At 63.2% G+C, this 53517-nt stretch carries 64 protein-coding genes (2 of these 64 running past the window's edge); 44 read left to right on the forward strand and 20 right to left on the reverse strand.

The features are described from left to right. Window positions 1–1280, forward strand: partial view of an acyl-CoA dehydrogenase family protein gene (locus ACYG97_RS01285; RefSeq protein WP_460221550.1) — the 3' portion only. 490 nt of this gene lie to the left of the window's left edge; the window shows 1280 of its 1770 coding nt (coding positions 491–1770); the start codon falls outside the window, past its left edge; its stop codon occupies window positions 1278–1280. 31 nt (window positions 1281–1311) lie between these two features. Continuing rightward, window positions 1312–2064 carry a crotonase/enoyl-CoA hydratase family protein gene (locus ACYG97_RS01290; RefSeq protein ID WP_023709883.1) on the forward strand — a complete coding sequence of 251 codons (753 nt, stop codon included), beginning with the start codon at window positions 1312–1314 and terminating at the stop codon, window positions 2062–2064. A gap of 8 nt (window positions 2065–2072) precedes the next feature. Here ACYG97_RS01290 and pdxH read toward each other — a convergent pair whose 3' ends face one another. Beyond that, window positions 2073–2702: a pyridoxamine 5'-phosphate oxidase gene (pdxH, locus tag ACYG97_RS01295; protein ID WP_081725434.1), complete on the reverse strand. Its 630-nt coding sequence runs from the start codon at window positions 2700–2702 to the stop codon at window positions 2073–2075. A 28-nt stretch (window positions 2703–2730) separates the two neighbouring features. Here pdxH and ACYG97_RS01300 point away from each other — a divergent pair, with 28 nt between their 5' ends. Both ACYG97_RS01300 and ACYG97_RS01305 read left to right on the forward strand, forming a co-directional pair. Continuing rightward, a complete protein-coding gene (locus ACYG97_RS01300) occupies window positions 2731–3192 on the forward strand; it encodes an RT0821/Lpp0805 family surface protein (protein ID WP_023732106.1) in 462 nt (153 codons plus the stop codon). Window positions 3193–3316: 124 nt separating this feature from the next. Further along, entirely contained in the window at window positions 3317–4246 is a 930-nt protein-coding gene (locus ACYG97_RS01305; RefSeq protein WP_023692090.1) for a DnaJ C-terminal domain-containing protein, read from the forward strand. A gap of 19 nt (window positions 4247–4265) precedes the next feature. Here the strand turns inward: ACYG97_RS01305 and ACYG97_RS01310 are convergent, their stop codons facing one another. Next, window positions 4266–4901 (reverse strand): TetR/AcrR family transcriptional regulator, encoded by a 636-nt coding sequence (locus tag ACYG97_RS01310; RefSeq protein ID WP_023692089.1) that lies wholly within the window; start codon window positions 4899–4901, stop codon window positions 4266–4268. 186 nt (window positions 4902–5087) lie between these two features. Here ACYG97_RS01310 and mddA point away from each other — a divergent pair, with 186 nt between their 5' ends. From mddA to ACYG97_RS01325, 3 genes are all read left to right on the forward strand, one after another. Continuing rightward, a complete protein-coding gene (gene mddA, locus ACYG97_RS01315; protein WP_023698505.1) occupies window positions 5088–5822 on the forward strand; it encodes a methanethiol S-methyltransferase in 735 nt (244 codons plus the stop codon). Between the two features lie 224 nt (window positions 5823–6046). After that, window positions 6047–6868 (forward strand): enoyl-ACP reductase FabI, encoded by an 822-nt coding sequence (gene fabI / locus ACYG97_RS01320; protein WP_023727494.1) that lies wholly within the window; start codon window positions 6047–6049, stop codon window positions 6866–6868. Between the two features lie 46 nt (window positions 6869–6914). Then, window positions 6915–7502: a histidine phosphatase family protein gene (locus ACYG97_RS01325; protein ID WP_023732104.1), complete on the forward strand. Its 588-nt coding sequence runs from the start codon at window positions 6915–6917 to the stop codon at window positions 7500–7502. Window positions 7503–7586: 84 nt separating this feature from the next. Here the strand turns inward: ACYG97_RS01325 and ACYG97_RS01330 are convergent, their stop codons facing one another. Then, a complete protein-coding gene (locus ACYG97_RS01330; RefSeq protein ID WP_023732103.1) occupies window positions 7587–7841 on the reverse strand; it encodes a DUF1344 domain-containing protein in 255 nt (84 codons plus the stop codon). A 183-nt stretch (window positions 7842–8024) separates the two neighbouring features. Between ACYG97_RS01330 and aroC the strand changes: the two genes are divergently transcribed. Continuing rightward, the gene (gene aroC / locus ACYG97_RS01335; RefSeq protein WP_023749360.1) at window positions 8025–9140 is read left to right on the forward strand and encodes a chorismate synthase; all 1116 of its coding nucleotides are present in this window, start codon (window positions 8025–8027) and stop codon (window positions 9138–9140) included. A 74-nt stretch (window positions 9141–9214) separates the two neighbouring features. Then, window positions 9215–10315: a 3,4-dihydroxy-2-butanone-4-phosphate synthase gene (gene ribB, locus ACYG97_RS01340; protein ID WP_023732101.1), complete on the forward strand. Its 1101-nt coding sequence runs from the start codon at window positions 9215–9217 to the stop codon at window positions 10313–10315. A gap of 324 nt (window positions 10316–10639) precedes the next feature. Here ribB and ACYG97_RS01345 read toward each other — a convergent pair whose 3' ends face one another. Continuing rightward, window positions 10640–11863 carry an MFS transporter gene (locus tag ACYG97_RS01345; protein ID WP_023732100.1) on the reverse strand — a complete coding sequence of 408 codons (1224 nt, stop codon included), beginning with the start codon at window positions 11861–11863 and terminating at the stop codon, window positions 10640–10642. Between the two features lie 118 nt (window positions 11864–11981). Between ACYG97_RS01345 and ACYG97_RS01350 the strand changes: the two genes are divergently transcribed. The 8 genes from ACYG97_RS01350 (at window position 11982) to ACYG97_RS01385 (ending at window position 18602) form a co-directional block, all read left to right on the forward strand. After that, the gene (locus tag ACYG97_RS01350) at window positions 11982–12590 is read left to right on the forward strand and encodes a TetR/AcrR family transcriptional regulator (protein WP_023732099.1); all 609 of its coding nucleotides are present in this window, start codon (window positions 11982–11984) and stop codon (window positions 12588–12590) included. 94 nt (window positions 12591–12684) lie between these two features. Further along, window positions 12685–13668, forward strand: coding sequence for a hypothetical protein (locus tag ACYG97_RS01355; protein WP_023698510.1), 984 nt, complete (start codon window positions 12685–12687; stop codon window positions 13666–13668). A 71-nt stretch (window positions 13669–13739) separates the two neighbouring features. Continuing rightward, entirely contained in the window at window positions 13740–14666 is a 927-nt protein-coding gene (locus ACYG97_RS01360) for a histone deacetylase family protein (RefSeq protein WP_023685412.1), read from the forward strand. A 3-nt stretch (window positions 14667–14669) separates the two neighbouring features. After that, complete coding sequence (locus ACYG97_RS01365) at window positions 14670–14921, forward strand: exodeoxyribonuclease VII small subunit (protein WP_023668433.1); 252 nt, start codon at window positions 14670–14672, stop codon at window positions 14919–14921. Between the two features lie 38 nt (window positions 14922–14959). Then, entirely contained in the window at window positions 14960–15226 is a 267-nt protein-coding gene (locus tag ACYG97_RS01370) for a DUF2277 domain-containing protein (protein ID WP_023668432.1), read from the forward strand. A 10-nt stretch (window positions 15227–15236) separates the two neighbouring features. Continuing rightward, window positions 15237–16157, forward strand: a complete 921-nt coding sequence (locus tag ACYG97_RS01375) for a pirin family protein (protein WP_023687141.1) — start codon at window positions 15237–15239, stop codon at window positions 16155–16157. A 101-nt stretch (window positions 16158–16258) separates the two neighbouring features. Then, a complete protein-coding gene (gene dxs, locus ACYG97_RS01380; protein WP_023732098.1) occupies window positions 16259–18172 on the forward strand; it encodes a 1-deoxy-D-xylulose-5-phosphate synthase in 1914 nt (637 codons plus the stop codon). Window positions 18173–18317: 145 nt separating this feature from the next. Then, window positions 18318–18602: a hypothetical protein gene (locus ACYG97_RS01385; RefSeq protein WP_023668429.1), complete on the forward strand. Its 285-nt coding sequence runs from the start codon at window positions 18318–18320 to the stop codon at window positions 18600–18602. Here ACYG97_RS01385 and ACYG97_RS01390 read toward each other — a convergent pair. Then, a complete protein-coding gene (locus ACYG97_RS01390) occupies window positions 18599–19000 on the reverse strand; it encodes a GFA family protein (protein ID WP_023687142.1) in 402 nt (133 codons plus the stop codon). The two genes, ACYG97_RS01385 and ACYG97_RS01390, sit on opposite strands and share 4 nt — an antisense overlap. A gap of 146 nt (window positions 19001–19146) precedes the next feature. On the opposite strand from ACYG97_RS01390, the gene ACYG97_RS01395 reads away from it, so the two are divergent. Continuing rightward, window positions 19147–19941: a TlyA family RNA methyltransferase gene (locus tag ACYG97_RS01395; protein WP_023732097.1), complete on the forward strand. Its 795-nt coding sequence runs from the start codon at window positions 19147–19149 to the stop codon at window positions 19939–19941. Then, window positions 19938–21173: a class I SAM-dependent RNA methyltransferase gene (locus ACYG97_RS01400; protein WP_023668426.1), complete on the forward strand. Its 1236-nt coding sequence runs from the start codon at window positions 19938–19940 to the stop codon at window positions 21171–21173. The genes ACYG97_RS01395 and ACYG97_RS01400 overlap by 4 nt, the downstream gene beginning before the upstream one ends. Window positions 21174–21239: 66 nt before the next feature. On the opposite strand, the gene ACYG97_RS01405 is transcribed toward ACYG97_RS01400, so the two are convergent. The 5 genes from ACYG97_RS01405 to ACYG97_RS01425 all read right to left on the reverse strand — a co-directional run bounded on the left by ACYG97_RS01405 (window position 21240) and on the right by ACYG97_RS01425 (window position 24719). Further along, window positions 21240–21629, reverse strand: coding sequence for a type II toxin-antitoxin system VapC family toxin (locus ACYG97_RS01405; RefSeq protein ID WP_023732096.1), 390 nt, complete (start codon window positions 21627–21629; stop codon window positions 21240–21242). Then, window positions 21616–21891, reverse strand: coding sequence for an AbrB/MazE/SpoVT family DNA-binding domain-containing protein (locus ACYG97_RS01410; protein ID WP_081725433.1), 276 nt, complete (start codon window positions 21889–21891; stop codon window positions 21616–21618). Before ACYG97_RS01410 ends, ACYG97_RS01405 begins: the two co-directional genes overlap by 14 nt. 79 nt (window positions 21892–21970) lie before the next feature. Beyond that, window positions 21971–23383, reverse strand: a complete 1413-nt coding sequence (tldD, locus tag ACYG97_RS01415; RefSeq protein WP_023732095.1) for a metalloprotease TldD — start codon at window positions 23381–23383, stop codon at window positions 21971–21973. 210 nt (window positions 23384–23593) lie between these two features. Continuing rightward, the gene (locus ACYG97_RS01420; RefSeq protein ID WP_050590349.1) at window positions 23594–24061 is read right to left on the reverse strand and encodes a YbjN domain-containing protein; all 468 of its coding nucleotides are present in this window, start codon (window positions 24059–24061) and stop codon (window positions 23594–23596) included. 73 nt (window positions 24062–24134) lie between these two features. Further along, window positions 24135–24719 (reverse strand): invasion associated locus B family protein, encoded by a 585-nt coding sequence (locus tag ACYG97_RS01425; RefSeq protein ID WP_023668422.1) that lies wholly within the window; start codon window positions 24717–24719, stop codon window positions 24135–24137. Between the two features lie 363 nt (window positions 24720–25082). On the opposite strand from ACYG97_RS01425, the gene coxB reads away from it, so the two are divergent. The 13 genes from coxB to ACYG97_RS01490 all read left to right on the forward strand — a co-directional run bounded on the left by coxB (window position 25083) and on the right by ACYG97_RS01490 (window position 35015). Then, window positions 25083–25979, forward strand: a complete 897-nt coding sequence (coxB, locus tag ACYG97_RS01430) for a cytochrome c oxidase subunit II (RefSeq protein ID WP_050485823.1) — start codon at window positions 25083–25085, stop codon at window positions 25977–25979. A 38-nt stretch (window positions 25980–26017) separates the two neighbouring features. After that, window positions 26018–27670 (forward strand): cytochrome c oxidase subunit I, encoded by a 1653-nt coding sequence (ctaD, locus tag ACYG97_RS01435; RefSeq protein ID WP_023668420.1) that lies wholly within the window; start codon window positions 26018–26020, stop codon window positions 27668–27670. 71 nt (window positions 27671–27741) lie between these two features. Next, window positions 27742–28686, forward strand: coding sequence for a heme o synthase (locus ACYG97_RS01440; protein ID WP_023668419.1), 945 nt, complete (start codon window positions 27742–27744; stop codon window positions 28684–28686). A gap of 2 nt (window positions 28687–28688) precedes the next feature. Continuing rightward, the gene (locus ACYG97_RS01445) at window positions 28689–28838 is read left to right on the forward strand and encodes a hypothetical protein (RefSeq protein WP_023698516.1); all 150 of its coding nucleotides are present in this window, start codon (window positions 28689–28691) and stop codon (window positions 28836–28838) included. Window positions 28839–28846: 8 nt separating this feature from the next. Then, window positions 28847–29473: a cytochrome c oxidase assembly protein gene (locus ACYG97_RS01450; RefSeq protein WP_023687150.1), complete on the forward strand. Its 627-nt coding sequence runs from the start codon at window positions 28847–28849 to the stop codon at window positions 29471–29473. A 1-nt stretch (window position 29474) separates the two neighbouring features. Next, complete coding sequence (locus ACYG97_RS01455) at window positions 29475–30356, forward strand: cytochrome c oxidase subunit 3 (protein ID WP_023668416.1); 882 nt, start codon at window positions 29475–29477, stop codon at window positions 30354–30356. Between the two features lie 76 nt (window positions 30357–30432). Beyond that, window positions 30433–30573: a L,D-transpeptidase family protein gene (locus ACYG97_RS01460; RefSeq protein ID WP_023732093.1), complete on the forward strand. Its 141-nt coding sequence runs from the start codon at window positions 30433–30435 to the stop codon at window positions 30571–30573. Between the two features lie 13 nt (window positions 30574–30586). Continuing rightward, entirely contained in the window at window positions 30587–30973 is a 387-nt protein-coding gene (locus ACYG97_RS01465) for a DUF983 domain-containing protein (protein WP_023685423.1), read from the forward strand. Next, on the forward strand, window positions 30970–31725 hold the full coding sequence (locus tag ACYG97_RS01470) for an SURF1 family protein (protein ID WP_023685424.1): 756 nt from the start codon (window positions 30970–30972) through the stop codon (window positions 31723–31725). Before ACYG97_RS01465 ends, ACYG97_RS01470 begins: the two co-directional genes overlap by 4 nt. A gap of 162 nt (window positions 31726–31887) precedes the next feature. Next, window positions 31888–32898 carry a 4-hydroxy-3-methylbut-2-enyl diphosphate reductase gene (ispH, locus tag ACYG97_RS01475; protein WP_023732092.1) on the forward strand — a complete coding sequence of 337 codons (1011 nt, stop codon included), beginning with the start codon at window positions 31888–31890 and terminating at the stop codon, window positions 32896–32898. A gap of 7 nt (window positions 32899–32905) precedes the next feature. Next, window positions 32906–33868, forward strand: coding sequence for a homoserine kinase (locus ACYG97_RS01480; protein WP_023668411.1), 963 nt, complete (start codon window positions 32906–32908; stop codon window positions 33866–33868). Then, window positions 33865–34401, forward strand: coding sequence for a ribonuclease HI (gene rnhA / locus ACYG97_RS01485; protein ID WP_023668410.1), 537 nt, complete (start codon window positions 33865–33867; stop codon window positions 34399–34401). Before ACYG97_RS01480 ends, rnhA begins: the two co-directional genes overlap by 4 nt. Window positions 34402–34430: 29 nt before the next feature. Then, window positions 34431–35015 (forward strand): histidine phosphatase family protein, encoded by a 585-nt coding sequence (locus tag ACYG97_RS01490; protein ID WP_023668409.1) that lies wholly within the window; start codon window positions 34431–34433, stop codon window positions 35013–35015. Between the two features lie 72 nt (window positions 35016–35087). On the opposite strand, the gene ACYG97_RS01495 is transcribed toward ACYG97_RS01490, so the two are convergent. The 3 genes from ACYG97_RS01495 to ACYG97_RS01505 all read right to left on the reverse strand — a co-directional run bounded on the left by ACYG97_RS01495 (window position 35088) and on the right by ACYG97_RS01505 (window position 37055). Then, window positions 35088–35567 carry a DUF2938 domain-containing protein gene (locus ACYG97_RS01495; protein ID WP_023732091.1) on the reverse strand — a complete coding sequence of 160 codons (480 nt, stop codon included), beginning with the start codon at window positions 35565–35567 and terminating at the stop codon, window positions 35088–35090. An 87-nt stretch (window positions 35568–35654) separates the two neighbouring features. Beyond that, window positions 35655–36137, reverse strand: coding sequence for a peroxiredoxin (locus ACYG97_RS01500; RefSeq protein ID WP_023698522.1), 483 nt, complete (start codon window positions 36135–36137; stop codon window positions 35655–35657). A gap of 111 nt (window positions 36138–36248) precedes the next feature. Beyond that, on the reverse strand, window positions 36249–37055 hold the full coding sequence (locus ACYG97_RS01505; protein WP_023732090.1) for a protein-disulfide reductase DsbD domain-containing protein: 807 nt from the start codon (window positions 37053–37055) through the stop codon (window positions 36249–36251). Between the two features lie 215 nt (window positions 37056–37270). Between ACYG97_RS01505 and ACYG97_RS01510 the strand changes: the two genes are divergently transcribed. Further along, a complete protein-coding gene (locus ACYG97_RS01510; protein ID WP_023698524.1) occupies window positions 37271–37879 on the forward strand; it encodes a YqgE/AlgH family protein in 609 nt (202 codons plus the stop codon). A gap of 196 nt (window positions 37880–38075) precedes the next feature. On the opposite strand, the gene ACYG97_RS01515 is transcribed toward ACYG97_RS01510, so the two are convergent. From ACYG97_RS01515 to thrC, 4 genes are read right to left on the reverse strand one after another with little or no spacing between them, the layout of a single operon-like run. Further along, complete coding sequence (locus tag ACYG97_RS01515) at window positions 38076–40964, reverse strand: EAL domain-containing protein (RefSeq protein ID WP_023727477.1); 2889 nt, start codon at window positions 40962–40964, stop codon at window positions 38076–38078. 3 nt (window positions 40965–40967) lie between these two features. Continuing rightward, on the reverse strand, window positions 40968–41564 hold the full coding sequence (locus ACYG97_RS01520) for a GNAT family N-acetyltransferase (protein ID WP_023668403.1): 597 nt from the start codon (window positions 41562–41564) through the stop codon (window positions 40968–40970). 14 nt (window positions 41565–41578) lie between these two features. Further along, window positions 41579–42871, reverse strand: coding sequence for a M16 family metallopeptidase (locus ACYG97_RS01525; RefSeq protein WP_023668402.1), 1293 nt, complete (start codon window positions 42869–42871; stop codon window positions 41579–41581). 14 nt (window positions 42872–42885) lie between these two features. Further along, window positions 42886–44283 (reverse strand): threonine synthase, encoded by a 1398-nt coding sequence (thrC, locus tag ACYG97_RS01530; protein WP_023709657.1) that lies wholly within the window; start codon window positions 44281–44283, stop codon window positions 42886–42888. A gap of 126 nt (window positions 44284–44409) precedes the next feature. Here thrC and ACYG97_RS01535 point away from each other — a divergent pair, with 126 nt between their 5' ends. The 7 genes from ACYG97_RS01535 (at window position 44410) to ACYG97_RS01565 (ending at window position 47690) form a co-directional block, all read left to right on the forward strand. Beyond that, window positions 44410–45141, forward strand: coding sequence for a hypothetical protein (locus ACYG97_RS01535; RefSeq protein ID WP_023668400.1), 732 nt, complete (start codon window positions 44410–44412; stop codon window positions 45139–45141). 199 nt (window positions 45142–45340) lie between these two features. Further along, on the forward strand, window positions 45341–45664 hold the full coding sequence (locus ACYG97_RS01540; RefSeq protein WP_023668399.1) for an ArsR/SmtB family transcription factor: 324 nt from the start codon (window positions 45341–45343) through the stop codon (window positions 45662–45664). Continuing rightward, window positions 45661–46086 carry an SRPBCC family protein gene (locus ACYG97_RS01545; RefSeq protein WP_023732089.1) on the forward strand — a complete coding sequence of 142 codons (426 nt, stop codon included), beginning with the start codon at window positions 45661–45663 and terminating at the stop codon, window positions 46084–46086. The genes ACYG97_RS01540 and ACYG97_RS01545 overlap by 4 nt, the downstream gene beginning before the upstream one ends. Window positions 46087–46143: 57 nt before the next feature. Further along, window positions 46144–46536, forward strand: coding sequence for a VOC family protein (locus tag ACYG97_RS01550; protein ID WP_023668397.1), 393 nt, complete (start codon window positions 46144–46146; stop codon window positions 46534–46536). A gap of 25 nt (window positions 46537–46561) precedes the next feature. Beyond that, window positions 46562–46783: a hypothetical protein gene (locus tag ACYG97_RS01555; protein WP_023668396.1), complete on the forward strand. Its 222-nt coding sequence runs from the start codon at window positions 46562–46564 to the stop codon at window positions 46781–46783. Window positions 46784–46786: 3 nt separating this feature from the next. Beyond that, window positions 46787–47245 (forward strand): DUF1801 domain-containing protein, encoded by a 459-nt coding sequence (locus ACYG97_RS01560; RefSeq protein WP_023732088.1) that lies wholly within the window; start codon window positions 46787–46789, stop codon window positions 47243–47245. 13 nt (window positions 47246–47258) lie between these two features. Then, window positions 47259–47690: a DUF1801 domain-containing protein gene (locus ACYG97_RS01565; protein WP_023816775.1), complete on the forward strand. Its 432-nt coding sequence runs from the start codon at window positions 47259–47261 to the stop codon at window positions 47688–47690. A gap of 5 nt (window positions 47691–47695) precedes the next feature. Here the strand turns inward: ACYG97_RS01565 and ACYG97_RS01570 are convergent, their stop codons facing one another. Next, the gene (locus ACYG97_RS01570; RefSeq protein ID WP_023732087.1) at window positions 47696–48382 is read right to left on the reverse strand and encodes an HAD family hydrolase; all 687 of its coding nucleotides are present in this window, start codon (window positions 48380–48382) and stop codon (window positions 47696–47698) included. A 188-nt stretch (window positions 48383–48570) separates the two neighbouring features. Here ACYG97_RS01570 and ACYG97_RS01575 point away from each other — a divergent pair, with 188 nt between their 5' ends. After that, window positions 48571–49704, forward strand: coding sequence for a site-specific DNA-methyltransferase (locus ACYG97_RS01575; RefSeq protein ID WP_023668392.1), 1134 nt, complete (start codon window positions 48571–48573; stop codon window positions 49702–49704). Window positions 49705–49923: 219 nt separating this feature from the next. Here ACYG97_RS01575 and ACYG97_RS01580 read toward each other — a convergent pair whose 3' ends face one another. Both ACYG97_RS01580 and mutY read right to left on the reverse strand, forming a co-directional pair. Next, on the reverse strand, window positions 49924–50535 hold the full coding sequence (locus ACYG97_RS01580; RefSeq protein ID WP_023732086.1) for an HAD family hydrolase: 612 nt from the start codon (window positions 50533–50535) through the stop codon (window positions 49924–49926). Window positions 50536–50557: 22 nt separating this feature from the next. After that, window positions 50558–51679, reverse strand: coding sequence for an A/G-specific adenine glycosylase (gene mutY, locus ACYG97_RS01585; RefSeq protein WP_023732085.1), 1122 nt, complete (start codon window positions 51677–51679; stop codon window positions 50558–50560). A gap of 50 nt (window positions 51680–51729) precedes the next feature. Here mutY and ACYG97_RS01590 point away from each other — a divergent pair, with 50 nt between their 5' ends. The 3 genes from ACYG97_RS01590 to smc all read left to right on the forward strand — a co-directional run. Next, window positions 51730–52236, forward strand: a complete 507-nt coding sequence (locus ACYG97_RS01590; protein WP_023709857.1) for a DUF721 domain-containing protein — start codon at window positions 51730–51732, stop codon at window positions 52234–52236. Between the two features lie 167 nt (window positions 52237–52403). Beyond that, window positions 52404–53132 carry a DsbA family protein gene (locus tag ACYG97_RS01595; RefSeq protein WP_023692056.1) on the forward strand — a complete coding sequence of 243 codons (729 nt, stop codon included), beginning with the start codon at window positions 52404–52406 and terminating at the stop codon, window positions 53130–53132. A 69-nt stretch (window positions 53133–53201) separates the two neighbouring features. Then, window positions 53202–53517, forward strand: partial view of a chromosome segregation protein SMC gene (smc, locus tag ACYG97_RS01600; RefSeq protein ID WP_460221551.1) — the 5' portion only. The gene runs 3143 nt beyond the window's last position; only the first 316 of its 3459 coding nucleotides appear in the window; it begins with the start codon at window positions 53202–53204; its stop codon lies beyond the right edge, outside the window.

Raw genomic sequence — 53517 nt, forward strand, 5'->3', positions numbered from 1 at the left:
AGCCGCAGGCCGGTTCCGATCTCGCAGCCCTGCGCAGCCGCGCCGAGCCTGCCGGCGACGGCACCTACCGCATCTTCGGCCAAAAGATCTTCATCACCTATGGCGAGCATGATTTCACCGACAACATCATCCATCTGGTGTTGGCGCGGCTGCCCGACGCACCGGCCGGCACGCGCGGTATTTCGTTGTTCCTGGTGCCGAAATTCCTGGTCAATGATGACGGCTCGCTTGGCGCCCGCAACGACGTCTTCTGTTCCGGCCTCGAGCACAAGCTCGGCATCCATGCCTCGCCGACTTGCACCATGATCTATGGCGACGGGTTCCAGGGTGCTCCGCCCGGCGCCATCGGTTGGCTGATCGGCGAGGAGAACAAGGGGCTCGCCTGCATGTTCACCATGATGAACAACGCGAGGCTTTGCGTCGGCATGCAGGGCGTGGCGGTGGCGGAAGCCGCGACACAGAAGGCGATCGCCTATGCCAATGAGCGCCGCCAGGGCAAGGCATCGGACTTTTCAGGCGCCGGGATGGCGCCGATCGTCCATCACCCCGACGTGCAGCGCAATCTCTTGACCATGAAGGCTTTGACCCAGATCGCCCGCGCCATCTCGTATTCCTGCGCCTATGCCATCGACTTTGCGCGTGTGTCGACAGGCGAGGAGGCCGCGCATTGGCGCGATCGCGCCAATCTGCTGACGCCGCTGGCCAAGGCCTTTTCCACCGATATCGGCGTCGATGTCGCATCGCTCGGCGTCCAGGTCCACGGCGGTATGGGCTTCATCGAGGAGACGGGCGCGGCCGCGCTCTATCGCGACTCCCGCATTGCGCCGATCTATGAAGGCACCAACGGCATCCAGGCGATCGACCTTGTAGCCCGCAAATTGCCGCTTGGCGGCGGCGAGCATGTGCATGGCTATATCGCCGAACTGAAGGCCATCGCCGACGAGGTGCGGACCTCGAACCTGCAGGGCTTCGGCCGCACCGCCGAAGCGCTTGACCAGGCGTTCGACGATCTCACCGAGGCGACGCGCTTCCTGCAGAAGCTGCTGGCCGACGGCCGTCTGGACGAAGCGCAAGCCGGTGCGACCCCCTATCTCAGGCTGATCTCGCTTGCTGCCGGCGGCGCTTATCTGGCGCGTGGCGGACTTGCCCAGCAGAGCCGCATCGCCCTTTGCCGCTTTTTCGCCGAAAACCTGCTCGGCGAAGTCAGCGCCTTGAAGGAACGCGTCATCGATGGCGCCGAGAGCCTCGCTACCGCCGGCAAGGCGCTGATAACGGCCTGAATACCAGAGCGCTCACCAGGGAAGAATGACCGTGACAGACCATATTCTCGTCGAGCGCCAGGGCGCCATCCAGATCATCCGCATGAACCGTCCCGACAAGAAGAACGCACTGACGCGCGCCATGTACGCGACAATGTCCAAGGCGCTGGCCGATGGCGATGCCGATCCGGCGGTCCGCGTCCATGTCTTCCTCGGTGTTTCAGGCGCCTTCTCTTCCGGCAACGATCTCGCCGATTTCCTGGTCATCGCCACCGGCGGTGAAGGCGGCAACGAGGTCTGGGACTTCCTGATGGCGCTGGCCAAAACGGAGAAGCCGATGGTCTCCGGCGTCGACGGCATTGCCGTCGGCATCGGCACCACGCTCAATTTGCATTGCGACCTGACTTTCGCCACGCCGCGCACGGTGTTCCGCACACCATTCGTCGACCTCGGCCTGGTGCCGGAGGCGGGCTCCAGCCTGCTGGCGCCGCTCATCCTCGGCAGGCAGGGCGCCTTCGCGCTGCTTGGGCTCGGCGAAGGTTTTTCCGCCGAACGCGCCAAGGCCGCCGGCCTGATCTATGAGGTGGTCGAGGAGGGCGGGCTAGAAGCCGCGGTACTCGCCGCGGCCGGCGCGATCGCCGCCAAGCCGCCGCAGGCGCTGAAGATTGCGCGTGACCTGATGCGCGCCCCGCGCGACGAGCTTGTCGCCCGCATCAAGGTGGAGAGCGAGCATTTCTCCGAGCGGCTGAAGTCCGACGAAGCGCGCGCCGCGTTGACGGCGTTTATGACCAGGAAGAAGGCCTGAACCTATCCTCAGGGATAAAGCCGTGTCTTGTCCCAGCCGCCCTCGGCGTTGCGCGAAAAGACCAGCCGATCGTGCAGCCGGAATGGCCGGTCGTGCCAGAACTCGATCGCCTGCGGCACGATGCGGAAGCCCGACCAGTGCTTTGGCCGCGGGATTTCGCCGATAGGGTAGCGCGCCGTGTATTCGGCCACCGCCTTCTCCAGGGCAAAGCGGCTTTCCAGCGGCCGCGACTGTTTCGAAGCCCATGCGCCGATCCGGCTGCCGCGCGGCCGCGTCGCGTAATAGGCGTCGGCTTCAGCGTCGCTGACGATCTCCACCGGACCGCGTATGCGCACCTGGCGGCGCAGCGATTTCCAGTGGAAGCACATCGCCGCCTTCATGCTGCCAAGAATCTCGCGGCCCTTGGCGCTCTCGAAATTCGTGTAGAAGACAAAGCCGCTTTCATCGAAACCCTTGAGCAGCACCATCCGCACATCCGGCATGCCGTCGGCATCGACGGTTGCAAGTGCTACGCCGTTGGCGTCGTTGATTTCGCTTTTCTTGGCGTCCTCCAGCCACTCGGCAAAGAGCCGGAACGGCTCGGCGGCTTCGGTAAAGTCACTACTTGTTAACTCAGTGTCACTCATAGTTTTTCTCAAATTGTCTCGAGCTTCAGGAGGTTGCCGATTGTCGCGTATCGCGCAAGCTTTTGACAGCGGGCAATGGAGCGTTATCGCTTCGGCCAGTTCGAAAGCCGTGATCGTGATTATCGCACTGCCGCTTGCCGCCTGCGGCGCCGGCGGCTTCAGCCTGGAAAAGGCCGAGGTCGATCGTTCCATCGTCACCTCAAGCGCGCCGGCCAGGGTGACATCGACGGACGCCGACAGCGCTTCCGACCAGACCACGATCGGCAATGCGGTGTCTTCGGCCGACATCGAGGAGCTTCGCGGCCAGGCCGTGCCCTGGGCGAATGCCGACACCGGCTCGCGCGGCTCCATCACTGAACTCGCCGAAGTGCAGGACAACGGCCAGGCCTGCCGCAGCTTTACCGCCTCGCGCGAGAGCTTCGACGGCGTCACTTTGTTCAAGGGCCAATTGTGCATCGCCGCGGCCGGCGGCTGGCACATGCAGGACTTCAAACCGCTCTGATTTTCCAGGGTTTTCGGGCGCCGCAATTTCAGCCTCGATAAGCCTGCGCGCCACTGGAATTTCTTCCTATGGGAGCGCATATAAGGGCCAACGTGGATTTAACTCATTTTCCAGGGCAGGACGCATGCGCGACCCCTATGAGGTGCTGGGCGTTGCCAAGAACGCATCGGCCAAGGACATAAAATCGGCCTACCGCAAGCTCGCCAAGAAGTATCATCCGGACCAGAATCCGAATGATCCAAAGGCCAAGGACCGTTTTGCCGCCGCCAATCAGGCCTATGAGGTCGTCGGCGACGAGAAGAACCGTGCGGCCTTCGACCGCGGCGAGATCGACGCCGACGGCAAACCGAAATTCCAGGGCTTCGAGGGCGCGGCCGGCGGCGGCGATCCGTTCGGCGGCTTCCGCCGCCAGCAGGGCGCCGGCGGCTCGCGCTTCGAATTCCGATCGGGGCGTCCGGGCGGCGATCCGTTCGACGGCAACAGCGATATCTTCAGCCAGATTTTCGGCGACGCCTTTTCAGGCGCGCGTGGCGCCGGAACAGGCGACCGCCGCCAGCAGGCGACCGCCGCCGATCTGAACGTCACGCTCGACGTCACCATCGAGGAGATAGCGACCGCCGAAAAGGTGACGGCGATGTTTCCCGACGGCCGCAAGATTGCGGTCAAGCTGCCGGTCTATGTCGAGGACGGACAGACCATCCGGCTGAAGGGCCAGGGCGAGCAGGGGCCGGGACAGCCGGGCGATGCGCTGGTCAAGATCCGTATCCGCAGGCACCCGCGCTACCGCATCGAGGGCCGTGACCTGCATGCCGATCTGGAGGTAGCGTTGGCCGACGCGGTGCTGGGCGCCAAGGTGCCGGTCGACACGCCGACCGGCAGGCTGGCGGTCAACATTCCGGCCTGGTCGAGCTCCGATAAGGTGCTGCGCCTGAAGGGCAGGGGCTTGCCGGAAAAAGCGGGTGGCCATGGCGATCTCTACGCCCATGTCCGCATCATGCTGCCGGAAGGCGGCGACAGCGAACTCGAAGCGCTGATGCGCAGCCGCAAAGGCTGACGCGGCCCGACTTGGCTGGCTAGCTGCCGGGCGCTGCTTCCTCCATCCGCCGGATGGTTTCGCCGAAGCGGCGCAACGCCTGCCGCACCGGGACATGCGGGCTCTCGATCTCAAGCAGGATCATCGTCTCGCTGCCGAGGAATGCGGCGCTGACCAGGCTGGTCACTTCGGCGGCGGAGAATGGCCCGAGGCCGCCGAACCGCCGCTCCGCCTCTTGCGCCAGTCCGTCCAGCAGTTCGAACCAGCCGCGCAGGTCGCGGCGCACCGCCTTGGCGATCTCGGGGCTCGACAGGCTTGCCGCGATCATCTCGTGCAGGATCCGGACATAGCCGGACGCCAGATCATCGTCGAGGAAATCGCAAGCGCGCTCCCAGCGTTGCCACAGCGGCATAGGTGCCGCAAAAGTCTCCGCCTGGCGCTTCAGCAGGCCCTCGTTCAGATGGTCGAGCAGGGCCAGGAACAGCCGTTCCTTGGAGCCGAAATGGTAATGGATCTGGCTGAGCGGAACGCCGGCGATCTCGGCAACGCGGCGCGTCGACAGATCGGCATAACCGCCTCGATGGAGGCATAACTCGGCAGCCGAAATCAGTTCGGCGCGCGTGTCGCGCTTTTGCTTGTTCTGCGGCGGGGTAACGGCTTCGGCAGCGTCCGTCATGCGGCGTGGCTGCCGCTGGTAGCGATGCAATCTGGGCGGATCATAGCTTCTCCTGTCCGGGGCTGGACGTCCCTCCACTCTATCTCGGTCGAGCGACCGATCAAGTTGACTCGCCAGAAAATTTATGGTTTTTGACGCTGAATTCGGTCGACCGACCGAATCCTGATGCTTGCATGGAGGGCACTCATGGCGGGCGTAATCACCCTTATCTACGGCGTTGCCGCATACCTGATTTTTCTCGGTTCGTTTCTCTATGCGGTCGGTTTCGTCGGCAACATGGTCGTGCCGAAATCGATCGATTCCGGAGTCGCTGGAAGTCCGGCCGAAGCCGTCATCGTCAATGCGCTGCTGCTCGGTCTTTTCGCCGCCCAGCACAGCATCATGGCGCGGCCGGTTTTCAAGCGCTGGTGGACACGGATTGTCCCGCACGCGGCCGAACGCAGCACCTATGTGCTTCTGGCCAGCCTCATCCTGCTGCTCCTCTACTGGCAATGGCGGCCGATTCCCGGTCTCGTCTGGACGGTCGAGAACCCGGTCTGGGTCGCCGTCATCCATGGCGTGTTCTGGCTCGGCTGGGCGGTATTGTTGACCAGCACCTTTCTGATCAACCATTTCGAACTGTTCGGCCTGCGCCAGGTTCTCGCCGCTTTGCGCAAGAGCGAACCGGCGCCGCCCGTGTTCAGGACGCCGCTGTTCTACAAATGGGTCCGGCACCCGCTCTATGTCGGCTTTCTCCTGGCCTTCTGGGCGACGCCGTCCATGACATGGGGCCATCTTCTGTTCGCGGCGGGCAGCACCGGCTACATCCTGCTCGGCATCTTCCTCGAGGAACGCGATCTCGTCGCGATGTTCGGTGACCAGTACCGCCTCTACCGCAAGCAGGTGGGAATGCTCATTCCCTGGCGCAAAATGGCTGGATAGGGCCGATGCGTTGCCGACCAGCCGATTCGGCTGGTCGGCCGGGCCTGGGCCGTCAAGGCGCGCTGGCCGCAGTGAGGCGTTCGAATCTCACAACAACGTTATTATCCCCCATTCGTTGTCACGCCGAGTGTCTGAATTGAACGCGCGCCCCGTCTGCGCTTGATGCGCCTTTCTGCCTGTGCGATAGGCACTCCAAAGCAGAAAATCTTTCGGAGAGCGCTGACATGGCGGGTGGACAGGGCCTTATGGCCGGCAAGCGCGGCCTTATACTGGGCGTCGCCAACAACAGATCGATTGCCTACGGCATCGCCAAGGCCTGCGTCGACCATGGCGCCGAGATCGCGCTGACCTATCAGGGCGAGGCGTTCAAGAAGCGCGTCGAGCCGCTGGCTGCGGAATTGGGCGCCTTTGTCGCCGGTCATTGCGATGTCACCGATCCGGCGAGCCTCGACGAGGTGTTTGCCAATGTCGCCAAGCATTGGGGCGGCAAGCTCGATTTCCTCGTCCATGCCATCGCTTTTTCCGACAAGGACGAACTGACCGGACGCTATGTCGAGACGACGCGCGACAATTTCCTGCGCACCATGGACATTTCGGTCTATTCCTTCACCACCATCGCCAAGCGCGCCGAAGCGTTGATGACCGATGGCGGCTCGCTGCTGACGCTGACCTATTACGGCGCCGAAAAGGTCATGCCGCATTACAACGTCATGGGTGTCGCCAAGGCCGCGCTCGAAGCCAGCGTGCGCTATCTCGCCGTCGACCTCGGCGGCAAGAAGATCCGCGTCAACGCCATCTCGGCCGGGCCGATCAAGACCTTGGCTGCTTCGGGCATCGGCGACTTCCGCTACATCCTCAAGTGGAACGAATACAATTCGCCGCTGAAGCAGACCGTCACCCAGGAAGAAGTCGGCGATTCCGCCGTGTATTTCCTGTCGGACCTGTCGCGTGGCGTCACCGGCGAGGTGCACCATGTCGATTCCGGCTATCACGTCGTCGGCATGAAGGCGGTCGACGCGCCGGATATTTCGACCGTCAAGGAATAGTTCTGCCGCGGTTTCCGCCTGCCTGTCCTGATTTCCGGAAGACCTGATGGTTCCGCTCGTCTACATCGTGCGCCATGGCCAGACGCAGTGGAATGCCGAGTCGCGGCTGCAGGGCCAGGCCGACACCGATCTCAACGCGCTCGGCCGCGAGCAGGCGACCCGCAATGGACGGCGGCTGGCCGAACTGATCCAGAATCCTGAGGATTTCGACTTTGTCGCCAGCCCGATGAAGCGGACGCGCGAGACGATGCAGCGGCTACGCTTGGCGATGCAACTCGATCCCGATGCCTACCGCACCGACCCGCGTCTGGTCGAGGTGCACTTTGGCGACTGGCAGGGCTTTACCTATGCCGAACTCGATGCGCGAATGCCGGGCTCGGCGAAGGCGCGACGGCGCAACAAATGGAATTTCCAGCCGCCGGGCGAGGGCGCCGAAAGCTACCAGATGCTGCTCGAACGGGTGAAGCCGTGGTTCGACGCGCTCGACCGCCAGACGGTCTGCGTCACGCATGGTGGCGTCGTGCGGACCCTGTTTCGGATGGTCAAGGGTGTTTCCGAACACGAAGCGGCAAACCTGGAAGTGCGGCAGGACCGGGTGCTCAGGCTGCAGGACGGGCGTCTGGATTGGCTTTAGGTTCGAGCAGATAAAAACAGGACGACCGTCCTGTTTATCCGGGCAGGGCTCCGCCGAACGGCAAGGGCCTGTGCGATGTCGGTGTTACTCGGTGTCGGGCAGTTCCATGTCGGTGACGACGTTCTCGCCATTCGTCACGTCATAGGCAATGACGATATCCATGCCCGGTCTCAGCGAATCGAGATCGGTCTCGGCGTTGAGCTTGAAGGACTTGCCGTCCTCCAGCGTCAGCGTCAGCGCGTCCTTGTCGACCTTCTTGATCAGGCCTTCGGTCTGGCCGGCATAGGCGGCGGTGGAAATCAGCAACATGGCGGCAGCAGCGCCAATCAGGGTACGCATCGTCGTCCTCTTTGTCATTGCGCCTGCACGGATGGCGGCGAGCTTTCAACGGGCGGATGGAAGAGAGCAGAAACCAACCGAATGTGTCAAAACTAAAACCGCCGGATCACAGTTTGACCGCTGTGGAAAACGCCAATAGAACGCACCTTTGATCCGGTCCGCTGCCGGGCAGGGCTAAAATTCATGTCTCACAACACGTTCGGCCATCTCTTCCGCGTCACCACCTGGGGCGAAAGCCATGGCCCGTCGCTCGGCTGTGTCGTCGATGGCTGCCCGCCCGGCATCCGCTTCACACGGGCCGAAATCCAGGCCGAACTCGACAAGCGCCGCCCCGGCCAGTCACGTTTTGTGACGCAGCGCCGCGAACCGGACGAGGTGAAGGTGCTGTCCGGCTTCATCCTCGACGAGGACGGCGAGTCGATGATCACCACCGGCACGCCCGTCTCGATGCTGATCGAGAATATCGACCAGCGCTCCAAGGACTATGGCGAGATCGCCCGCCAGTACCGCCCCGGCCATGCGGACTACACCTATGACGTCAAATACGGCCTGCGCGACCATCGCGGCGGCGGCCGTTCTTCGGCCCGTGAGACCGCCGCTCGCGTGGCGGCCGGCGCCTTGGCGCGCAAGGTGGTGCCCGGCATGGTGGTGCGCGGCGCGCTGGTCTCGATGGGCGAGAAATCCATCGACCGCGCCAACTGGAACTGGAATTTTATCGGTGACGCCGAAAACCCGTTCTTCACCCCCGATCCGGCGTCCGTTCCCGTCTTCATGCAATACCTCGACGGCATCCGCAAATCCGGCTCCTCGGTCGGCGCGGTGATCGAGATCGTCGCCGACGGCGTGCCCGCCGGACTTGGCGCGCCGATCTACGCCAAGCTCGACCAGGACATCGCGTCCGGCCTGATGTCGATCAACGCCGTCAAGGGCGTCGAGATCGGCAACGGTTTCGAAGCCGCCCGCATCACCGGCGAACAGAATGCCGACGAGATGCGCATCGGCAATGACGGCAAGCCGGTCTTCCTGTCCAACAATGCCGGCGGCATTCTGGGCGGCATCTCGACCGGCCAGGCGATCGTCGCCCGCTTCGCCGTCAAGCCGACCTCGTCGATCCTGACGCCGCGAAAATCCATCGACAAGGACGGCAACGACGTCGACGTCATGACCAAGGGCCGCCACGACCCCTGCGTCGGCATCCGCGCCGTGCCGATCGGCGAAGCCATGGTTGCCTGCGTCATCGCCGACCATTATCTGCGGCACCGGGGACAGACAGGCCGGGGATTAGGCAGTAGGGATTAGGCAATAGGCCAGCCCATCCTTCCTTCCCTAACTCCTACTGCCCAACCCCTATTCCCTGCGAGCGAAGCGAGCCAATGCCATACGATCAGAAGAAAATCGTCGAAGCCATCCGCGCCTTCGAGCGCGGCGAGATCGTCGTCGTCATGGACGATGACGGGCGTGAGAACGAGGGCGACCTGATCGTTGCCGCCGTGCATTGCAGCCCGGAGAAAATGGCCTTCATCATCCGTCACACCTCCGGCATCGTCTGCACGCCGATGCCGCGCGAGGAGGCCAAGCGGCTCAATCTGCAGCCGATGGTCGCCGACAATGATTCCGCCCACACCACGGCCTTTACCGTCAGCGTCGATTTCAAGCATGGCACCACCACCGGCATTTCGGCCGAGGACCGCACGCTGACCGTGCGCAACCTGGCCAACGGCAATGTCGGCGGTTCGGATTTCGTGCGGCCCGGCCACATTTTTCCACTGATCGCGAGGGAAGGCGGCGTGCTGATGCGTTCGGGCCATACCGAAGCCGCCGTCGACCTGTGCAGACTTGCCGGCCTGCCGCCGGTTGGCGTGATCTCGGAGCTGGTCAATGACGACGGCACCGTCAAGCGCGGCCCGCAGGTTGCGAGCTTTGCCGAGGAACACGGCCTCAAGCAGGTCTCGGTCGCCGACCTCATCGCCTACCGGCAGCGCAAGGAAACGCTGGTCGAACGCGTCGCCTGCTCCGAAATCGACACACTCGGCGGCAAGGCGCAGGTCTTCACCTACACGCTGCCTTGGGATTCCATGCACCATGTCGCGGTCGTTTTCGGCGACATCCGTGACGGCGAGGACGTCCCGGTGCGGCTGCATTCCGAGGATGTGGTGACCGACGTGTTCGGCACCAGCCACCGGCTCGACGCCATTATGAAGGCGATGGGCGAACGCAAGCGCGGCGTCATCGTTTACCTCCGAGAGGGTTCGGTCGGCGTCGCCCATCAGGAGCGCAACCGGCCGATGAGTGCCGACCGTGAGGACCACGAAGAGGCCCGCCGCCGTGAGAACGAGTGGCGAGAAATCGGCCTCGGCGCCCAGATCCTGAAGGACCTCGGCATTTCCTCGATCAACCTGATCGCCTCGCGCGAGCGCCACTATGTCGGGCTTGAAGGCTTTGGCATACATATCGCCAAGACCGAGATTATCTAGTTCGTCGCGCAAGAGCGACGCTGCCGAAAAAATTGCGCGGGCAGGTCGCCTGCTTCTGCGATTTGCTGAAGGCTCCACGCGTTCGTCATCCTATGGCGAAGCAAGGAGCGAAGCGACGCGGCGCAGACCATAGGATCCATGCCGCGACTTCGACGCGTTGCAACGGTGCAGAATTCTGCTCCGCTGCACCCTACGGTAACGGAATGGCTCCTCGGGTCTGCGCGTCCGCTTCGCTCCCGCTTCGCCCGTGGATGACGACGCCAGAGGCCTCACCTAATTCCGAACGTTTGCGGTGGTCTCCAAAGCGAACGTCAGGCCGCGTCCTTACTCCGCGGGAACGGCGGCCGCGTCGCATCCGTCCAGCTCGCATGTGTGGGTGGCCAGGCTGCGCTGGCCCAGCAACACCGTGACCAATGCGATGACGCCGGCCGCCACCGAGACCCAGAACCCGTTGCGGGCGCCGAATTCATCCACCACCGCACCGGCGGCAAACGAACCGAGCGCCATGCCGATGCCGATGCCTGTCATCACCCAGGTGATGCCTTCGGTCAGCATCGCTTCCGGCACGTGGCGTTCGATCAGGCCGAAGGCGGTGATGAAGGTTGGCGAGATCGCCACGCCGCTGATGAAAACGGTCAGCGCCAGCAGCGGCACCGTGTCGGCGGTGAGCGGCAGCAGCGTGCCGAGCGCAACGAGGGCGACCGCGAGGGCCAACTGGCGCTGCAGCGGCGCTTTCAGGTTGAGCGCACCGACGACGAGGCCAAGCGCGAACGATCCCAGGGCATAGACGCCGATGACGAGGCTGGCGGCGCCGGGCTGGCCGAGTTCCTTGGTGATCGCCACCGTGCTCACTTCCGTCGTCGCGAAGGTGGCGCCGACGAAGATCAGGGCGAAGGTGATGATCTGCACCGGCCGCAAGCGGATTGCCGAGCCGCTGGAGACATGGTCCACCGGCCGCACTTGCGGTTCGGTCGAGCGTTGCAGGATGAAGGCGGTCGAGCCAAGGGCGAGGAACACCGTGCTCACCAGGACGCCGGCTTCGGGGAAGAGCGCGGCGCTCAAGCCTACCGACAGCGACGCGCCGGCGATATAGACCAGTTCGTCCGCAGCCGACTCGAAGGCGAATGCGGTGTTCATCTGCGGCCGGCCGCGGAAAATCTCTGTCCAGCGCGCGCGCACCATGGCCGGCATGCTGGGCATGGCGGCGGCCGCCAGCGCCGACACGAACAGCGTCCACACCGGCCAGTCCCGATTGGCTGCGGCAATCAGCACCGCGAAGGCGAGCACGGTGAGGATGGTGGTCGGAACCACGATCCGCGTCTGGCCAAGGCGATCGACCAGCCGTGATATCTGCGGCGCCACGAAAGCGTTGCTCAGCGCGAAAGTCGCCGAGACAGCTCCCGCCAGCCAGTATTCGCCACGTGTCTGCGAGAGCATGGCCACGATGCCGATCGGCGCCATGGCGATCGGCAGCCGCGCGAGGAAGCCCGCGGCGGCAAACCCCTTGGCTCCAGGGGCACGAAAGATTTCCGAGTATGGGTTTTGCATGGCTGGCTCCTCGACAAAGGCCAATTCGACAATTACATACGATGCGTATGAATGTATGTAATCCATACGCCGCGTATGTCAATTGGCATACGAAGCGTATATGAATAAGGCCAGAACCATGCACAGACCCCGCAAGGAGATGATTGCCGAAACGCGCGCCAAGCTGATCACGGCGGCCCGCCACGCTTTCGGCACGATCGGCTATGCCGAGGCCTCGATGGATGATTTCACCGCCTCGGCCGGGCTGACGCGCGGTGCGCTCTATCATCATTTCGGCGACAAGAAGGGCCTGCTGCAGGCCGTCATCGCCGAAATCGATGGCGAGATGGCCGTCCGCATCCATGAGATTGCGTCGCGGGCGCCAAGCCGCTGGCAGCGTTTCGTCGACGAATGCACGACCTATATCGAGATGGCGCTGGAGCCGGAAATCCAGCGCATCATGTTTCGCGACGGTCCGGCTGTGCTCGGCGATCCGGCGCAATGGCCGAACGCCAATGCCTGCGTCGGCTCGATGACCGATCATCTGACGGCTCTGCAGCAGGAGGGGGTGGTCGTCCCCGGCGTCGACCCCGAAACCGCCGCCCGGCTGATCAACGGCGCCAGCAGCCAGGCGGCGCAGCGCATCGCCAATTCGAACGACCCCGAAGCGACGTCGAAGACCGTGGTGGCAGCCTTCCAGCAACTGCTTGAAGGCCTTCTCAAAAAACAGGGTTCGCAGCCGGCCTGAAATCTGGTCGGCCGAGACCCGGCATTTGCCGAGATTGACAATTCCCGGCCCGGGTTCATCCTCGCCGTCCATCTCTGAGGGGAGATTCGGGCGCATGTGGGATTTCGAAATCGGCAGGTCGGTGTCCATCATGATCAGGACATGGCCATTCATCGTCTTTCGCATGATCGTCTATTTCGGCATCACGCTCGCCTATATCGTGGCGACCGGCAGCGGCGCCTCGGTCGGCTATGGCGTCGGCCATATCTCCACCGATCCCGACGGGCCGCTTTCCTTTGCACTGTGGGGCGGCATCGTCGGCATCGGCATCGTTTCGATCGCGCTCTACTGGATCCGCGAATACATCCTCTACGTCGTCAAGGCCGGCCATATCGCCGTCATGGTGCATCTGATCGATGGCCGGGACGTTCCCAGTGGGCAGGACCAGATCGCCTACGCCAAGGACGTGGTGAAGGAGCGTTTCGCCGAGGCCAACATCCTTTTCGTGGTCGACCAGCTGGTCAAGGGCGCCATCCGCGCCATCACCGGCCTGATCGGCGGCATCGCCGCCTTCCTGCCCATTCCGGGCCTCGGCGGTCCGGTCGCTTTCATCAATACGGTGATCCGCCTGTCGCTGACCTATGTTGACGAGATCATCCTCGGCTACAACATCCGCATCAACTCGTCGTCGCCCTTCGAAACCGCCCGGCAAGGCGTCGTGCTCTATGCCCAGAACGGCAAGACCATGGTCAAGAACGCGGTCTGGCTGGCTGTCATCATGTGGGCCGTGTCCTTCGTCATCTTCCTTTTGATGCTGGCGCCGGCCGCCGCCATCATGTGGTTCATACCGGGGCAGCTCGGCGGCTGGGCCTTCGTGCTCGCCATCCTCCTTGCCTGGGCCTTCAAGGCGGCCTTCATCGAACCCTTCGCCATCGCCTGCCTGATGCAGGTCTATTTTAGGACTATCGAAGGCCAGGTGCCGAACGCCGAATGGGACCAGCGGCTGGCCGAGGCGTCGTCCAAGTTCAGGGAACTCAGGGACAAGGCGGTGGCTTCCTTCGGCGGCTCGCGCTGGACGCAGCCCGCGCCCGGGGTGTAATCCCTGTTGAACGTCGGGGCGGTGAGGCGTCAAACCATGGTCAAAGCGGCCGGGCGCGCCTATATCGGGTCATGGTCACCAGGCTCTACACCCATCCGATCTTCCTCGAACATCTGACGCCCCCCGGTCATCCGGAGCGGCCGGACCGCTTGCGCGCTATCGAGCGCGTGCTCGACGACGAGGCCTTCACCGCACTCGATCGGGTAACGGCGCCGCAAGGCGACGAGGCCACAATCCTCTACGCCCACCCCGAGGATTTCGTCGCCCGCGTCCGCGCCGCGATCCCTGAAAGCGGCATTGCCTCGATCGACGCCGACACCAGCGCCAGCCCGAAAAGCTGGCAGGCGGTGGTCACTGCCATCGGTGCGGCCAACGCTGCCGTCGACGATGTTTTCGAGGGCAGCGTCGCCAACGCCTTCGTCGCCGCGCGTCCGCCCGGCCATCATGCCGAAAAGACCACGGCCATGGGCTTTTGCCTGTTCAACACCGCGGCGATCGCGGCCCGCTACGCGCAGAAGAAACACGGCGCCGAGCGTGTCGCCATCGTCGACTGGGACGTGCATCACGGCAATGGCACGCAGGACATTTTCTGGGACGATCCCTCGGTGCTCTATTGTTCGACGCACCAGATGCCGCTCTATCCCGGCACCGGGGCTAAAAACGAAACCGGCGCCGGCAACATCGTCAACGCGCCGCTGGCGCCGCAGACCGGCTCGGACATGTTTCGCGATGCCTTGCTGTCGCGCGTCCTGCCGGCACTCGACAATTTCGCGCCCGATCTGATCATCATTTCCGCAGGCTTCGACGCTCACCATCGCGATCCGTTGGCCGAGATCAACCTCAGCGAGGACGATTTCGACTGGGCGACCGGCCAGTTGCTGGAACGCGCCGGGCGCCACAGCGGCAACCGGCTCGTCAGCCTGCTCGAGGGCGGCTACGATCTGCAGGGATTGGCATTTTCGGTCGCTGCCCATGTCGGGCGGCTGATGAAGGGATAAAGTATGGCTGGCGAAGCAAACGAAGACGTCAAGGCGATGAGCTTCGAGCAGGCACTCGACGCGCTGGAAAAGATTGTCGATGATCTCGAACGCGGCGACGTGCCGCTCGACCAGTCGATCAAGATCTATGAGCGCGGCGAGGCGCTGAAGGCCCATTGCGACCGGCTGCTGAAGGCCGCCGAAGACAAGGTCGAGAAGATCAGGCTGTCGCGTGATGGCAAACCGGTGGGAACGGAGCCGCTCGACGCGGAGTAGTGGAATGGGGCGGGCATAAAGCAGATAGGAGTTCAAGCATGTGCAGAAACATCAAGACCCTGTTCAATTTCGAGCCGCCGGCGACCCATGACGAGATCCGCGACGCCGCCCTTCAATTCGTGCGCAAACTGAGCGGAACGACGCGCCCCTCGCAGCGCAACCAGGCAGCCTTCGACCGTGCCGTCGAGGCGATCGCCGAATCGGCGCATGAATTGCTGCATTCGCTGGAAACCACGCATCATCCGCGCAATCGTGAAGAGGTGGCGGCCAAGGCAAAAGCCAAATCGGCGCTCCGCTTCGCCTGAGGACATCCAGATGAGTTTCTTCCCCGGCAAGGACCCTGAGCCTGGCGATGCCTTCGCCAGCGACCAGATCGAGCTCATGGTCATTCCAAACGCCAAGGACATTGGCGGCTTCCAGGTTCGTCGCGCTCTGCCGACGGCAAAGCGGCGGCTGGTCGGTCCCTTCATCTTCTTCGACCGCATGGGGCCGGCGATCTTGCGCGCCGGCCAGGCGATGGATGTGCGCCCGCACCCGCATATCGGGCTTTCCACCGTCACCTATCTGTTCGACGGCAATATCAGGCACCGCGATTCGCTCGGCACCGAGATGGTCATCCAGCCCGGCGACGTGAATTTGATGACCGCCGGCCGCGGCATTGTCCATTCCGAGCGCACGCCCGAAGAACTGCGCGGCGCGCCGATGTCGGTCTCCGGCCTGCAGACATGGCTGGCTTTGCCCGACGGCAAGGAGGAAGTGGCGCCGGTGTTCGAGAACACGGCCGCGCTCCTTCTGCCCGAGATCGACGCCGAAGGTGTTTCCGGCCGCGTGGTGATCGGCGATTTCCAGGGACTGCGCTCGCCGGTAAGAGCCGACACCGAGACGCTCTACGCCGATCTGAGGCTGGCGCCCGGCGCCAGCGTCAAAATTCCCGCCGACGCCGAGGAACGCGCCATCTACACGCTGGACGGCGATGTCTCGGTTTCGGGCGACCGTTTTCCGGCCGAACGGCTGCTGGTGTTCCGGCCTGGTGACGAGATCGTCGTGTCGTCCGAGCGCGGCGCCCATTTCATGCTCTTCGGGGGCGCTTCGCTCGGCTCTCCGCGCCACATCTGGTGGAACTTCGTCTCGTCGTCGAAGGAACGCATCGAACAGGCCAAGCAGGAATGGAAGACGGGCCGCTTCGATATCGTTCCTGGAGATGAGGAAGAGTTCATTCCGTTACCGGACAATTAACGTCAGCATCACCCGCGTCACTGACACGCATTTACATTCCGGCGACGCAGGCATATTTCGCCATGATCGACGCGCATTATAGCTGAGCAGGCCCTTTAACAGTGAACGCAACGCTGCATACGCCGCTTCTCGACAAGGTCCGCATTCCAGCCGACCTGAAGAAGCTTGACGAAAGCGAGCTGCCGCAGCTGGCCTCGGAGCTGCGCGCCGAGCTGATCGATGCCGTCTCGCATACGGGCGGGCATCTCGGCGCCGGCCTCGGTGTCGTCGAACTGACGGTGGCGCTGCACTATGTCTTCAACACGCCGGAAGACCGCGTGATCTGGGATGTCGGCCACCAGGCCTATCCACACAAGATCCTGACCGGCCGCCGCGACCGCATCCGAACGCTCAGGCAAGAAGGCGGCCTGTCCGGCTTCACCCGTCGCGCCGAGAGCGAATACGACCCGTTCGGCGCCGCGCACTCTTCGACCTCCATTTCCGCCGGCCTCGGCATGGCCATGGCGCGCGACCTCTCGGGCGGCCACAACAATGTCATTGCCGTCATCGGCGACGGCGCCATGTCCGCCGGCATGGCCTATGAAGCCATGAACAATGCCGGCGCGCTTGATGCTCGCCTGATCGTGATCCTGAACGACAACGACATGTCGATCGCGCCGCCGACCGGCGCCATGAGCGCCTATCTGGCCCGGCTCGCGTCGGGCAAGACCTATCTTGGGCTGCGCGATTTCGGCAAGAAGCTGACCTCCTATCTCGGCAAACGCGCCGATCGCGCCATCAAGCGGGCGGTCGAGCATGCGCGCGGCTACGTCACCGGCGGCACGCTGTTCGAGGAGCTCGGCTTCTACCACATCGGCCCCATCGACGGCCACAATCTCGAGCATCTGATCCCGGTGCTGAAGAACGTCCGCGACCATGCCGACGGCCCGGTGCTGATCCATGTCGTGACCCAGAAGGGTAAGGGCTACGCGCCGGCTGAGGCCGCGGCCGACAAATATCACGGCGTCAACAAGTTCGACGTCATCACCGGCGCGCAGACCAAGGCCCCGGCCAATGCGCCGGCCTACACCAAGGTGTTCGCCGAGAGCCTGGTCCAGGAGGCCCGCCTGGACGACCGCATCGTCGCCGTCACCGCCGCCATGCCGAACGGCACTGGCCTCGATTTGTTCGGCGAGGCGTTTCCGACCCGGACCTTCGATGTCGGCATTGCCGAGCAACATGCCGTGACCTTCGCCGCCGGCCTGGCCAGCGAGGGCTACAAGCCCTTCGCCGCCATCTATTCGACCTTCCTGCAGCGCGCCTACGATCAGGTCGTCCATGACGTGGCGATCCAGAAACTGCCGGTGCGTTTCCCGATCGACCGCGCCGGTTTCGTCGGCGCCGACGGCGCCACTCATTGCGGCGCCTTCGACACCACCTTCCTGGCGACGCTGCCGGGCTTCGTGGTGATGGCGGCTGCCGACGAGGCGGAGCTTCGCCACATGGTGCGCACCGCCGCCTATTATGACGAAGGCCCGATCGCCTTCCGCTATCCGCGCGGCAATGGCGTCGGCGTCGACATGCCGGAGCGCGGCTCGGTGCTCGAAATCGGCAAGGGCCGCATCGTCAGGGAAGGCACCAAGGTGGCGCTTCTGTCCTTTGGCACAAGACTGCAGGACTGTCTTCTGGCGGCCGAGGAACTCGGCGCGGCCGGATTGTCGACAACGGTTGCGGATGCCCGTTTCGCCAAGCCGCTCGACGAGGATTTGATCCGCCGTCTTGCCCGCTCGCACGAAGTGCTGGTGACGGTGGAAGAGGGCGCTGTCGGCGGTTTCGCCAGCCACGTGCTGCAGTTCCTCGCCCATGAAGGCTTGCTGGAAAGCGGTCTGAAAGTTCGGCCGCTGGTGCTGCCGGACGAGTTCACCGACCACGCCAAGCCGGAAAAAATGTATGCCGATGCCGGGCTCGACGCGGCCGGCATCGTGCGCACCGTGTTCGTCGCGCTCGGCCATTCCGCGCGCGCGCAGCGCGCCTGAATCAAACCTCACGCAGCTGAAGCAGTTGCCTGTGCAAGCCTAACACTTTGTTAACGCTTCTCTTTGGCGTTTCGCTTACCTTCTCTTTTGGCCGTTTTTCAACGCCGCCCTGCTAGAACTGCCTCCAGGCAGGGAGTTAAAAACAATGCGAACGCTTCTGTGCGGCGCGGCCCTTTTGGCCGTCATCGCCGCGCCGGCCATGGCCGAGACGCGCTATGACCGCAAGCTCGAACAGGCGGTGGCAGGCATCGTCGCCCGCAAGATGGGCGATATCAGGGGCGCTTTTTCCTACAAGCAGGTGCCGCAGCTTGTCGTCGTGCCGGACGCACCAGTCGTTGCTGTCGAGCGCCCGCGCAAGCAGGCTTCAGATGACGGAAGCGACGGCCTGATGCCGGCCGTTGAACGGCAGGTCTCACGGACGATCTTCTAAAACCACATATCGCGCACGCAGCGCCCATCGCGCGGCAGGTCGTCATAAGTGTCCAGCCCGTCGAAATGGTCGATCGGCAGGTCGGCGACCGCCTCCGGCGGCGCCAGCCTGACATTGACGGCGATACGCGTGCGGCCGCTGTCGCTGCGGCGCAAACCGCGCCAGGCAAGCACACAGGCACATGTCGGGCAAAACAGGATTTCCAGCGACGGCGTCTCCTTGCCGGCGCGGGTGTAGGACTGCACAGGCCCCGCAAGCCGGATACGCTCGTCGACAAAGTCATAGGCCCAGAGCGTGCCATAGCGGCGGCAAAGCGTGCAATTGCAGGCCGTGATCGGGCCGGGATCGCCTTCCAGGGTCCAGTGGGCGGCGCCGCAATGGCAGGTTCCCGTCAGCATTCGTCTTCCTCCGCATTGCCTGAGCCTCTACATCTTGCCGGACTGGCTGCGATATTCAACCGGGCGGACTGGCTTGCGGCCCGGGTCTCGACGTCCTCCCATGCCAATGTCCTTGCCTTCGCGGCCGGCTTTCGCCATGAAGGCCGATGAACTCCCCTCTGCCAGCCAGCACACGCCAGCGGCTCGACGAATTGCTCGTCCAGCGCGGCCTGTTTGCGAGCCGCTCGCGCGCCCGCGACGCGGTCGAGCGCGGCACCGTGACGGTCGACGGCGTGGTCGCCCGCAAGCCCGGCCAGACGGTTCTGCCGCACTGTCTCATCGTCATCGACGATCCGGCGCAGGGTTATGTCTCACGCGCGGCGCTGAAGCTGATCGCCGGGCTCGACCATTTCAGTCTCGATCCTGCGGGTAGTGAAGCTCTCGATATCGGCGCCTCGACCGGCGGCTTCACCCAGGTGCTGCTCGAACGCGGCGCGGCCCATGTCACTGCCGTCGATGTCGGCCACGGCCAGATGCATCCCGGTGTCTCGTCCGACCCGCGCGTCACCGTGATCGAGGGCCTCAACGCTCGCGAGCTCACGGCTGCCGATCTCGGCGGCCGCATCCCGGATTTCATCGTCTCCGACGTCAGCTTCATCTCGTTGAAACTGGCGATGCCACCGGCGTTGGCATTGGCACGGGACGGCGCTCGTGCGGTGTTTCTGGTCAAGCCGCAATTCGAGGCCGGCCGCGAGGCAATCGGCAAGGGCGGTCTGTTGAAAGACCCTTATGACGCTGCCCGTGTGGCCGGCTTGCTGCAGGAATGGCTCGAAGGCGTCCCTGGCTGGCGTACATTGGGTCTGCACATGTCGCCGATCGAAGGCGGGGACGGCAACCGCGAATTCCTGCTTGCCGGGATCAAGGATGCCGGGATCAAGGATGCCGGGACCAAGGACCGATGAGCACGGGCTTCACCATCAAGAGACTGGGTTCGCAGGGCGACGGCGTCGCCGAGACGGAAACCGGCGAGCTGTTCATTCCCTTCACCCTGCCCGGCGAGACCGTCACCGCCGCGCGCGAGAGGGATCGCGCCATGCTGATGGCGGTATTGGAGACGTCGCCGCTGCGTATCGATCCGGCCTGCCGGCATTTCACCGAATGCGGCGGCTGCGCCGTCCAGCATCTGCAAGCCGACGCTTACCAGCAATGGAAACGCGACAAGGTCGTGCACGCCTTGAAAGGCATTGCCGGCGACATCGGCGCCCTGGTGCCGTGTGCGCCACACACACGCCGCCGCGTCGTGCTTGCCGCCAGGCGCGCCGACACAGGCATGCTGCTTGGCTTCCATCGCCATCTGTCGCCGGAAATCATCCCCATCGAGGAATGTCCGATCTCACTGCCGGAGATCGTTGCCGCGCTCGATCGCTTGCGATCAGTCGCCGACCTGGTTTGCGCCACCACCAAATCGTTCCGGATGGCGGTCACTGTGACGGGCTCGGGGCTTGACGTCGCTGTCTATGAGTCGGGCAAGCTGGGCGAGAACCAGCGCCGGGTCGCCTCCAACTTCATCATGGCCAATGGCTTTGCCCGGCTTTCGATCGACGACGAGATCGTCATCGAGCCGAAAAAGCCGGTGGTCATGTTCGGCACCGTCGCTGTCGCCATACCGCCTGGCGCATTCCTGCAGGCAACGCAAGCCGCCGAACAGACGATGGCCGATCTCGTTGGCGGACATCTGAAGCGGGCCAGGAAAGTCGCGGATCTTTTCGCCGGCTGCGGCAGCTTTGCGCTTCGGCTGGCGGCCAAATCCGAAGTCCACGCGGTCGAAGGCGACGCGGCAGCCCTTTCGGCGCTCGACCGCGGATCGCGCTTCGCCACCGGCCTGAAGCGGGTAACCGGCGAACGCCGCGACCTGTTCCGGCGGCCGCTGACGTTCAAGGAGCTGAATGCTTTCGATGGCGTCGTCTTCGACCCGCCGCGCGCCGGCGCCGAGGACCAGTCGAAGCAGATCGCCCGCTCGGATGTGCCGTTCGTCGCCGCCGTCTCCTGCAATCCGGTGACGCTGGCACGCGACCTGCGCATCCTGATTGACGGCGGCTACATCTTGAAGAGCGTCACGCCCATCGACCAGTTCCTGTGGTCGCCGCATGTCGAGGCCGTGGCGCTGCTGGAGAAGCCGAAACGGCGACGTTAATCCGCCGATTTTCACAAGGCCGTGCTTGAGTTTGCCGCCCCCCGCAAGACGTAGCCGGCTGGCAAACTAGCCTTCGCGAACGCTTTCGTACCCGGCCGCTTGTGCGGCCTTGATGAACTTACGGTCGAAGGACACAAATGCTGAGCAGTGCGAGGACTTGCCCAGATGGAGCGCATCGGCGAAATCCATTCCCGTCTCGGCTAGATTGACCGCGGAAGAGACGATCGCAGCATCCTCTATCTCGACAGTGGGAAGCCCGCCGAACACCCGCAGTGCATTGACGATCGAGGCCTGATCATAACCATAGCCGCTGCGCAGCACCCACTCAGCCTCCAGGATCACCGTGACGGCGACGAAAACGGGCTGACCGTCGATCAGCCGCCGGGCTCGCGGGGACTGCTCGGGATCGTCGTTCGTCAGATACCTGACGACAACGTTGGTATCAATCGCGAGCATGGCGCCGCCGTGCTTCAGCAAGGACGGCCGCGTCCATCTCCTCCAAGGTCTTCGGTCTGCCACTGTGCGGCAGGACACCAAAGACATCTTCTGGTCGTGTCGGGGCAAAGGCAGGCGCCGGTCTCAAAAGTACACCGTCCGGTGTGTCTTCGACCTGCAGGCGCGTGCCCGCGCCCCAGTCCCTCCGTTTGCGGATAGCGCTGGGCAGGATGACTTGTCCCTTGGTCGAGACGGTCGTTATAAGCTTTTCTATTGCACCCATTGCGGTATTACCCTTGTGTAAGACAAAGGTAAGATATCCCTGTGAGGGGAACTATTCAAGCCCGCCGACGTCTCCTCGCTCAAACCCTGGTGCCGCCGACCGTCATCTGGTTCATCCTGAGATGCGGCTGGCCGACGCCGACCGGCACGCCTTGTCCGGCCTTGCCGCACATGCCGATGCCGGTGTCGAGTTTCATGTCGTTGCCGATCATCGACACACGGTGCATGGCGTCCGGTCCGCTGCCGATCAGCATGGCGCCCTTGATCGGCTGCGTCACCTTGCCGTTTTCGATCATGTAGGCCTCGGTGCAGCCGAACACGAACTTGCCTGAGGTGATGTCGACCTGGCCGCCGCCGAAGGATACGGCATAGATGCCGTTCTTGACCGAGGCGATGATCTCATCCGGCTCCATGTCGCCCGCCGTCATATAGGTGTTGGTCATGCGCGGCATCGGCTGATGCGCATAGCCTTCGCGCCGGCCGTTTCCCGTGGCTTTCATGCCCATCAGCCGGGCGTTCTGGCGGTCCTGCATGTAGCCGACAAGCTTGCCGTCCTCGATCAGCACATTGCGGGCCGAAGGCGTGCCTTCATCGTCGACGGTCAGCGAACCCCGCCGCTCCGGCATGGTGCCGTCATCGACCACGGTAACGCCCTTGGCGGCGACCTGCTGGCCGAGCAGGCCGGCAAAGGCGGAGGTCTTCTTGCGGTTGAAGTCGCCCTCCAGCCCATGGCCGACGGCTTCGTGCAGCATCACGCCTGGCCAGCCGCTGGACAAAACGATGTCGAACGTTCCGGCCGGCGCGGGAATGGCTTCGAGATTGACCAGCGCCTGCCTGAGCGCCTCCCTGGCCGCATGCTTCCAGGCGTCCTCGACCAGGAACTCGCCGAACGCCTTGCGCCCGCCCATGCCATAGGAGCCGCTTTCCTGGCGGTCGCCGTCGCCGACGACGACGGAAACGTTGATGCGGACCAGCGGGCGGATGTCGCGCACGATCTGGCCGTCGGCGCGCACGATCTCGACATGCTGCCAGGACGCCGCGAGCGAGGCCGTCACCTGGCGCACGCGCGGGTCCTCGGCGCGCAGCCATGCGTCGATTTCCTGCAACAGCTTGGCCTTGACCTCGAAGGAAGGCGAGGGGATCGGGTTCTCCTCGCCATAGAGATGGCGGTTGGTGCGCGCGGGTGCCGCGGCAAGCGTGCCGGAATAGCCGCCCTTGACGGTCGAGACCGCGTCGGCGGCGCGCAGCAGCGACGCCTCCGAAAGATCGCTGGAATGGGCGTAGCCGCTGGCCTCGCCGGCCACGGCGCGCAGGCCAAAACCCTGGTCGGTGTTGAAATTGGCGGTCTTCAGCCTGCCATTGTCGAACATCAGCGCTTCGCTCTCGCTGTATTCGAGGAAGAGTTCGCCATCATCGGCGCCGTTCAGTGTGTCGGCGACGATCCGCTTGATGCGATCATCTGAAATGTCGAATTGGCCGGTCAGGCTGTTCATGGCAGGTCCGCTCACAGGAGGAATGGTGTTGCCACGATGTAGGCGCGAAGACGCGCCTGCACAATCCGCAATGACGATCCGCAGCCGGACAGTGGAGCGCTAATGCATGTCGCCCAGAAGTGTGCCGCGGTTCTGGGACAACGACATGCATCAAACAAAGACCTAAAGCGCGTCGTATGAATCCGTTTCAGCGCGACGCGCTTTAGGGCCCTACTTCTCGTCCACGAACGCTTTGATGTCGCTGGTCATGGAATCCCAGTTCGAGAACTGCTCTTCGAGATAGGAGCGGGTAACGCCGCCCCTGAACATGACATCCATCTTGAAGTTCGACCCGTCACCGGAAAAGGCCTTCACCCAGCGGTATTTCTTGTTCCATTCATTGGCCTGGTCGGCCGTGAAGGGGTCGGTATAGCCCGAGGAGAACTGGATAGACTTGCACTTCTCATGGTTTTCGCAGCCATAGAAGTAGATCACATATTTCATGCCCTGGAGCCGGCCGGAGATCATCGGATCACCGCCGTCATCCTTGTCCATCTTGGCCGAGCCATAGCCTTTCGCAAGCTCGAAAATGACGGCCGGATCGGGCGCCGTGATGATTTCGGTATCCTCGGCAAAGGCGACGGAAACGGCGCCGGTCAGGATCAGGCCGGTCGAAAAAAGCAAAGAAAAAGCACGCATGATGACCCCCACAGCCAACAATCAAACCCGTGGGAATTGTGCGTCAGGAAAGACGGTTTCGCAAGCATCAAGCTCAGGGCAGGGCGGCAAAACCGTCGGCGAAGCCCTTGAGGTCGACAGGGATGCCGATGCCTTCTTCCGGCGTCTGGAAGACGATGAAGGTGGCCGACGTCCCGGTCTTCAGCGTATCGAGCAGCGGCTTTTCGAGAATGACCTCGGCATAGCAGCCGTCCTGGAAGCAGCGCACGAAATAGGCGCGGCCAATATCCTTGCCGTCGACATTGAGGCCCAGGCCATTGGGCAGCAGAACGCCGAGCGGGGCCAGCACGCGCAGGATCTCGGCCTTGTTGTCGGCGGTGCGCAGGACGACGACGGACAGTCCCATTTCCGGGCGATCCTCGGCAACGACGTTCTGCATCATCACGCATTGTTCCGAGGTGGCGCCGGCCGGCGTGTCGCAGATGATCGACCACGCGCCATGCGTTGACTTGACCGTGCCGCTGGGCTGCGCTGCATTGGCGACGCCGGTTGCGGACGAGCCGATACCGATCAGGGCGGCGAGAAAAACGACCTTCGCCCCGCTTCTCGAAAGCCAAGCGCTTTTCGAATGCCAGGCGCTCTTCGAATGCCAGGCGTTTCTCGAAAGCCAAGAGGTCATGACGGCTCCATTGCGAATCACGGCACTTTAAGCCGCGCCAAGGCCAAGTAAAGGATAGGGCGACCGCCGGTCAGCCCCGGCAGGCGCAATAATGCGCTTTTCCCTAGCAAATTCGCCCGAATTGCGACCGTCGGGCGCATTCCTGACACAAGCCCGCATAGCCTGTCTGTCGACGACCCGCGCGGGCCACGAGGCCGTCGAAACAGCGCGGCAGCACTTGCGCGCAAAAATGCCGCACGGTTTCGCCCGCTCCTTTCTTGCGGAGGGAAATAGAGTATGGTTTGAACCACCCTTGGGACTGTCCGGGATTCCCATCCCGGCATTGTTCGATATTCTTGCGTCGCGATCGCGAGGAACCGGGAGATGAAGAGGGCGATGAGAAAATTCCCAGCAAGCGCCAAATTGATGGCAACGGCAGGCGCCGCCGCCGCATTTTTCGCCGGTGCCTCCGCCCATGCGGCCCAGCCGCAGCCGTGGGAGATGACTTTTCAGCCGCCGGCGACAGACATGATGCGGCAGATCGAGTGGTTCGGGAACTACACGATGTGGTTCGTCGTCCCGATCACTGCTTTGGTTCTGGCGCTTCTCGCCTGGTGCATCTTCAGGTTCCGCGCCAGCAAAAACCCGGTTCCGTCCAAGACCAGCCACAACACGCTGATCGAGATCATCTGGACAGTCGGGCCGGTCGTCGTCCTGCTGTTCATCGCCATTCCCTCGTTCCAGTTGCTGACGGCGCAGTACACGCCGCCGGAAGAGGCCAAGCTGACCGTCAAGGTAACGGGCAATCAGTGGAACTGGGACTATGAGTACCAGACCGAGAACACGCTCTCCTTCAACTCGGCCATCCTGCAGGACGCCGACCGCGCCGCGATCGGCAAGGAAGACCGCAAGGTCTATCCGCGCCTGCTGGCGGTCGACAACGAGCTGGTCGTGCCGGTCAACACCATGACGCGCGTCCTGGTTACCGCAGCCGACGTGATCCATTCCTTTGCCGTTCCGGCCTTCGGCATCAAGATGGACGCGGTTCCCGGCCGCACCAACGAGACGTGGTTCAAGGCGGAAAAGGAAGGCATCTATTACGGCCAGTGCTCGCAGCTCTGCGGCAAGGACCATGCCTTCATGCCGATCGCCGTCCGCGTCGTATCCGATGCGCAGTACAAGACCTGGCTGGCAGCAGCCAAGACCGACCTCCCCGGCGCCAACAAGGCGCTGATGGCCGAGGTCGACGGTACCAACAAGGTAGCGGCCGCCGGCAATTGATGCCGCGGGTTAGCAAGAATTAGGGAACGGAGCCGACCATGGCAGAAGCTGCAGCTCACGACGACCACGACCACAAGCCCTATCATGGCTGGGTCCGGTGGGTGTACTCCACCAACCACAAGGACATCGGCACGCTCTACCTGATCTTCGCGATCTTCGCGGGCATCGTCGGCGGCGCGCTTTCGGTCGTCATCCGCATGGAGCTGCAGGAGCCGGGCATCCAGATCTTCACCGGTCTGGCGCAGATGGTCTATGGCATGAACGGCGATGCCGCCATCGACGGCGGCAAGAGCATGTACAACGCCTTCGGCACCGCGCACGCGCTGATCATGATCTTCTTCATGGTCATGCCGGCGCTGATCGGCGGCTTCGCCAACTGGATGGTGCCGATCATGATCGGCGCGCCTGACATGGCCTTCCCGCGCATGAACAACATCTCGTTCTGGCTGCTGCCGCCGGCCTTCCTGCTGCTCATCGCTTCGGCTTTCATGCCGAGCGCGCCCGGCGCCTATGGCGTTGGCGGCGGCTGGACGCTCTATCCGCCGCTGTCGACCTCCGGCCAGCCCGGGCCGGCCATGGATCTGGCGATCCTGTCGATCCACATTGCCGGCGCGTCCTCGATCCTCGGCGCCATCAACTTCATCACCACCATTTTCAACATGCGCGCGCCGGGCATGACGCTGCACAAAATGCCGCTATTTGCCTGGTCGGTTCTGATCACCGCCTTCCTGCTGCTCTTGTCGCTTCCGGTTCTGGCCGGTGGCATCACCATGCTGCTTACCGACCGCAATTTCGGCACCACCTTCTTCGCCCCGGATGGCGGCGGCGATCCGATCCTGTTCCAGCATCTGTTCTGGTTCTTTGGTCACCCCGAAGTGTACATCCTGATCCTGCCGGGCTTCGGCATCATCAGCCACATCGTCTCGACCTTCTCGAAGAAGCCGGTGTTCGGCTATCTCGGCATGGCCTACGCCATGGTCGCGATCGGCGCCGTCGGCTTCATCGTCTGGGCGCACCACATGTACACGACCGGCCTGTCGCTCGACACGCAGCGCTACTTCGTCTTCGCCACCATGGTCATCGCCGTACCGACAGGCGTGAAGATCTTCTCCTGGATCGCGACGATGTGGGGCGGCTCGATCTCGTTCAAGACGCCGATGCTGTGGGCGCTGGGCTTCATCTTCCTGTTCACGGTCGGCGGCGTCACCGGCGTCCAGCTCGCCAACGCCGGCCTCGACCGCTCGCTGCATGACACCTATTTCGTCATTGCCCACTTCCACTATGTGCTGTCGCTGGGTGCGGTCTTCGCCATCTTCGCCGGCTGGTACTACTGGTTCCCCAAGATGACCGGCTACATGTACTCGCCGGTGATCGCCAACACCCACTTCTGGGTCACCTTCGTCGGCGTCAATTTGATCTTCTTCCCGCAGCATTTCCTCGGCCTGGCCGGCATGCCGCGCCGCACCATCGACTATCCCGACGCGTTCGCCGGCTGGAACATGGTGTCGTCCTACGGCTCCTATATATCGGCCGTCGGCGTGGTGATCTTCCTCTATGGCGTGTTCGAGGCCTTCCAGAAGAAGCGCGTCGCCGGCGCCAACCCGTGGGGCGAGGGTGCAACGACGCTCGAATGGCAGCTGCCTTCGCCGCCGCCTTTCCACCAGTGGGAACAGCTGCCGAAGATCAAGTAAGGCAGCCCGAATACGAAACCGCCGGCCCGCCGGCGGTTTTCGGCCAACGGAATGATTGGACTTATGTACGCATGGCCCTTGTCGACGACCCAATGATTGACGAAGCGGGCTTTCGCATGTCGGAAGCCACGTCGGGCGATTTCTTCGCCCTGCTGAAGCCGCGCGTCATGTCGCTGGTGGTGTTCACGGCCTTTGTCGGCATGGTCGCTGCGCCCGTGACCATCAACCCGCTGCTGGCGGTGATCGCCATCCTGGCCATTGCCATCGGCGCCGGCGCCTCGGGTGCGCTCAACATGTGGTACGACGCCGACATCGATGCGGTGATGAGCCGGACCGCCGGCCGCCCGGTACCGTCCGGCCGCATCCTGCCCGGCGAAGCCCTGAGCTTCGGCCTTGTGCTTTCGGTGCTGTCGGTGATGACCCTGGGCGTGCTGGTCAACTGGCTGTCGGCGGCGCTGCTTGCCTTCACCATCTTCTTCTACGCCGTCGTCTACACGATGTGGCTGAAGCGCTCGACGCCGCAGAACATCGTCATCGGCGGCGCCGCCGGCGCCATCCCGCCGGTCATCGGCTGGGCCGCGGTGACCGGAACGGTGAGCCTGGAAAGCCTCGTCCTGTTCCTGATCATCTTCCTGTGGACGCCGCCGCACTTCTGGGCGCTGGCGCTGTTCAAGTCCGACGACTACGCCAAGGCCGGCATCCCGATGATGCCGAACGTTGCCGGCCAGGCCTCGACCCGCCGCCAGATCTTTGCCTACGCCCTGATCCTGGCGCCGATCGGCGTGCTGCCCTGGGTGCTCGGTTTCACTACCGCCTTCTATGGCGTCGCATCAGTGGCTCTCGGCGCCGGCTTCGTCTGGTATGCCTGGAAAGTGCTGTGCATGACCGATAGCGACCGCGTCATGAAGCCGGCCAAGGCTCTGTTCGCCTATTCGCTGCTCTACCTCTTCGCCATCTTCGCCATCTATCTTGCCGACTGTGTCGTCGGTCGCGCTTTGGCCATCGGTGGAGCATGACTATGATCGACAAGAAGCTTGAACTGGTCACGCTGACCGAAAGCCAGAAGAAGGCGCGGCGCAACCGTTCGGCGGCGATCGGCGTCGCGCTGGCGATTCTGGTCGTCATCTTCTACGTCGCGACCATCGTGAAATTCGGCCATACCGGATGAGGCCGATGATGACCCGCCAGACCGTGACCGATCCCAGGAAGAAGAACACCAACCGCGTCGTCGCCGCCGTCTGCGTCGCCTTCTTCGGCGGCATGATCGGCATGGCCTACGCCGCGGTGCCGCTCTACAAGATGTTCTGCCAGGCCACCGGCTATGGCGGCACCACGCAGCGCGCCGAAAAGCAATATGCCGGCCGCATCCTCGACCGTGACATCACCGTGCGCTTCGACGCCAACACCAACGGCATTCCGTGGCAGTTCCAGCCGGTCGCCCGTTCGGTCACCATCAAGATCGGCGAGACCACGCAGGCGCATTACAGCGCCACCAACAAGCTCGACCGCGCCGTTACCGGCCGCGCCACCTTCAACGTGCAGCCGGAACTGGCGGGCCCCTACTTCAACAAGGTCGAGTGTTTCTGCTTCACCGACACGACGCTGAAGCCCGGCGAGACGCTGGACATGCCAGTCGTGTTCTATGTGGATCCCGATATCGTCAACGTGCCGGAACTGAAGGACTTGAAGACGATCACCCTGTCCTACACGATGTTCCCGGTCCAAAAGAACAAGCCGGTGGCGTCATCGACGCCGAACAGCAGCAGCAAAGTTTCAGATACCGAAGCAAATCTCGGGGGTTGATATGGCAGACGCGCACGCAAAACCACAACACGACTACCATCTCGTCAACCCGAGCCCGTGGCCCTTCCTGGGGTCGATCGGCGCACTGGTGACTGCAGTCGGCGGCGTCGCCCTGATGCAGTATCTCAAGAACGGCGATTTTCCAATTTTCGGCCACAACATCGCCAATCCATGGCTGTTCTTCATCGGCCTGGTCATCGTCCTCTACACGATGTTTGCCTGGTGGTCGGACACCATCAAGGAAGCGCATGAGGGCCACCACACGCGCGTCGTGTCGCTGCATCTGCGCTACGGCATGATCATGTTCATCGCTTCGGAAGTGATGTTCTTCGTTGCCTGGTTCTGGGCCTATTTCGATGCCAGCCTGTTTCCGAGCGAAGTGCAGAATTACGCCCGCACCGCTTTCACTGGTGGCGTCTGGCCGCCGAAGGGTCTCGAAGTCCTCGATCCCTTCCATCTGCCGCTCTACAACACCATCATCCTGCTTCTGTCGGGCACCACGGTGACATGGGCGCACCATTCGCTCATCCATGGCGACCGCAAGGGCCTGATCAACGGCCTGGTGCTGACCGTCGGCCTCGGCATGCTGTTCACCATGGTGCAGGCCTACGAGTACATGCACGCTCCGTTCGGCTTCAAGGATTCCATCTACGGCGCCACCTTCTTCATGGCGACCGGCTTCCATGGCTTCCACGTCATCATCGGCACCATCTTCCTGCTGGTCTGCCTGATCCGCGCCTGGAAAGGCGACTTCACGCCCAAGCAGCATTTCGGCTTCGAGGCGGCTGCTTGGTACTGGCACTTCGTCGACGTGGTCTGGCTGTTCCTGTTCGCATCGATCTACGTCTGGGGATCGGTCGGCGCGGTGATCGAAGGCCACTGACGGCTTTCACCGAACCGACAAATCAGAAGGGCGGTCGCGGCAACGCGGTCGCCTTTCGTCTTTTCGGCGCCCATCAATGGCCAACGGATTCGGCTGGTCGGGCTGGCTGCTTCAATTGGTCGACTGGACCGATGGCTGCATTGGGGTTACCGACTGCGACATGGACCAAATCTGGACTATGGTGCCGGATGGAACGCTGATCGAAATCGAGCCGTAAAGCATGACTATCCATGAGTGAAGATAGGGCGATCTGGCCACCCATCGAGCCGATCTCGGCCGGCCTGCACGGACGCTGCCCGCGCTGCGGCGAAGGACGGCTGTTTTCCGGCTTCCTCACCGTCGGCAAGCGCTGCAACAATTGCGGCCTCGACTATTCCTACGCCGATGCCGGCGACGGCCCGGCGGTGTTCGTCATCCTGATCATCGGCTTCATCGTCGTGGGGCTGGCGCTGTGGGTGGAGGTCACGCTGAGCCCGCCGCTCTGGCTGCATTTCATCATCTGGATACCGCTGGCCGTGGGACTGTGCCTGACGGCGCTGAGGTTGATCAAGGGGGTGCTGCTGACGCTTCAATACGCCAACAAGGCGGCCGAAGGCCGCCTGGACCAGGGGCAATGAGCGAGGCGCTGACCAAGCCCGCCGGCCGCTCGCGGCCGAAGACGGCATTGCTGCTCGGCCTCGGCCTGGTGGTGTTCGTCATCCTGCTCGGGCTTGGCACATGGCAGGTGCAGCGCCTGTACTGGAAGGAAGCCCTTCTGCAGACCATCGACCAGCGCACCCATTCAGCGCCGCAGCCGCTGGCGGACGTCGAGAAGGAATTCGCCGCCACCGGTGATGTCGACTACACGCCGGTCACCGTCAGCGGGACGTTCCTGCACTCCGGCGAGCGGCATTTCTACGCCACATGGGACGGCGACGCCGGCTTCAACGTCTATACCCCGCTGGCCCTCGACGATGGCCGCTATGTCCTGATCAACCGCGGCTTCGTTCCCTATGATGTCAAGGATGCCGCCAAGCGCCCGCAAGGGCAGGTGACCGGCAAGGTCACGGTCACCGGCCTGGCGCGCAACCCGCTGCCGGCCAAGCCGTCGATGATGCTGCCCGACAATGACGTGGCCAAGAACATCTTCTATTGGAAGGATCGTGATGTCATGGCGGCGAGTGCCGGCCTGCCGGCCGGTGCCGTGCTGGTGCCGATCTTCATCGACGCCGACAAGACGCCGAACCCGGGCGGGCTGCCGGTCGGCGGCGTCACCATCATCGACCTGCCGAATTCTCATCTGCAATATGCCTTCACCTGGTATGGCCTGGCGGCGGCTCTTGCCGCGGTTCTGATCGTCAGGCTGCGCGGTCCGGCAAAGACTGAATGATCCAGAGCATCACCCCGAAAAGTGGGAACCGGTTTCGGACAAGATCATGCTCCAACAAAGAGTTAGATCAGGTTGACCATTCAACCTGATCTCAACTGCCCTTGACAGGGCAGGGGTGCACACCTCATTTCGCGTCACGATACGATCAACCGATCTGGAATCATGCTGCAGACCGCCACAAAACCACCGCTGACGATCCGGCTCTGCCAGCCGCGCGGCTTTTGCGCCGGTGTCGACCGCGCCATCCAGATCGTCGTGCTGGCGTTGAAGAAATACGGCGCGCCGGTCTATGTCCGCCACGAGATCGTGCACAACCGCTATGTCGTCGAGGGCCTGCAAAGCCTTGGCGCGGTTTTCATCGAGGAACTCTCGGAAATCCCGGCCGAGCACCGCAAGTCGCCGGTTGTCTTCTCAGCCCACGGCGTGCCGAAATCGGTGCCGGCCGACGCCAAGGCACGCGAGCTCTTCTATCTCGACGCCACCTGCCCGCTGGTGTCCAAGGTGCACAAGCAGGCGATGCGCCATCAGCGGCTCGGCCGCCATGTGCTTTTGATCGGCCATGCCGGCCATCCCGAAGTGATCGGCACCATGGGCCAACTGACGGAAGGCGCCGTCACGCTGATCGAGACCGAAGCCGACGCTGGGACCTTTGCCCCCGCCGACCCGGAAGCGCTCGGCTTCGTAAGCCAGACAACGTTGTCGGTCGAAGACACTGCCGGCATATTGCGGGTGCTGCAGGAGCGCTTCCCGCAACTGCATGCACCGGCCGCCGAATCGATCTGCTACGCCACCACCAACCGCCAGGAAGCGGTCAAGGAAACCGCCGCCGGCGCCGATCTCTATCTGATCGTCGGTGCGCCCAATTCCTCCAATTCGCGCCGTCTTGTCGAAGTGGCGGAGCGCGCCGGCGCCACCATGTCGCTTCTCGTACAGCGCGCCGCCGAAATTCCGTGGAATGACTTCACAAACATCTCGACGCTCGGCCTGTCTGCCGGCGCGTCGGCGCCGGAGATCATCGTCGACGAGATCATCGACGCCTTCCGCCAGCGCTTCGAGGTGACCATCGACCTGGCGATCACGGCCACCGAAACGGAGGATTTTCCAGTCATGCGGGTTCTGCGCGATGTCGAACTGACGCGGGCCGACATGGCCTTCGTCAACGGAGCCGCGTGAAGAGCCCATGGCGGTCTACACCGACGTCAATGAGGGCGAACTCGGCGCGTTCCTGAGGGCATATCCAGTCGGCGAACTCTTGTCCTACAAGGGGATCGCCGAAGGCACGGAGAATTCGAATTTCCTACTGCACACCTCAAGCGGCTCTTACATACTGACGCTCTACGAGAAGCGCGTCGACAAGGCCGACCTGCCGTTCTTCCTCGGCCTGATGGGCCATCTCGCCCGCAAAGGCATTTCCTGCCCGCTGCCGGTGACCGCGCATGACGGCACCGTCATCGGCACGCTGGCCGGCCGTCCCGCGGTCATCATCACCTTCCTCGAAGGCCTGTCGCTGCGGCGGCCGACAGCGGCGCATTGCGCCGAGGTCGGCAAGGCGCTCGCCGCCCTGCATTTGGCCGGGCAGGATTTTGCGATGACGCGTGACAACGCACTGGCCATCGAGGGCTGGCGCAAATTGTGGAACGCCTCGCGCGACCGAGCCGACGAGGTCGAGCCGGGACTGGCGGCCGAGGTCGACGCCGATTTCGCGGATTTCGAACGCCATTGGCCGCAGGGCCTTCCTGCCGGCATCATCCATGCCGATCTGTTTCCCGACAATGTCTTCTTCCTCGGCGAGAAACTGTCCGGCCTCATCGACTTCTATTTCGCCTGCCACGACCTCTACGCCTATGACGTCGCCACCTGTCTCAACGCCTGGTGTTTCGAGAAGGATTTCTCCTTCAACCTGACCAAAGGCACGGCGCTGCTGGCCGGCTATCAGAGCGTGCGGCCTTTGAGCGATGGCGAGAAAGCAGCGCTGCCGATGCTTTCGCGCGGTTCGGCGCTGCGCTTCATGCTGACCCGGCTCTATGACTGGCTGACGGTTCCAGAGGGCGGGCTGGTCATGAAGCGCGATCCGACCGAATATATCCGCCGCATGCGCTTCCACCGCGCGATCAGGTCGCCTTCGGAATACGGACTGACATGACCAAGCAGGTTGAAATCTTCACCGACGGCGCCTGCTCGGGCAATCCCGGTCCCGGCGGCTGGGGCGCCATCCTGCGCTTCAACGGCAAGACCAGGGAATTGTCGGGCGGCGAGGCCGAGACGACCAATAACCGCATGGAACTGCTGGCCGCCATCTCGGCGCTGAATGCGCTGAAGGAGCCGTGCGCCGTCGAGCTTCACACCGACAGCAAATATGTCATGGACGGTATCTCCAAATGGATCCACGGCTGGAAGAAAAACGGCTGGAAGACCGCCGACAAGAAGCCGGTCAAGAACGGTGAACTGTGGCAGGCGCTGGATGAGGCCAATCGGCGCCACAAGGTGACCTGGAACTGGGTGAAGGGCCATGCCGGCCACACCGAGAACGAACGCGCCGACGAACTCGCAAGGGAAGGCATGGCGCCGTTCAAGAGGGGCTCAGCCAAACCTGCGGCGCCGAAAGTGGCGCTGAAGCCGGGGGCATCCGAGAAGCAGCCGGCGCCACGGGCACGGCGCTCGACCCAAAGCTATTGAGCTCAAGCTATCGGCAGGGGATCTCACTCATGCCGATCGTATACTACATCACCCATCCCCAGGTTCAGATCGATGCCAACGTTCCCGTGCCGCACTGGGGGCTGTCCGAGATCGGACGAGCGCGAGCATCAGCTATGCTCGATCAGCCATGGGTCGGATCGATCCGCCGTGTCGTCTCGTCGGCCGAGCGCAAGGCGATCGAAACCGCCGAGATCCTTGGCAAACACCTCGGCCTCGCGGTCGAGGTGAAGGAGCGCATGCATGAGAACGATCGGTCGGCAACCGGCTTCCTGCCGCCGCCGGAGTTCGAGGCGGTCGCCGACCAGTTCTTCGCCAATCCGCACAAAAGCATTCGCGGCTGGGAACGGGCCATCGACGCCCAGCAACGCATTGTCAGCGAGGTCGAAACGGTGCTGGGTGCTGCCGACGGCGGCGACATTGCCTTCGTCGGCCATGGCGGCGTCGGAACGCTCTTGCTGCTCTCGCTCAGCGGCCGCGCAATCAGCCGCGCGGCGGATCAGCCGGCCGGCGGCGGCAATTACTTCGCCTATGATGTCGGCACGCGCCGCGTCGTCCACGGATGGCGGCCGATAGACAGTCTGGCGCCGCGCTAAAGCGGATGTCAGGAGATCATCGATACCGTAGCCGCGATGAAGCCGCTGGCGACCAGCGGATAGAACCTGTCCTCAGCGGATCAGCAGGGCCGTGCCGTAGAGGCCGAGCGCGAACACCGTGTGCGAGATCACGTTGAAGGCGCGGATCTGCATCGCGTTGGGGCGCTTTGACGCAGCCCAGCCGGCGCCCATGCCGGGCGCCAGCAGGAACCAGCCGGCGCCGATGGTGACCATGCCGAGGATGAAGGCCGGCAGGAAGGTCGGCGCGTCCAGCCATGCCGTGCCCGCCAGCGCCACCAGGATGAAGCCGTAGACGATGCCGGTGACATAATGGAAGGCCCAGCCCAGCGCCTGCTCATGCGCATAGGGTGCGGCATGGGCGATATCGTCGTGGAAAACCTTGCCTTCCCTAAGGTGCCAGACCCAGCGGCCGGGCGGCCCCCAGTTCGGCCGCGGCTGGCTGAGCGCCAGATGCAGGAACAGCGCCCAAAGATCCATCAGCACCGTGGCGCCGATGCCGATCGCAACGCTGCGCCAGATGATGTCAAACATCGTCGATGTCCCCCAAAGCAGGCAATCCGGCTGGAAGCGCGTCGTCGTCAGGCCATGGCGCTCATGAGCCGACGCGGCCGCCGCGGTTTAGAGCTGGCTCAGAATGTGAGCGGCACCCGATGTGTCGACTCCTGGCTTGGTCTCGACATTGAGCGCCGTGACCTTGCCGTTGTCGACGATCATCGAGAAGCGCTTCGAGCGCAATCCCATGCCGCCGCTGGAATAGTCGGAGTCGAGGCCGATCGACCTGGCGAAGTCGCCATTGCCGTCGGCGAGATAGAGGATCTTGCCTTGACCGCCGGTGAAATTGGCCCAGGCGCCCATGACATGGACATCGTTGACGGAGACGACGGCGATGGTGTCGACGCCGCGGGCCAGGATGGCATCGTGGTTCTCGAGATAGCCCGGCAGATGATTGTTGCTGCAGGTCGGCGTGAAGGCGCCTGGGACGCCGAACAGCACGACCTTCTTGCCCGCGAAAATCTCGGCCGAGGTGATCACCTTGGCGCCGTCGGCGGTCATTTCCTTGAAGGTCGCATCGGGCAGTTTGTCGCCAACGGCAATCGTCATGATGGTCCTCGTGTGAAAAGCAGGGAAGGTTTCTTGCGATAGCGAAATCGGGCATCTCCCGCAACCGCCGACAAGGCCTGGATCAAGGGAAAGCCCTGATCGGGTTCGGTATCAGGGGAACGGCAGAACGCCCTCGACCGCGCCTTCGGCACTTGTCAGGGTGTAATACAACCCGCCATCGGTCGGTGTCGTCGACGGCCGGTCGAGGATCGGAATGGTAAATACCAGCCGGCCGTCCTTTTCGCTGCGTGCAGGCGCCCCGAACATATAGTCGCGTCCCCCGGCGACGAATAAATCCGCCGCCTCCGGATCTCCGGGAAAAGTCGCCTCGACCATCAGCGTCTCATGGTCGCCCGGCAGCACCTTGATCCCGAAATCGGGCTTGGCAGGCGCGGGCAAGGTGGCGAGTGCAGCCTTCACCAGCGCCGCATCCTCGGCATTGTCGGGATCGGCGGCGGGATCGACGCTCAGCCGCGTCTGCACCGGAATACAGATCGTCTCGCAGATGCCAAGAAAGATGTCGGCATCGATGACGGCCGCATCCCCAGGCGACGACAAAGTGAATGTCACCGGCAGCGAGACCGGATGGTTGTAGCCGGCCCATTTGCCGTAGCCGTCGTCATGGCGCTGCGGCGGCGGAAAGGAAAACGCCGCATCGGTGATGTTGGTGCTGGCCGAAACGTCGATCTGCGGCGGCACGCCGGCGTCGCCCGGATCGCGCCAATAAGTTTTCCAGCCGGGCTTGAGCGCGATGTCGAGCACGCCCTGTATGCGGCCGGCCTCGTCGGCCTTGCCTGTTGTCACCAGCCGCACCTTGCCGCCTTCGCTGTTGTACCAGTCGGAAGACGAGGCGGCGGCGGGAAGGGCTGCTCCGCATCCGATGGCGGCGCCGAGCAGCAGGATTTTCAAGCTTTGCATGGCGTTGATTTGATCGTCAGTTCATGGCCGCGCAATGTTTTCATGGCGCTCTGCGTATCATATTTGCGTGACCTTCGGGCAAGGAACAGTTGGGTTCAAGCAATCGGCCGAGCAAAGTTTACAGCCAGGAATCCGTTGTTCCAACCGTCGGGGTTTGGCCGAATCGCACGCGGCGCATCTTTTCGGCGTCCCGGAAACGCGTTACGCTCCCGTTCATGGACTTTTTGCGCCACAAAAAGACGGCCGGTGGACGCGGCTTTCTTGACGACCAGTTTCTGATTGCCATGCCCGGCATGAAGGACGATCGCTTCACGCGCTCGGTCATCTACATCTGTGCGCACAGCGATGAAGGCGCCATGGGCCTGATCATCAACCAGACGCAACAGATGCTGTTTCCCGATCTTCTGGTGCAGCTCGGCATCATGAACGAGCAGGAGGCGATCAGGCTGCCGGCGCAGGCTCGCGACTTCGTCGTGCGCAATGGCGGCCCCGTCGACCGTAGCCGCGGCTTCGTCCTGCACTCGGGCGACTACCGGGTGGAATCCTCGCTCACCGTCTCCGACGATATCTGCCTGACCGCGACGGTCGACATATTGCGCGCCATCTCGTCCGGCCGCGGCCCGCGGCGCGCATTGATGGCGCTCGGCTATTCCGGCTGGGGCGCCGGCCAGCTGGAAACCGAGATCGCCGAGAATGGCTGGCTGACCTGTCCGGCCACGCCGGAGCTGCTGTTCGACGCCGACATCGAGCGGAAGTACGACCGCATCCTGGCATCGATCGGGATTGATCTGGCGCATTTGAGCCTGGCCGCGGGGCACGCCTGAAGCCTCGCCTTCGCCGACGTTCCGCCGAACCTTCGCGACTAGCCGAAGCCGCCCGCCACTTTCGTCATCCTAGGGTCTGCGCCGCGTCGCTGCGCTCCTTGCTTCGCCCTAGGATGACGAAGGCGCGGTCGCTTCAGCTAATTTTCGGGGTTCATTCCAATGTAACCACGCGCCTGCACGACGCATGCCTCACCCATCACGCCTGCGTCATCGGGTACTGCTCTTTCAACGCCTTCAGCACCTGGTCGCCTGGCATCGGCGCGCCGAACATGAAGCTTTGCACATATTCGCAGCCCATCTGGCGCAATTCCAGCGCATCGCTTTCGTCGGAAATGCCCTCGGCCACCACCGACAGGCCGAGTTCATGCGCCATGTTGACCATGGATTTGAGCAGCACCGCCCGCTTCGGCGTCGCGTCGTCGACGAAGCTCTTGTCGATCTTGATGGTGTCGAAGGGGAAGCGGGTCAGGTAGGCGAGCGAGGAATAGCCGGTGCCGAAATCGTCCAGCGACAGGCCGATGCCGAGCTGCTTGAGCTTGGTCAGCACATGCGAGGTTTGCTCTGGATTGTCCATGACCAGCGATTCGGTAAGTTCGAGCCGGAAGCAGCGCGGCTTCAGATTGGCGCGGGCGATGACCGAGCGGACATCGCTGACCAGGTCGCGGCGGATCAGCTGGCGACTGGACAGATTGACCGACACTGACAGCGGCGTGTCGCCGATCTGCTTTTGCCAACCGGCGAGGTCTTCGGCCGCCTGCTGCATGGCAAACAGCCCAAGCTGCACGATCAGGCCGCAGCTTTCGGCGACCGGGATGAAATCGCCCGGCGGGATCATGCCGCGGCGCGGATGGTCCCACCTCAGCAGCGCCTCGAAGCCGGCAATGCTGCCGTCCTCCAGCCGCACGATCGGCTGGTAGGCAAGGGTGAATTCGCGCCGCTCGATGGCGCGGCGCAGATCGGATTCGAATTGCAGCCGGTCGGTGCCGACGGTGCGGAAGGCCGGCCGGAACGGCTCGATCCTGTCACCGCCGAAGCGCTTGGCCTGGTGCATGGCAAGCTCGGCGTCCTTGACCATGTCTTCTGCCGAAGTCTGCGCCGAGGTCCAGGTGATCAGGCCGATCGAGGCAGTCAGCACGATCTCGCGCTTGGCGAAGGTGATCGGGTTGTTGATGGCGTGCTTGATGGCGTCTGCCACCGCCGCGATGCGGGAGGGTTCCTGTTCGGAGAGCAGCATCAGGGCGAACTGGTCACCGGCAAAGCGCGACAGCGAATCCTTCGGTTTCAACAGCCGGTGCAAGCGGCGCGCAATGGTGAGCAGGATGGTGTCGCCGGCCGAGATGCCAAGCCCGTCATTGACCTGCTTGAAACGGTCGATGTCGATGACGAAGACGGTCGGGCGCACCTTCTCTTCGGTGCGCGCGATCGAGATGATGGCTTCCAGCCGGTTCATCAGAAGTTCGCGGTTGGGCAGGCCGGTCAGATTGTCGTGAACGGCATCGTGCAGCAGCCTTTCCTCGGACTTTTTCTGCTCGGTGACGTCGACCATGGTGCCGACGCAGCGAATCACTTCGCCATCCGAGCCGATCACCGGCCGCGCCCGAAGCAAGAACCAGTGGTAGTGCCCGTCGGCGCCGCGCAGGCGGAAATTCTGCGAGACCCGGCCGCGCCGATGTTCGAGCACCACGTCGAGGGTGGTGCGGAACGTGTCGCGGTCGTCGGCATGCAGCACCGGCAGCCAGTTGCGGGCCGCACCCCCCAGGCTGTTGGGCGCCAGGCCAAGCTGGATGCTGACGTCGGGCTTGGTGACGACGCGGTCGCGCAGCACGTCCCAGTCCCACACCGTGTCGCCGGAGCCGGCCACGGCCAGCGCCTGGCGCTCGAGATCGGAGAACAGGCCCTGATGCAGCGCGCCGCCGGCAAAGGCATGCTGCATGACGGTGAAGCCGATCAAAAGGATGATCAGGATCAGCCCGCCGCCCAATGCCGGCTGGGCGATGTCGTTGTCGAGCATGCCGGTGATCGCCATCCACGACCCGCACAGCCATAGCAGCACCATCACCCAACTGGGCACCAGCATGATCGCACGGTCGTAACCACGAAGACCGAGCAGGATGATGAGGCCGAGCCCGGTCAGCGCGGTGGCGGCAAAGGACAGCCGGGCAATACCGGCGGCGACGGCCGGATCGATGATGGCCACACCGGCAATCAGCACCAGGCCGAGGATCCAGACCAGCGCGCCATAGCTGAAATGGCCGTGCCACCGGTTGAGGTTGAGATAGGCGAACAGGAACACCACGAAGGTCGCCGCAAGCGCCACCTCCGTTCCCGCCCGCCACATCTGCTCGTTCCCGGGCGATATCTCTATGATCTTGTTTAGAAAGCCGAAATCGACGCAGATATAGGCAAGTACCGCCCACGCAAGTGCGGCTGTCGCCGGAAACATCGAGGTTCCCTTGACGACGAAAAGGATGGTCAGGAAGAGCGCCAGCAGCCCGGCGATGCCGATGACGATGCCGCGGAACAGCGTATAGGAATTGACCGAGTCCTTGTAGGCTTCCGGCTCCCATAGATAGACCTGCGGCAGCTTCGGCGAGGCGAGTTCGGCGATGAAGGTGATCACCGTTCCCGGGTTCAGCGTCACCCGGAACACGTCGGCGTCGGAGCTTGACTGGCGGTCGAGCGCGAATCCCTCGCTGGGGGTGATCGCGGCGATGCGGGTGGCGCCGAGATCGGGCCAGAAGATGCCGGAATTCACCAGCCGGAAATGCGGCGCCACGATCAGCCGGTCGAGCTGCTGGTCGGTGGTGTTGGCGAGCGCGAACACCGCCCAGTCGCCGCTCGAGCGCGCGTCATTGGCCTCGACCTCGATGCGCCGCACGATGCCGTCGGGACCGGGCGCGGTCGACACCTGGAAGTTTTCGCCCTGATTGACGTAGATCTGGACGGCGCGCGACAGGTCGAGCGCTACGTCGTCGCGGGCAATCTTGATCGGTTCGACGGCGAAGGCCGGTAGCGCCGCGCAAAGCGTGACGACAGCCGCCAGAACAAAGGCCAACAGCGACCCGTTTCGCAGGAAATTCGTCAAAAATCAGTCCTTCGTTCCAGCGCCCGGCGGATCGTCCGCGATCCGGGCGTAGAGGTAGTGGTCCTGCCAGATGCCGTTGATCCTGAGGTAGGATCGCAGAAGTCCTTCGCGCCGGAATCCGGCTTTTTCAAGCACGCGGATCGACCGGACATTGTCGGGAATACAGGCAGCTTCGATCCGGTGCAACCTCAGCGTATCGAAGGCGAAGCGGCAGACCACCTTGACCGCGTCGGTCATCAGGCCGCGGCCGCCAAACCGCTCCCCGATCCAGTACCCGACATGGCCGCTTTGCGAGACGCCGTGGCGGATATTGCCGAGCGTAATGCCGCCGGCAAGCTTGCCGCTCGCCTTCTCGAAGATGAAGAAGGCGATGGCTGTCCCCTGCGCATAGTCTTCGCGGTAGCGGCCGATGCGCAGCCGCCAGGCGGTGCGGTCGAGTTCATCGGGCGTCCAGCGCGGCTCCCACGGTTCGAGGAAGGCACGGCTTTCGCCGCGCACCGCTGACCATTCGCGATAGTCGTTGGTGTAGGGCACGCGCAGCATGACCCGGTCGCCTTTCAGTGCCGGCAGGTCACGGCGAAAGAAAGGGAGCGCGAACACCGGCGCTTGAAGGCTTAGACGGCGAGCTTGCGGGCCGTGGTGTGCGTGCCCGCAAGCGAATCGAGAATCGCCTCATAGGGCGCGAGCGTACCCACCGGTCCAACCGCGGTCAGCGTCGGCTTGGTCGAAAACAGCCGGGACGAAAGGTCGGTCAGCCGCTCGACGGTCAGCGCCGACAGCCGTTCCATCAACTCCTCCTTGGCGATCGGCCGACCGAACAGAAGCAGCTGCCTGGCGATCTGCGAGGCGCGGCTGGCCGGGCTTTCAGCCGACATGATCAGGCCGGCGCGATATTGCGCGCGGGCGCGGTCGAGCTCTTCCTGAAGGATATTCTCGCCGGCCTTCTGCAGCTCGTCGATAATGACCGGCACCAGTTCGGCAATGTCGCTCTGCCCGGTCGCGGCATGAACGCCGAAGATGCCGGTATCGGAAAAACCCCAGTGGAAGGCATAGACCGAATAGCACAGGCCACGCTTTTCGCGGACCTCCTGGAACAGCCGGGACGACATGCCGCCGCCGAGGATCATCGACAGCACCTGCGAAGCGTAGAAATCGCGCACATGATAGGCTCGGCCTTCGAAGCCGAGCACGATCTGCGCGTCCATCAGGTCGCGATCCTCGCGGAAATCGCCGCCGACATACTGCGCATATTGCGGCATCGTGCTGTCGGACTTGCTGCGGAAACCGCCGAGCTGCTTTTCGACCTCGCGCACGAAATTGTCGTGCTTAATGTCGCCTGCCGCCACGATCACCATCTTCTCGGCGCCATACTGGCGCTCTATGAAATCATGCAGCTGTTTGGAGGTGAAGGATTTGACGGTTTCCGGCGTGCCGAGGATCGAGCGGCCGATCGTCTGGTGGCGGAAGGCGGTCTCGGTGAAACGGTCGAAGACGATGTCGTCGGGCGTGTCGTGCGCGGCGCCGATCTCCTGCAGGATCACATGCTGCTCGCGCTCCAGTTCCTCTGGGTCGAATTCGGACTCCTGCAGGATATCGGCAAGGATATCCACCGCCAGCGGCACATCGTCGGACAGCACCCTGGCGTAATAGGACGTCGTCTCGACTGATGTGGCGGCATTGATCTCGCCGCCGACATCCTCGATTTCCGAGGCGATCTCGAAGGCCGTCCGCCTTTTCGTACCCTTGAAGGCCATATGCTCGAGCAGATGGGCCATTCCGTGCTCGTCGTCACGCTCATTGCGGGCGCCGGACTTGACCCAGGCGCCAAGGGCAACGGATTCGAGGCTTGGAAGGGTTTCGGTGGCGACTGTCAGGCCGTTCGACAGACGGCTTACCTCAACACCCATATGGCAAGTACTCCCTAACGCGCTGCCCTTGAGTGGCGGCTCACGTAATCTTCCACCATTTTCAGGTCGGATGGAAGTACCGTGTACTTTTCGTCGGCTGACATCAAGGACCCCAGCCATGCGGGCAGGGCCGGCGACACGCCGCAGGCGGCTTCGACCGCGGCCGGGAACTTGGCCGGGTGCGCCGTGCCCAGCACCACCATCGGCACTGCACCGTCAGCCTTGCCGGCGGCGACATGCACGGCCGCGGCCGTGTGCGGATCGAGCAGATAATTGCTGGATTCGAGCGTTGAACGGATGGTGGCGGCAACCTCGTCCATATCAGCGCGTCCGGCGTCGAATTCGGACCGCATCCGGTCGATTTCTGCGGTCTCGATGGTGAAGGCGCCGGATTGCTTGAGGCCGGCCATGTAACGCCGCACCGTCTCTGCGTTACGGTCGCAGGCCTCGAACAGCAGTCGCTCGAAGTTCGACGATACCTGGATGTCCATCGATGGCGACGTCGTCGCAAACACACCCTTGGTGCGGTATTCACCGGTCGCGAAAGTGCGCGCCAATATGTCGTTGTCGTTGGTGGCGACGATCAGCCGCTCGATCGGCAGGCCCATCTTCTTGGCGGCGTAACCGGCGAAAATATCGCCGAAATTGCCGGTCGGCACGGTAAAGGAGACCGGCCTGTCCGGCGCGCCGAGCGAAAGCGCCGAGGAAAAATAATAGACGATCTGGGCCATGATGCGGGCCCAGTTGATCGAATTGACGCCCGACAGCGACACGCGATCACGAAAACCATGATCGTTGAACATATCCTTCAGCAGGCCCTGGCAATCGTCGAAATTGCCTTCGATGGCCAGCGCCTGGACGTTGGTGGCCGTCGATGTCGTCATCTGCCGCTGCTGCACCGGCGAGACGCGGCCATGCGGAAACATCACGAAAATGTCAGTTCGGTCGCGGCCGGCGAAGGCATCGATGGCGGCGCCGCCGGTGTCACCCGAGGTCGCGCCGACGATGGTTGCGCGCTGGCCGCGCTCAGTCAGTACATGGTCCATCAGCCGGGCAAGCAGCTGCATGGCAACGTCCTTGAAGGCCAGCGTCGGACCGTGGAAGAGTTCAAGGATGAACGTGTTGGCGCCGGTCTGCACCAGCGGGCAGACGGCCTGGTGGCGGAAGGTGGCATAGGCTTCTCGCACCAGGCGCTCGAAGACGGGTGCGGCGATCTCGCCGCCGAGGAACGGCGTCAGCACGCGGATGGCGAGGTCCGCATAGGGCAGGCCGCGCATGGCGCGGATCTCGGCTGCCGAAAACTGCGGCCATGTCTGCGGCACATAAAGCCCGCCGTCGCGGGCCAGCCCCGCCAGCACCGCGTCGGCAAATCCAAGCACGGGTGCATCCCCGCGGGTACTCACATAGCGCATCGTCAAGGTCCATTGCTGCCGCCGGTTCATCCACGGCAATTGGTTAATTTTCCGAGCCGGCTCAGTCGCATTTTTGCCGTGGCGTTGCTATACGTCACCAACTTTGCGAGAGGGAAGTGCAGTTTCATGGCGTTTCACAAGTTCAACCGTCGCTTTGTCGCGGGTCTGGCGCTCACCGGCTTTATGCTTGCCGCCGCCGGTTGCCAATCGAGCGACAATGGCATCCTCAATCTCGGTTTCGGCAAGAAGACCGACCCGAATGCGCCAATACCGCCGCAGGATCCCAAGGTTCTCGCCAGCCAGTTGCAGGCCTACTGCCCGAAAGTGACGGTGCGCGATGGCACCGCCTACTTCAATACCTACGCCAAGGGCGCGCCGCAGCCGAGAAAGAAAAAGGCTGATGCGGCACAGGATGCCGAGGCCGCTGCCGCCGCGCAGACGGCGCCTGACGGCTCCATCGTCGATCCGAACAAGGATCCGGCCAAGATCATCTACCAGGCCTCGATCAGCGATGTGAGCCGCGATTGCAGCCGTGCCAACGGCCAGTTGACGATGAAGGTTGGCGTTGCCGGCAAGATCGTGCCGGGACCGCTGTTCGCCCCCGGCACCATCACCATGCCGATCCGCATTGCCGTCATGCACGGCCCCGACGTGCTTTATTCGCAAATTCACCCCTATCAGATCCAGGTCAGCGATCCCTCGACCGCCACCCAATTCGTGTTCACCGATCCCAACGTCGTCGTGCCCGAACCCTCCGCCCGGGATTACACTGTCTATGCCGGCTATGACGACACCGCGCCGGCGGCGGCGGACAAGAAGTCCGGCAAGAAAAAGAAGCGCGCTCCCGCGACGAACTAAGCGCCTGGGCGCCGTCGCTGCTGCGACGGTGCCGGTCAACTCTTTGAAAGATCCAAACGATCCGATCGTAATCCTGCAGGCGTGCGCCTGCGGCAGGTCGCGTCTGCGCTTTAATCTCGATCCATTCCGCCAGCGCACTTGACTCATCCATATCCCGGCGGTTATACGTCAATCAATAGCTCGCAGGTTATTGATCCCGATGCCGGACGCCCACGATACTTTGTTCAGAACGCTTGCCGACCCGACTCGGCGGGCCATCTTCGAGCGCTTGTGCCGCCAAGGTGAGCAGACCGTGGGGGCGCTGACGGCGCAGTCCGGGGTCTCGCAACCGGCGGTGTCGAAGCATCTCGGCGTCCTGAAGCTGGCCGGCCTGGTGCGTGACCGCCACGCCGGACGCCAGACCCACTACAGCGCCCAGCCCGCGGCACTTGGCCCGCTGACCGACTGGACAGTTCAAATGACTGGATTCTGGGAGAGCCGCTTCGATGATCTCGAGAGCCTGCTGAAAAGGATGGACCAGTGAGCAATCCCGAGCTGCGCACCGTCGTCGTCGAACGTGAAATATCCTGGCCGGCGGAGAAGATCTGGCGCGCGTTGACGCAGCCGCATCTGATTGAGGAATGGCTCATGAAGAACGATTTCAAGCCTGTCGTCGGCCACAGCTTCAATCTTCGCGGCGACTGGGGCGGCGTGCTCGACTGCGAGGTGCTGGCCATCGAGCAAAACAGGACGCTGTCCTACAGCTGGGATTTTGCGCATGAGGATGCCGCCTACAATCTGAAGAGCGTGGTGACGTTCACGCTCACGCCCACCAGCACGGGGACCCATCTGCGCGTCGAGCAGTCGGGTTTCCATCCGAGCCAGAAGCAGGCCTATGGCGGCGCCAGGGCCGGGTGGCAGCAATTCCTCACCAAGCTGGAGCAGGTCCTGGCGAAGCCGGATTGAAGCCTGCCGGTACCATGCCCTGATCGCGGGGCACCGAATGCAAAAAGGAGGAAATCGATGAAGATCAAGCTGACCAGCGTCTATGTGGACAACCAGGACAACGCACTGCGCTTCTACACCGACGTGCTGGGCTTTGCTGTGAAGGCCGACTTCAGCAATGGGCCTTTTCGTTGGCTGACCGTCATCTCACCCGATGAGCCCGAGGGAGCCGAGCTACAGCTGGCGCTCAACGACAACCCGGCCGCCAAGGCCTACCAGCAGGCCATCTTCAAGCAGGGGCAGCCCGCGCTCATGCTGTTCACCGACGACGTCAAGGGTGATTACGAGCGCATCAAGGGACGCGGCGGTGCGTTCGCCATGGCGCCGACAGAAGTGACCGGCTCGACCATCGCCCAGCTCAACGACAGCTGCGGCAATCTCATCCAGATCACCCAACTGGCGCGTTGGTAGGCGCTGGTTTCAAGAGGAAGTTGCAATGAACTTGAGCAAATGGATACGTCAAACCCATCGTTGGCTGTCGATCATCTTCACGCTGACCGTGGCAGCCAATTTCATCACCATGGCGTTCGGGCAACCTCCGGCCTGGGTGGTCTATTCGCCGCTGCTGCCGCTATTCCTGCTGCTGTTCAGCGGCCTCTACATGTTCGTGCTGCCTTACGTCGCGAGATCGCGTGGCGAGCAGGGCGCGCAAGGGTAGGACATGGCCAAGGCGCCGGGAAAATCGAAGGTCGCAAAACCGGCCCCAGACAAGCCGGAAAAGCCGGTCCTGCTTTCGGGCGGCAACCCGCAGATCCCGAAGGCCTATGGGGACGCTCCGGTGCAGGCATATATTGCTGCCATGCCGGGCTGGAAAAGCGATGTCGGGCGCCGGATCGACGCACTTATCGTCAGCGCCGTCCCCGGCGTCTACAAGGCGGTGAAGTGGAACTCACCGTTCTATGGCATCGAGGGCGACGGTTGGTTCCTCAGCCTGCATTGCTTCACCAGATACGTCAAAGTCGCCTTCTTTCGCGGCACGTCGCTCGATCCTGTGCCTCCCGGCCGTTCCAGGCAAAAGGAAGTGCGCTATCTCGACATCCATGAAGGCGAAGAGATCGACGAAGCCCGCTTCGCCTCCTGGGTGAAGCAGGCCAGCCGATTGCCCGGCGAGAAGATGTGAACGGAGGCAGACCATGAAGATCAGCATGTCGAGCAAGGACGAGGGAGGCGCCTCTGCCTCCGAGCGGATAGATGCCCGAATCCGGGAGCTGGACGATTGGCGGGGCAAGACGTTGGCCAGCCTGCGCAAGACCATCCTCGACGCCGACCCGGAAATCATCGAGGAGTGGAAGTGGATGGGCAGCCCGGTATGGTCACGCGACGGCATGATCGCCGTCGGCAACGCTCACAAGGACAAGGTGAAGCTGACCTTTTCTCACGGCGCCAGCCTGCCGGATCCCGACAGGCTGTTCAACAATGGGCTCAACGGCAAGGTGTGGCGCGCCATCGATGTGTCGGAGGGCGACGTGATCGATGCGGATGCGCTGAAAGCGCTCGTCCGCGCCGCGATTGCCTACAACAGGGCTAAGAAGAAACCGGCTAAGTCGGCCAAAGCCAAGGACTGATCGGTTCAGGCGTCCGACCACTCCGACAGAGCGGCAATCACACTTTTCAGTTCGGCCCAGCGGCGGATGACGGTTTCGGCGCCGGCTTCGGTCAGCACATCGGCATGGCCGGGATAGCTGTGCGCGGCGCCGGTGAAGCCGATCACGCGCATGCCAGCGGCCCTGGCGCCGGTGACGCCGTGCACCGAATCCTCGATGACGAAGGTGTTTGCCGGATCGGCGTTGAGTTGCTCCGCCGCAATCAGGAACACATCCGGCGCGGGCTTGGTTTTCTTGCTTGGTATTTCCAGCGCTGAAAAAATCCGGCCGGCGAAGAACGGCAGCAGGCCCACTTTCTCCAGCATGAACTCGATCCGCTCCAAGCGTGAGTTCGAGCAGACGCAGCGCGGCGCGGTCACCGCCGCGACCGCCTCGCGCACGCCGTCGATGGCGCGCACGTCGCTGCGCAGTTTGCGGTCGACGAGCTCTTCGGCCCGGTCGATCATCGAGGCCTGGAACGGGATCGCGGATTTTGCCTCGACCCGCATCATGATGTCCTTGAAGGTCAGTCCGGCATAGGTTTCGGCGTATTCCTCGGCCGAGATTTCATATCCGGCCAAGGTCAGCAATTCGGCCTCGACGCGGGCTGCGATGATTTCGGAATCGACGAGCACGCCGTCGCAATCGAAGATGACAAGGTCTGGCTGGGGCATGGCAATCCGAACGAGGGAGGGTGATGGAGGCCCGGCAAGGCTCAAGCGGCGCGACATACACCAACGGGCCGGGCTGCGCAAACTGACGACCTCAGGGCTGCCTGGCCTGTTGCGTCCTTCACCGAATATTTACGCTGATCGGTAACCATAACGGGGAGTAAACAGTAACGCGTGCCTTGGGTGTAAAAATGTCTGCCGTGCGTCTTCTCGCCGACCTCTCCCACGCCCCCCAGCAATCCGAGTGGCTGGACACGATCCTCAAGGGCGATTGCGTCGCCGCGCTCGACCGGCTGCCGGAAAAATCCATCGACGTCATCTTCGCCGATCCGCCTTACAATCTGCAGCTCGACGGCGATTTGCACCGGCCCGACCAGTCCAAGGTCGACGCCGTCGACGACGACTGGGACCAGTTCGAGAGCTTCGAGGCCTATGACGCCTTCACCCGCGCCTGGCTCCTGGCGGCACGCCGCGTGCTGAAGCCGAATGGCACCATCTGGGTCATCGGCTCCTACCACAACATCTTCCGCGTCGGCGCCAAGATGCAGGATCTCGGCTTCTGGATCCTCAACGATGTCGTCTGGCGCAAGACCAACCCAATGCCTAATTTCCGCGGTCGCCGCTTCCAGAACGCGCATGAGACCATGATCTGGGCTTCGCGCGACCAGAAGGGCAAGGGCTATACCTTCAATTACGAAGCCATGAAGGCATCGAACGACGACATCCAGATGCGCTCCGACTGGCTGTTCCCGATCTGCACTGGCGGCGAGCGGCTGAAGAACGACAATGGCGACAAGCTGCATCCGACGCAGAAGCCGGAAGCGCTGCTCGCCCGCATCATGATGGCCTCGACCAAGCCGGGCGACATCGTGCTCGACCCGTTCTTCGGATCCGGCACAACCGGCGCCGTGGCCAAGCGGCTTGGCCGCCATTTCGTCGGCATCGAGCGCGAGCAGGCCTATATCGACGCCGCCAATGAGCGCATCGATGCCGTGCGGCCGCTGGAAACCGCCGATCTCACCGTGCTCACCGGCAAGCGCGCCGAGCCGCGCGTCGCCTTTGTCAGCCTCATCGATACCGGGCTTATGCAGCCCGGCGCCACGCTTTACGATGCCAAGAAGCGCTGGTCGGCCAAGGTACGCGCCGACGGCACGGTGGCGATCGGCGACAGCGCCGGCTCGATCCACAAGATCGGCGCCGAAGTGCAGGGCCTGGACGCCTGCAATGGCTGGACCTTCTGGCACTATGAGCGCTCGGGCGGCCTGACCCCGATCGACGAACTGCGCCGCATCGCCAGGCTCGGTATGGAGCGCGCAGGGGCTTGACGCTACCACATAAAGGTCGGCGCCCTACCGCGCCCCCCTCTGGCCTGCCGGCCGTCTCCCCCACGAGGGGGGAGATTGCGCGCTTCATTGTTTTCGCCAACTTTCAACGTTGTAAGAAAGAGCCGTCGGCGAGGCTGCCAATCTCCCCCCTCGTGGGGGAGATGCCCGGCAGGGCAGAGGGGGCGCCATAAAGCGCTACCTTCGACCCCTCTGCGTAGCTCAGGTCGCGATGCCATACCGCTCAAGGTCCGCCTTGAGCGTTTTTGCATCCGTGAACAGCACTGACTGCCAGCCGGCCGCCTTGGCGCCGTCGACATTTTTTTGGCTGTCGTCGATGAACAGTGTGGCTGATGGCTCGAGCTCGAATGCAGCGACATGGTGATCGTAAATGGCGCGGTCGGGCTTGATCTCACGGATATCGGCCGACACGGTCACGCCGCGCGGGCGGCTAAGGAAATCGAAGCGCAGTCGTGCCTCGGCAAGTGTGTCGGCGGCGAAGTTCGTCAGCATGGTCACGTCGTGGCCGCTCTCGATCAGGCCGAGCATGATGGCGACGCTGTCCTCATAGGCATGCGGCACCATGTCGTTCCAATAGCGTCGGAAATTGCGAATGTTTTCAGCATGATCCGGGTAATCCGCGATCAGCAGCGCTTCCGCCTCTTCCCACGTCCGGCCACGGTCCTGCTCGATGTTCCAGTCATGCGTGCAGACATTGTCGAAGAACCACTTGCGCTCTTCGGCATCGGGAATGAGGCGGCTGAACGGAATGTTCGGATCGTAGTGGAGCAAGACGCGGCCGATGTCGAACACGATATGGCGGATTTCAGTCATTTCTGGCCTTTCAAAGCGAATGCTAGTCAATGGGGCGGTGCTTTTTGGTTGCGCCCGGTATCGCTGCTTCGATGACCTTTTTCATGACCGTCGGCAGCGCTTCTCCGGAAATGTCATGGGCCAGCGACCAGAAATGCCCTTCCGGCGCATCACTTTTCACTTGAGCGTGAAAGACTTCGAGCTCGAGCGCGAAATGGGTGAAGACATGCGCGATCTCTCCAGCGCGCCGCCAGTCGGCAGGGAAGGGCGCTGCCTCCGAAGTGGTTGCACCGTCGATCCGCGCTGTCCAACCTGTGGTCGGCACCTCGGTCATGCCGCCGAGCAGGCCCTTGTCAGGCCGCTTGCGCAACAGGATGGCGCCGTCGCCGCGCTCGGCGACGAAGGCGGCACCCCGCCTGAGTGGTTTGTCGACCTTGGGCAGGCGGACCGGAAAGCGCTCGGGGTCGCCGGACAGGATGGCGCTGCAATCCTCGCGCACCGGGCACAGCATGCAGCGCGGCCGTCTTGGCGTGCAGATCGTGGCGCCAAGGTCCATCATTGCCTGGGCGAAGTCGCCCGGCCTTGTCTGCGGAACCAGTCTTTCGACGAGCGCGCGGATTTCAGGCTTTGCCTCGCTGAGCGGCGTTGCGATCGAATAGAGCCGCGAGATGACACGTTCGACATTGCCGTCGACGACCGCCGCCGGACGGTCGAAGGCGATCGCCGCGATCGCCGCCGCCGTATAGGCGCCGATCCCCGGCAATTCCCTCAATCCCGTTTCGTTGTCGGGAAAACGGCCGCCCTGGCTCGCAACCAGATCGGCGCAGGCCTTGAGGTTGCGCGCCCGTGAATAATAGCCGAGCCCGGCCCAGGCCTTCATCACATCCTCGGCCGGCGCAGCCGCCAGCGCCTTCACATCAGGCCATTTCTCGACAAAGGGGCGAAAATAGGATTTTACCGCTTCGACCGTGGTCTGCTGCAGCATCACTTCCGACAGCCAGATGCGATAGGGGTCCGGCCGTGCACCGCCGGCCGCCGCGCGCGGCGTGATCCGCCACGGCAGTTCGCGATGGTGCGCGTCGTACCAGGCAAGCAGACGCGCGGCGATCTCTCCTGATAGAGTTGGTCCGGATGCGGCCTTGCGGGTCTGTTCGTGCAGTGCCATTGATCGCGGGCTGGCTCTAGGCTGGTGAGGAGCGTGGCTGGAGAACGTACATGGCAGGGAGAACGCCTTACGGCAATCCCGTTCCGGTGAGCGATCTCGCGACCGCGATCCTCGACCCCGTGCTGCGCAAGCGGGCCGGCATTTCGATCGGGCTGGTGCAGTCATGGGAAGAGATCGCCGGCCCCAGGCTCGCCGGCCATTCGCGCCCCGAAAAAATCCAGTGGCCGCGCCGCATGCATGAGGACGATCCGTTCGAGCCGGCGGTGCTGGTCATCGCCTGCGAGGGCATGGCCGCGCTGCACCTACAGCACGAGACCGGCGAGATCATCAACCGCGTCAATGCCTTTCTCGGCTTCAACGCGATCGGCAGGATCCGGATCGTGCAAAAGCCGGTGCTGAGGGACAAAGCCCGGCCGAAACCGACGCCGAGAGCACTGACTTCTGTCGAAAAGGCCAAATTGTCGGATACCGTCGGCAAGATCGAGGATGAAGGCTTGCGCGCCTCGCTGGAGCGTCTTGGCGCCACAATTCTTGCCCAAAGGAAGCGGCCAAGGTAATCAACCGGTAATCAGTCGGTCATGAACGCGTCATCTATCTCGCGCATTCGTGATCCTGCATGTAGAGTTTGGCGATTGGAATGGGGACGGCGATGCCTTAATTCCCGCCAACTCTCGCCTTTTCTAGCCTTTGCGTTGCAAAATCAAACCACAGTCAGGTGATTCGCATGAACCGTAGCTTGTCCCGCAGAAACCTCCTGTCTTCGCTGGCCGTCATTCCGGCAGTGGCTATGCTCGCCGCATGCAGCGATTCAGGCGAGGATGCCAAAGCAGCGGATGTGAAGCCTGCGGCTCCCGCGCCTGCTTCGACGCCTGCCACTCCGGCCGCCGTCAAGGTCCCGGAGTCTTCCGGCAATGTCGACATGGCCGAGCTGCTGAAGCCCGGCGCTTTGCCCGACAAGCAGCTCGGCAAGGATGACGCCAAGGTCACCATCGTCGAATATGCCTCGATGACCTGCCCGCATTGTGCGCATTTCGCCGCGACCACCTTCCCTGAGTTGAAGACCAAGTACATCGACACCGGCAAGGCGCGTTACATCCTGCGCGAATTCCCGTTCGATCCGAGCGCCGAGGCCGGTTTCATGCTGGCGCGCTGTTCGAAGGACAATTATTTCCCGATGGTCGACGTGCTGTTCAAGCAGCAGGCCAACTGGGTCGGCGTCAACAATACCAAGGATGCGCTGCTGCAGATCTCCAAGCTCGCCGGTTTTACACAGGAGTCCTTCGAGGCCTGCTTGACGGACCAGAAACTTCTGGACGATGTGAGATCGGTCCAGAAGCGCGGCGCCGATGAATTCAAGGTCGACTCGACGCCGACCTTCTTCATCAACGGGAAAACCTACAAAGGTGCGATGTCGATTGAGGAAATATCGGCCATCATCGACCCTCTGCTCTGACGTCCAGGCGGCGCCGGAGCGACTGCGCTTCGGCGTCAGCGCACCTTTGTGCCTTCCAGGCAGGCGCGAATGAAGTTTTCGCGCCTTCGCCTCCTCGGCTTCAAGTCCTTCGTCGAACCCGGCGAGTTCGTCATCGAACGTGGCCTGACCGGCATTGTCGGGCCGAATGGCTGCGGCAAGTCGAACCTTGTCGAGGCGATGCGCTGGGTGATGGGCGAAAGCTCATACAAGAACATGCGCGCGTCCGGCATGGACGACGTGATCTTTTCCGGCTCGGGAACGCGCCCGGCCCGCAACACCGCCGAAGTCACGCTGTTCCTCGACAATAGCGACCGGACCGCGCCCGCCGCCTTCAACGACGCCGATGAATTGCAGGTGTCGCGCC

The organism is Mesorhizobium sp. W067, from assembly GCF_054719525.1.

Excerpts from the sequence above, each read along its gene's own strand:
- ACYG97_RS01505 (WP_023732090.1), bottom strand. The coding sequence starts at position 37,055 with ATGCAAAGCTTGAAAATCCTGCTGCTCGGCGCCGCCATCGGATGCGGA.
- tldD (WP_023732095.1), bottom strand. The coding sequence starts at position 23,383 with ATGAACAGCCTGACCGGCCAATTCGACATTTCAGATGATCGCATCAAG.
- ACYG97_RS01565 (WP_023816775.1), top strand. The coding sequence starts at position 47,259 with ATGAAGATCAGCATGTCGAGCAAGGACGAGGGAGGCGCCTCTGCCTCC.
- coxB (WP_050485823.1), top strand. The coding sequence starts at position 25,083 with ATGAAGAGGGCGATGAGAAAATTCCCAGCAAGCGCCAAATTGATGGCA.
- ACYG97_RS01445 (WP_023698516.1), top strand. The coding sequence starts at position 28,689 with ATGATCGACAAGAAGCTTGAACTGGTCACGCTGACCGAAAGCCAGAAG.
- ACYG97_RS01345 (WP_023732100.1), bottom strand. The coding sequence starts at position 11,863 with ATGCAAAACCCATACTCGGAAATCTTTCGTGCCCCTGGAGCCAAGGGG.
- ACYG97_RS01500 (WP_023698522.1), bottom strand. The coding sequence starts at position 36,137 with ATGACGATTGCCGTTGGCGACAAACTGCCCGATGCGACCTTCAAGGAA.
- ribB (WP_023732101.1), top strand. The coding sequence starts at position 9,215 with ATGCCATACGATCAGAAGAAAATCGTCGAAGCCATCCGCGCCTTCGAG.
- ACYG97_RS01540 (WP_023668399.1), top strand. The coding sequence starts at position 45,341 with ATGCCGGACGCCCACGATACTTTGTTCAGAACGCTTGCCGACCCGACT.
- ACYG97_RS01385 (WP_023668429.1), top strand. The coding sequence starts at position 18,318 with ATGCGAACGCTTCTGTGCGGCGCGGCCCTTTTGGCCGTCATCGCCGCG.
- ACYG97_RS01525 (WP_023668402.1), bottom strand. The coding sequence starts at position 42,871 with ATGGGTGTTGAGGTAAGCCGTCTGTCGAACGGCCTGACAGTCGCCACC.
- rnhA (WP_023668410.1), top strand. The coding sequence starts at position 33,865 with ATGACCAAGCAGGTTGAAATCTTCACCGACGGCGCCTGCTCGGGCAAT.
- ACYG97_RS01370 (WP_023668432.1), top strand. The coding sequence starts at position 14,960 with ATGTGCAGAAACATCAAGACCCTGTTCAATTTCGAGCCGCCGGCGACC.
- ACYG97_RS01455 (WP_023668416.1), top strand. The coding sequence starts at position 29,475 with ATGGCAGACGCGCACGCAAAACCACAACACGACTACCATCTCGTCAAC.
- ACYG97_RS01395 (WP_023732097.1), top strand. The coding sequence starts at position 19,147 with ATGAACTCCCCTCTGCCAGCCAGCACACGCCAGCGGCTCGACGAATTG.
- ACYG97_RS01350 (WP_023732099.1), top strand. The coding sequence starts at position 11,982 with ATGCACAGACCCCGCAAGGAGATGATTGCCGAAACGCGCGCCAAGCTG.
- ACYG97_RS01590 (WP_023709857.1), top strand. The coding sequence starts at position 51,730 with ATGGCAGGGAGAACGCCTTACGGCAATCCCGTTCCGGTGAGCGATCTC.
- ACYG97_RS01440 (WP_023668419.1), top strand. The coding sequence starts at position 27,742 with ATGGCCCTTGTCGACGACCCAATGATTGACGAAGCGGGCTTTCGCATG.
- mddA (WP_023698505.1), top strand. The coding sequence starts at position 5,088 with ATGGCGGGCGTAATCACCCTTATCTACGGCGTTGCCGCATACCTGATT.
- ACYG97_RS01420 (WP_050590349.1), bottom strand. The coding sequence starts at position 24,061 with ATGCGTGCTTTTTCTTTGCTTTTTTCGACCGGCCTGATCCTGACCGGC.
- ctaD (WP_023668420.1), top strand. The coding sequence starts at position 26,018 with ATGGCAGAAGCTGCAGCTCACGACGACCACGACCACAAGCCCTATCAT.
- ispH (WP_023732092.1), top strand. The coding sequence starts at position 31,888 with ATGCTGCAGACCGCCACAAAACCACCGCTGACGATCCGGCTCTGCCAG.
- fabI (WP_023727494.1), top strand. The coding sequence starts at position 6,047 with ATGGCGGGTGGACAGGGCCTTATGGCCGGCAAGCGCGGCCTTATACTG.
- ACYG97_RS01460 (WP_023732093.1), top strand. The coding sequence starts at position 30,433 with ATGGCCAACGGATTCGGCTGGTCGGGCTGGCTGCTTCAATTGGTCGAC.
- ACYG97_RS01570 (WP_023732087.1), bottom strand. The coding sequence starts at position 48,382 with ATGCCCCAGCCAGACCTTGTCATCTTCGATTGCGACGGCGTGCTCGTC.
- ACYG97_RS01575 (WP_023668392.1), top strand. The coding sequence starts at position 48,571 with ATGTCTGCCGTGCGTCTTCTCGCCGACCTCTCCCACGCCCCCCAGCAA.
- ACYG97_RS01310 (WP_023692089.1), bottom strand. The coding sequence starts at position 4,901 with ATGACGGACGCTGCCGAAGCCGTTACCCCGCCGCAGAACAAGCAAAAG.
- ACYG97_RS01595 (WP_023692056.1), top strand. The coding sequence starts at position 52,404 with ATGAACCGTAGCTTGTCCCGCAGAAACCTCCTGTCTTCGCTGGCCGTC.
- ACYG97_RS01490 (WP_023668409.1), top strand. The coding sequence starts at position 34,431 with ATGCCGATCGTATACTACATCACCCATCCCCAGGTTCAGATCGATGCC.
- ACYG97_RS01330 (WP_023732103.1), bottom strand. The coding sequence starts at position 7,841 with ATGCGTACCCTGATTGGCGCTGCTGCCGCCATGTTGCTGATTTCCACC.
- ACYG97_RS01390 (WP_023687142.1), bottom strand. The coding sequence starts at position 19,000 with ATGCTGACGGGAACCTGCCATTGCGGCGCCGCCCACTGGACCCTGGAA.
- ACYG97_RS01470 (WP_023685424.1), top strand. The coding sequence starts at position 30,970 with ATGAGCGAGGCGCTGACCAAGCCCGCCGGCCGCTCGCGGCCGAAGACG.
- ACYG97_RS01355 (WP_023698510.1), top strand. The coding sequence starts at position 12,685 with ATGTGGGATTTCGAAATCGGCAGGTCGGTGTCCATCATGATCAGGACA.
- thrC (WP_023709657.1), bottom strand. The coding sequence starts at position 44,283 with ATGCGCTATGTGAGTACCCGCGGGGATGCACCCGTGCTTGGATTTGCC.
- ACYG97_RS01325 (WP_023732104.1), top strand. The coding sequence starts at position 6,915 with ATGGTTCCGCTCGTCTACATCGTGCGCCATGGCCAGACGCAGTGGAAT.
- ACYG97_RS01480 (WP_023668411.1), top strand. The coding sequence starts at position 32,906 with ATGGCGGTCTACACCGACGTCAATGAGGGCGAACTCGGCGCGTTCCTG.
- ACYG97_RS01425 (WP_023668422.1), bottom strand. The coding sequence starts at position 24,719 with ATGACCTCTTGGCTTTCGAGAAACGCCTGGCATTCGAAGAGCGCCTGG.
- ACYG97_RS01550 (WP_023668397.1), top strand. The coding sequence starts at position 46,144 with ATGAAGATCAAGCTGACCAGCGTCTATGTGGACAACCAGGACAACGCA.
- ACYG97_RS01375 (WP_023687141.1), top strand. The coding sequence starts at position 15,237 with ATGAGTTTCTTCCCCGGCAAGGACCCTGAGCCTGGCGATGCCTTCGCC.
- aroC (WP_023749360.1), top strand. The coding sequence starts at position 8,025 with ATGTCTCACAACACGTTCGGCCATCTCTTCCGCGTCACCACCTGGGGC.
- ACYG97_RS01510 (WP_023698524.1), top strand. The coding sequence starts at position 37,271 with ATGGACTTTTTGCGCCACAAAAAGACGGCCGGTGGACGCGGCTTTCTT.
- ACYG97_RS01360 (WP_023685412.1), top strand. The coding sequence starts at position 13,740 with ATGGTCACCAGGCTCTACACCCATCCGATCTTCCTCGAACATCTGACG.
- ACYG97_RS01450 (WP_023687150.1), top strand. The coding sequence starts at position 28,847 with ATGACCCGCCAGACCGTGACCGATCCCAGGAAGAAGAACACCAACCGC.
- ACYG97_RS01365 (WP_023668433.1), top strand. The coding sequence starts at position 14,670 with ATGGCTGGCGAAGCAAACGAAGACGTCAAGGCGATGAGCTTCGAGCAG.
- ACYG97_RS01405 (WP_023732096.1), bottom strand. The coding sequence starts at position 21,629 with ATGCTCGCGATTGATACCAACGTTGTCGTCAGGTATCTGACGAACGAC.
- ACYG97_RS01400 (WP_023668426.1), top strand. The coding sequence starts at position 19,938 with ATGAGCACGGGCTTCACCATCAAGAGACTGGGTTCGCAGGGCGACGGC.
- ACYG97_RS01555 (WP_023668396.1), top strand. The coding sequence starts at position 46,562 with ATGAACTTGAGCAAATGGATACGTCAAACCCATCGTTGGCTGTCGATC.
- ACYG97_RS01495 (WP_023732091.1), bottom strand. The coding sequence starts at position 35,567 with ATGTTTGACATCATCTGGCGCAGCGTTGCGATCGGCATCGGCGCCACG.
- ACYG97_RS01465 (WP_023685423.1), top strand. The coding sequence starts at position 30,587 with ATGAGTGAAGATAGGGCGATCTGGCCACCCATCGAGCCGATCTCGGCC.
- ACYG97_RS01535 (WP_023668400.1), top strand. The coding sequence starts at position 44,410 with ATGGCGTTTCACAAGTTCAACCGTCGCTTTGTCGCGGGTCTGGCGCTC.
- ACYG97_RS01580 (WP_023732086.1), bottom strand. The coding sequence starts at position 50,535 with ATGACTGAAATCCGCCATATCGTGTTCGACATCGGCCGCGTCTTGCTC.
- ACYG97_RS01410 (WP_081725433.1), bottom strand. The coding sequence starts at position 21,891 with ATGGGTGCAATAGAAAAGCTTATAACGACCGTCTCGACCAAGGGACAA.
- ACYG97_RS01305 (WP_023692090.1), top strand. The coding sequence starts at position 3,317 with ATGCGCGACCCCTATGAGGTGCTGGGCGTTGCCAAGAACGCATCGGCC.
- ACYG97_RS01560 (WP_023732088.1), top strand. The coding sequence starts at position 46,787 with ATGGCCAAGGCGCCGGGAAAATCGAAGGTCGCAAAACCGGCCCCAGAC.
- mutY (WP_023732085.1), bottom strand. The coding sequence starts at position 51,679 with ATGGCACTGCACGAACAGACCCGCAAGGCCGCATCCGGACCAACTCTA.